This window comes from Bradyrhizobium sp. AZCC 1719, assembly GCF_036924525.1.
Classification (GTDB): Bacteria; Pseudomonadota; Alphaproteobacteria; order Rhizobiales; family Xanthobacteraceae; genus Bradyrhizobium.
Map to the genome: position 1 here is coordinate 511,047 of NZ_JAZHRU010000001.1, position 55,283 is coordinate 566,329.

Consider the following 55,283-nt stretch of genomic DNA (forward strand, 5'->3'; position numbering starts at 1 on the left):
TTCCCGAGGACTTTCTCGATATGCTGAACGTTGTATCCAGCAAGGCGCGAGGAGAAGCGTTGATGGCGGCCAAGAACGGCTCGATCAAGCTGGTCGCTGGCAATTCCAACCCCGCGCTGGCCCAGGAAATCGCGAACTGGCTGCATCTGCCGCTGACCAAGGCGGTGGTCCGGCGCTTCGCCGACATGGAAATCTTCGTCGAAATCCAGGAAAACGTCCGCGGTTCGGACGTCTACATCATTCAGTCGACGTCGTTTCCGGCCAACGACCATCTAATGGAACTCTTGATCATTACCGATGCGCTGCGCCGGGCCTCCGCCCGCCGCATCACCGCGGTGGTTCCCTATTTCGGCTACGCGCGGCAGGATCGCAAGGTGGGCTCGCGCTCGCCGATTTCGGCCAAACTCGTCGCCAACCTGATCACCCATGCCGGCGTCGACCGCGTGATGACGCTCGACCTGCACGCCGGGCAGATCCAAGGCTTCTTCGACATCCCAACCGACAATCTCTACGCCTCGCCGGTGATGGTGCGCGACATCAAGGAGCGCTTCGACCTCGGCAATGTGATGGTGGTGTCGCCCGACGTCGGCGGTGTGGTGCGCGCGCGCGGGCTGGCCAAGCGCATCAATACGCCGCTCGCCATCATCGACAAGCGGCGCGAGCGCGCCGGTGAATCAGAGGTCATGAACGTGATCGGCGACTGCGCCGGCTACACCTGCATCCTGATCGACGACATCGTCGATTCCGGCGGCACGCTGGTGAACGCGGCCGACGCCCTGATCGCCAACGGCGCCAAGGAAGTCTACGCCTATATCAGCCACGGCGTGCTCTCCGGCGGCGCTGCCGCGCGCATCGCCTCGTCGAAACTGAAAGAGCTCGTGATCACCGACTCGATCCTGCCGACGGAAGCGGTCAACAAGGCTGCCAACATCCGCACGCTGTCGATCGCGCCCCTGATCGCGGAGGCGATCAGCCGCACCGCCTCGGAAGAATCGGTGTCGAGCCTGTTCGACTGAGATGTAGCTTGTAGGGTGGGCAAAGCGCAGCGTGCCCACCATTTGACGACGCCGCAATAGATGGTGGGCACGGCGCAAGAGCGCCTTTGCCCACCCTACGGCACTACCGCTCCCTCATTCAAATCCCGGTCGCGGCACCAAATTCATCAGCATATTGGCGTAGCCGCCGTCGACCATGATCTCCTCGCCGTTGACATAGGACGCGCGGTCGCTGGCGAGGAACAGGATGGCATCGGCCATGTCCTGCGGCATGCCGACCCGCCGCAACGGCACGACTGCGGCGCGGCGTTCGGTGACGCCGGGTGTATCGTAGAACGCCTGGCTCATCGGCGTGATCACCATGCCGGGACTGACGACATTGCTGCGGATGCCGTGCGGTCCCCACTCGTTGGCGAGCTGCCGCGACAGCATGATCACGCCGGCCTTGCTGACGCTGTAGGCGCCGCTCTGCCCTTGCGCATTGCTGCCGGCAATCGAGGCGACGTGAACCAGGCTGCCGCGGCCAAGCGAACGCATCTGCCTGCCGAACACCTGCGCGCAGAGGAAGTAGCCGGTCAGGTTGACGGAGAGAACGGCATTCCATTCGGCAAGCAACAAGGTGTCGAGCGCGCCGGGACGCAGCACGGCCGCGGTGTTGACCAGCACGTTGCACGGTGCAAGCGATTTCTCGATCGTCGCGGCCGCAGCGGTAACGCTCTCGACATCCGTCGTATCGCAGCGCGCGATGACATGATCGGCGCCGAGCTTGACGAGCTCGGCGCGCGTTCTCTCAAGGCCACGTTCATCGAGATCGATCGCGGCCACGCGGGCGCCGGCGTGAGCAAAACTGAGGGCAACGGCGCGGCCGATCCCACCTCCCCCTCCCGTCACCACGCACACGCGGCCTGACAGGCCGAGCCAATCGGAAGATTCCTGCGAGCTGTTGACCATCGATGGCTCCAATCGAGAGTTTATTCGTCATTGCGAGCCACTTCGTGGCTCGCAATGACGCGTCGAGCTATCCGCCAATCCCCGCCGCGACCTGGCCGCGCAGCCGCTCCAGGCTGTGTAGCGTGTTGGCGCAGGCTTCTGCGACCTCGATGCCCTTGATGACGAAATGCTTGCGGAAGAATTCGTGGTGCACGGCGCTTTCATGGAATTGCTGCGGCGTCAGCACCGCCGAGAATACCGGCACTTCGGTCCTGAGCTGCACGTCCATCAGCGCCTTGATCACGGTGTCGGCGACGAATTCGTGGCGATAGATGCCGCCGTCGACGACGAGGCCTGCCGCCACGATCGCGGTGTAGCGCCGCGTCTTGGCGAGCAGTTGCGCATGCAGCGGTATCTCGAACGAGCCCGGCACCTCGAACAGATCGACCTGCGCGCGCGTGATATGGCGCGCTTCGATCTCTTCAAGAAAGGCAATGCGGCATTCCTCGACCACGTCGCGGTGCCACGACGACTGCACGAAGGCGATGCGTTGCGGCTTGACGAAACGCGGATGCACCGGCGCCGGCGGACGCTCGGGCACGTCAGGAACGTGATGGGCTTCGGCTGCTTGGGATTGAACTTCAGGCTCTTGCAACATCTGATTCATGGCTTTCCTCTTTCAGGACCAGAATCAGGGCATACGGAACGACACCGGCCCACGCGCAAACGTGCGAGGCCGCCGCAAACCGTTCTCTTTCATCCGGACTGTAACCGTCGGCTTCGGAATCACACCGAATCTGCTGACCCTTCTGCTCTGGCGAGAAGAAGGCGCTCGCGGGCTTGGGCTACGTCACCCTTACCGCCGGTGGGGATTTTCACCCCGCCCTGAGAACATCGGCCGCCCGGAATGGACGACCTGCCTTCAGGATATGACCAACTTTGGGGCGGCAGCAAGCGTCTTTGGCATGGGGAATCGGCATGTCCCCATGCTGCCGAAACAGGGCATGTGGCCTGCCGGATCGTTGCCTTTACTCAAACCGCGGCAATTGAGATAGGCTTGCCAAGAACAGGGGGACGCTCAACATGAAAATTCTTCGTCGGAATTTCCTTAAGCTGGCCGGCGCACTCATCGCTGCACCTGCCTTGCCGCGACTGGTATCCGCGCTCGATTATCCGACGCGGCCGACGAAGATCGTGGCCGGCTTCGCTGCCGGCGGCGGCGTCGATATCACGGCGCGGCTGATCGGCCAGTGGTTGGCCGACCATCTCAAACAACCCTTCGTCGTCGAGAACCGAACCGGCGCCGGCGGCAATATCGGCACCGAGGCGGTCGTGAACGCGGCGCCCGACGGCTACACGCTATTGCTGGCGACGGTGCCGAATGCGGTGAACGCCTCGCTCTACGAAAAGCTCAGTTTCAATTTCGTCCGCGACATTGCGCCGGTCGCCGGCGTCATTCGTGTGCCGATGGTGGTGCTGGTGCACCCTGCGGTGCCGGCGCAGACCTTGGCCGAATTCATCGCTTACGCCAAAGCCAACCCCGGAAAGATCAACATGGCCTCCGCCGGCAGCGGCAGCGCGCCGCATATGGCGGGCGAATTGTTCAAGATGATGACCGGCGTCGACATGGTCCACGTCCCCTATCGCGGCCAAGGGCCGGCAATGACGGATCTCATCAGCGGCCAGGTGCAGATCCTGTTTGCCGCTGCGCCCGGTACCGCCGATCACATCAAGACCGGCAAGCTGCGCGCGCTCGCTGTGACGACGGCCATGCGCATGGCGGAGTTGCCGGAAGTTCCGACCGTAGGCGATGTCGTGGCAGGCTATGAAGCCAGCCAGTGGTACGGCTTCGCGGCGCCCAAAAACACGCCGGCCGAGATCGTCGACAAGCTCAACAAGGAGATCAACGCGGCGATCGCCGATCCCGGCATGAAGGCCCGGCTTGCCGCCATCGGCGGCGCGCCGATGCCGGGCTCGCCTGCCGATTTCGGCAGACTGATCGCAGACGAGACCGAGAAATGGGGCAAGGTGGTCCGCGCAGGCGGTCTCAAGCCGGAGTGAGACGGCGATTTGCGAACGATCCGGGACGCACCGATGCACGGCGAAACTTTCACCAATCCTTAAAGCCGGCACCCTAGAGGTGTCTATCGTGCCCAACTCCAGATCGCCCGGGCGACGCAAATGGAACAAGCGTGACACACGCCGCTGACGTTGCCGGCACGGATGCAGCAAGGCCCGCGGACCGGGCCTGGCGAACGCCAATCCTTCAGACCAATGTCCTGGTGCCGATGGCGATCGCGCTCGGCTCGTTGCTGGCCGGCGCGATCTACACCTGGTTTGCCGGCGAGGACGTCAACTGGGATTGGCAAAATTACCACGAGTACAATGTCTGGGCCGTCATCAACGGCCGCTACGGCATCGATGCCTTGCCGGCCGGCTTTCAGACCTACTTCAATCCGACCGTCTATTTCCCGCTTTACTATCTGCGCCATCTGCTGCCGGCACCCTACGGCCTGATGATCATCGGCGCGGTACACGGCCTCAATCTGCTGCTGATCTATTTTCTCGTCCGCGTCCTGCTGCGGGAAGCGGCGACGGCAAGCGCGATCGGGGCAACGGTCCTGATTGCGGCCGTCGGACCGATGACGCTTTCGGAAGTGGGCACGAGCTTCTCCGACATCCTCACCGCGCTTCCGATCGTTGCAGGCTGTATGCTGATCCTGTCGGCAAATGGATCGCATCACGGGCGCTACGTCCTCGCCGGACTGTTGATCGGCGCGGCCGTCGGGCTGAAACTGACCAACGTCGTCTATGCGCTCGGAGCGGCTGCAGCCGTGCTGGTTGCGGCCCGGCCGCTGCTGGCAACGCTCTGTCTCGGAGTTGGCGGGCTGATCGGCGCGTTGGCGACCGGCGGCGCCTGGGGGGTGATGCTCTGGCGCGAGATGGGTAATCCGATTTTCCCGCTCTTCAATGCCGTGTTCCAGTCCAAAGAACTGGTCCCGATGAACATCATGGACTGGCAGTTCATGCCGCGCGGCCTGCTGGATGCGCTGGCCTATCCATTCTACTGGCTGGTCGGCCACAACAGGAGCTCGGAATATCCGTTCCGCGATGCGCGATTTGCGGTCGCGACGCTGCTCCTCGTGTTCGGTATCGGAAGATCTCTCGTCACCCGCGTTACGATCTTCACGCAACGCGACATCCAATTCCTGCTGTTCTTCATCGTCTCCTATGCGACATGGCTCGCCGTGTTTTCGATTCAGCGCTACGCCATCGTGCTGGAGCTCTTGTGCGCGCCGCTGATCATCCTGTTGATTTCCCGCACTCTGGCTGTGCCGTTCGGAGGGATTACGCAGGGCGCATCGTCGCTGCGCGTCAATTCCGTCATGGCGGCGACAGCCCTGTTAATCGCATTATGGTCGCAACCGGGTGACTGGTTCCGCCGCCCCTGGTCCAATCCATTCAACCCCGCGATTCCCGAGCAGCTTCACCAGCCTGCAAACTATCTCATCATCGACAAGCCGCTGGCCTATGTCGCCCCGCTGCTGCCATCGCAGTCGCGGTTCTACCAGCTAGCTGACATTGCGCTGCCGATCATGTCCAACGGCACGTTCGACCGTCGCATTCGTGCCGGGCTCCAATCCCCGTTGCCGGGCGGCGCATGGGAATTGCACATGCGGGGCAAACCGATCCGCGAACGGTTGCTGGAGCGGTATGGTCTGCGCGTGGATCGTTCCAGGCCCTGCGTCGAAATCGAGGGCGCTCAGCTCGGGACCGCGATCGAGGCGTGTCCATTGGCAGCGCGCGAATAGGCCGTGCCCTCTTCGAGCACCGGCGAACGCGAAGAGGCCTTCTTAACCGTCCGTTAACCATTGTGGCGGCAAGATTCCTTAGTTCCGGAATCCGATTCCGGTTTGTTCTCAAATTTGCTTTTGTAGCCCCGAACACCTGTGGACGACGCCGGTTTGGCCTGTGGACGGACTCAGGGGTGAGTTGCGCGGATTCCGCAAATCACATCACTTGATCTCGGCAAGCCCCGGGATGATCCGCGAACGGGGGATTGCAGTCGGCGCAGCCGCATCGGTTCAACGCGCGCCGTGCTCCGCGTGCGTATCAGAAGAATTCAAGAAACAGGGTCGAGACGGCATGTCCCTCCTCGAAAGCATTATTGATTCCCGGAACAACCCGCTCGCGGCCGTCGAGGACATCGCCGCCGAAAACAACTGGGCGTTCGAGCGCTCCGGCGAAGACGAAGTCACGATCGTCTCCAAGGGGAACTGGACCGACTATCAGCTCTCCTTCACCTGGATGGCGGAGATCGAGGCGCTGCACCTGGCCTCCGCCTTCGACATGAAGATTCCCCCCGCACGCCGCGCAGAAGTGCAGCGGCTGATCGCGGCGATCAACGAACAATTATGGGTCGGCCATTTCGACATCTGGACCCACACCGGCATGATCATGTACCGGCAAGCGCTGTTGCTGCCGGGCGGGCTGACCGCCTCGACCGCGCAATGCGAGGTCATGCTGGCCGGCGCCATCCACGCCTGCGAGCGCTACTACCCCGCGTTCCAGTTCGTGGTCTGGGCCGGAAAGAGCGCGGAGGAGGCGATGACCGCGGCGATGTTCGATACCGAGGGTGAGGCGTAGGCCCCGCCGCTTCCACACGCACAGTGTCGTCCCTGCGAAAAGCAGGGACCCCCATACTCCGTGACCGCCAGGCTCAAGCAAACTGCTTGTGGCCCCTTCCGAGCTTTACTAAAACCGCCGGTGGTTATGGGTCCCTGCCTTCGCAGGGACGACGGCAGAATTCATGGTGACACCGTGAATACCAACACACTCCAAAATCTCCGCGGCACCATTGCGCTGGCCGGCGCGGGCAAGATGGGCGGCGCGATGCTGACCGGCTGGCTGGCCGGCGGGCTCGACGCAAGCCGCGTGATCGTGATCGAGCCGCAGCCGTCCGCTGAGATCGGCGCGCTGGCGGCCCAAGGCATCCGCCTCAATCCGAAGGAGGCGGTTACAGTCGATACGCTGGTGATGGCGGTGAAGCCGCAGACGTTCCGCGAAGCGGGGCCGGCGCTGAAGTCCCTCGTCGGAGCGAACACGCTCGTCGTCTCGATCATGGCGGGCACGACGATTGCGGCGCTTGAAGAAGTCTGCGGCGGCATGGTGGTTCGCGCGATGCCGAACACGCCGGCCGCGATCGGCCGCGGCATCACGGTTGCGGTCGCGGCGAAAAATGTCAGCGCCGCGCAACGCGCCACGGCCGACGCGCTGCTGCGCGCCACCGGCTCGGTCGAATGGGTCGAGGACGAAAGCCTGATGGATGCGGTGACCGCCGTGTCCGGCTCCGGCCCGGCCTACGTGTTCCTGCTCGCCGAAGAGCTCGCGCGCGCCGGCGTCGAGGCCGGCCTGCCGGCGGAGCTTGCAACGAAGCTCGCGCGCGAAACCGTCGCCGGCTCCGGCGAATTGCTGCACCGCTCGGACCTTGCTTCGGCCACGCTGCGCCAGAACGTCACCTCGCCCGGCGGCACCACGGCGGCAGCGCTGGAAGTGCTGATGGCCAAAGACGGCCTGCAGCCACTGATGATCCGCGCGATCGCCGCGGCAACGAAGCGCTCGAAGGAATTGGCGAAGTAGCGGAATCGTAGGAATCGTAGGGTGGGCAAAGGCGCACTTGCGCCGTGCCCACCATTGCGAGCACGGTGCCGGATGGTGGGCACGGCGCTCCGCGCCTTTGCCCACCCTACGGGTCAGCGGCTACTTTCCGGCAAGCCTCTTCGTGAACGTCTCCGCATTGACGAGCCCGCGGGCGTGGCGGCCGTCGCCTATTCTGCGCTCGCCTTCGAAGGCTTCGACCTCGAAGCGGATCACGCGGCGCTCGACGGCTACGACCTTTGCCGTGACGCGCACCGTCGCGCCGACCAGCGATGCGCCGAGATGGCGGATATCGACCTCGGTGCCAACCGTGATCCAGCCCGGCTGAAGATGGCTGCGGATGGCGTCGCTCGAGGTCATCTCCATTTCCAGGATCATCATCGGCGTCGCGTAGACCATCGGCATATCAGGCACGAAATGCCCGACCGTGCGCTCGGGCGGCACGACCAGCGTCCGCTCGGCGCACATGCCGATCTTGATGAAGTCGCGTGCGTCCATGGATTTGCCCTGTCATTCCGGGGCGCGAAGCGAACTATGGGGCGCCCTTGCGCCCCAGAGAATCTCGAGATCCCGGGTTCGCGCTTCGCGCGCCCCGGGATGACCTTTCAGGTCACTTCTTCGCCGCTGCAGCGCGCTCCACAAAAGTCTTGCCGCCCTTCATCTTGTGGGTGAGCGGCGCCTCGTTGATCTGGATCACGACAGCTTCCGCATCGACGCCAAGATTCTTCACCAGTGCCTGGGTGATGTCGCGCATCATGCCGACTTTCTGTTCTTCGGTACGGCCGGCGGCCATGCTGATGGTGATCTCAGGCATTCTCGTCTCTCCCTTTTTGTTTTCGTGATGACCGACTTGTGCCGGCCATCCACGACCTCTTCTATCAAACAAGACGTGGATGCCCGGGACAAGCCCGGGCATGACGCCTGGAACGAATGGCTATCCCCACTTCACATCATGGCGCGCCAGCACCTCGCGCACTTTAGCGACGATCTCGCCCTCCGCGCAGGAAAACTGCGCCGGACGAGTTTCGCGCCATTCCTGGTTGGACGCGATCGCAGCCGCCGCCTTGGCGCCCTCGATCAGATCCTTGATCTGGATTTCGCCGCGCGCCTTCTCATCCGAACCCTGGATGATGACGCAGGGCGAGTTGCGACGGTCGGCATATTTAAGCTGGTTGCCCATGTTCTTCGGGTTGCCGAGATAGAGCTCGGCGCGGATATTGGCGTTGCGCAACTGCGCGACCATTTTCTGGTAGTCGGCGACACGATCGCGGTCGAACACGGTGACCACGACCGGTCCGAAGTCGGGCCGCGTATCGAGCTTGCCCAGCATCGTCAGCGCCGCCTGCAACCGCGACACGCCGATCGAAAAGCCCGTCGCCGGTACCGGCTCGCCGCGGAAGCGCGAGACGAGTCCGTCATAACGGCCGCCGCCACCGACCGAGCCGAAGCGGACGGGGCGGCCTTTTTCGTCCTTGGTTTCGAGGGTGAGTTCGACCTCGTAGACCGGACCGGTGTAATATTCGAGGCCACGGACGACGGATGGATCGATCACGATTTGATCCGCCCCATAGCCCGACGCCGTCACCAGCTTGCTGATCGCATCGAGTTCGTCGCGACCTTCCTGTCCGACCTTGCTGTCGCGCAGCCGCGCATCGATCTGCGCGCCTTGTTCGATCGCACCGATCACCAATGCGATGTCCTCCGCCTTGAGGCCGGCACCCTTGGTGAAGTCACCCGACTCGTCCTTGCGCCCCTCGCCCAACAATTGCTGCACGCCGGAAATGCCGAGCCGATCGAGCTTGTCGATCGCGCGCATCACCGTCAGCCATTGTCCGTCATCGGCAATGCCTAGCGCATCGCGCACGCCGTCCAGCACCTTGCGGTTATTCACCTTCACCAGATAGCTGCCGCGCGGAATGCCCAGCGCTTCCATCGTGTCCGCAGCCATCATGCACATCTCGGCGTCCGCTGCCGGCGAGGCGGAGCCCACAGTATCGGCATCGAACTGCATGAACTGGCGAAAGCGGCCGGGGCCTGGCTTCTCGTTGCGATAGACGTAGCCCGCGCGGTAGCTGCGATAGGGTTTGGGCAGCGCGTCGAAATTCTCGGCTACATAGCGCGCCAGCGGCGCGGTCAGATCGTAGCGCAGCGAGATCCACTGCTCGTCGTCGTCCTGGAACGAGAACACGCCCTCGTTCGGCCGGTCCTGGTCGGGCAGGAATTTGCCGAGCGCATCGGTGAACTCCATCGCCGGCGTTTCCACCGGCTCAAAACCGTAGCGCTCGTAGACCTCGCGGATTTTCTCGACCATCTGGCGCGTGGCCGCGATCGCGGCCGGACCACGGTCTTCGAGCCCGCGCGGCAGCCGCGCCCTCAGTTTCTGCGGTTTTTTGGGTTTTTCAGCCATGGCGGCTAGGTACCAGCCGAGGCGCGGCAGGGCAACCAGGGCCTTCTTCCCTTCTCCCCTTGTGGGAGAAGGTGGCATAGGCGGCCTATGGCCGCCGTCTCTTAGAAACGCCGATGCCTCGCATCGGCTTTGGCGCCGGATGAGGGGTATCCCTCCGCGTCCAACAGTGGCCGAGCGGAGAGATCACCCCACCCCGTCTCACATTTCGCTGCGCTCAATGTGAGCCGACCCTCCCCCTCCAGGGCAGGGTAAAAAGAGATCCACCGAGGGACGAAGCTCGGCCTCACGCCGCCACGGCCTTGCCCTTTGGCTGCACTTCGGCGCTGTAGTCCGCCATCAACTGCTCGGAGATCTTGCCGGGCGTGAACTTCCACTGCGCGATCTCGGAGACCGGCGTTACTTCGGCGGCGGTGCCGGTGATGAAGCACTCGGTGAAGCTATCGAGTTCCTCCGGCATGATGCGGCGCTCGATCACCTCGAGGCCGCGACGCCTGGCGAGGTCGATCGCGATGGCGCGGGTGATGCCGGCGAGGAAGCAGTCGGCGATCGGCGTATGGATCTTGCCGTCCTTGACGAAGAAGATGTTGGCGCCGGTGCATTCGGCCACCCGGCCCTGCCAGTCCAGCATCATGGCGTCGGCATAGCCGGCGCGCTCCGCCTTGTGCTTGCTGATGGTGCAGATCATGTAGAGGCCGGACGCCTTGGCCATCGCCGGGATCGTCGCCGGATCGGGCCGCCGGTATTCGGCCATGCACATCCGGATGCCCTTCAGCTTCTCCGCCGGATCGAAATAGCTCGGCCAATCCCAGGCAGCGATGGCGAGATGGATGGAGTTGGTCGGCGCCGAAACACCCATCATCTCCGAACCGCGCCAGGCGATCGGGCGCAGATAGGCATCGGGCAGATTGTTCTTGTCGATGACCAATTGCTTGGCGGCGTCGATCTCGGCGACCGAATAGGGAATCTCGAAATCCAGAATATTGGCCGAGGCCTTCAGCCGCTCGGAATGCTCGGTGCTCTTGAAGACCTTGCCGCCATAGGCGCGCTCGCCCTCGAACACGCAGCTCGCATAGTGCAGGCCATGGGTCAGGATGTGAACATTCGCATCAGCCCACGGCACCAGCCTGCCGTCGTACCAGATGACGCCATCGATCTTGTCGAACGAAACTCCCATGGTCGCCTCCCGGATTGGCGCTGTTTCAATGAGCCGCGCGTCAGCCTCGCGCGACTCGACGAGGCGCGCGCTACCGAGCGCTTGAAGTGATCTATCGCTTAAGCGGCGGCGTAATTCCGCCGCCGGTCACAGGACTTTTCTGATCCAGTCGTGCGGATCCGCTGCGCGACCGTACTGAATGTCCACGAGCTTCTTGCGCAGCCCCATGGCGACAGGGCCGGCTACGCCGCCGCTGATCTGAAAATCGCCGCTCGCCGAACACACCTTGCCGATCGGCGAGATGACGGCCGCAGTGCCGCAGGCGAACGCCTCTTTCAGCTTTCCGCTGGCGGCATCGGCGCGCCACTGGTCGATGGTGTAGGCCTCCTCGCGCACGCGGGTGCCGGAATCCTTCGCCAGCGCGATGATCGAATCGCGGGTGATGCCCGGCAGGATCGTGCCGAGCGGCGGTGTCGAGAGCGAGCCGTCGTCGAACACGAAGAAGACGTTCATGCCGCCGAGTTCCTCGATGTAGCGGCGTTCGATCGCGTCGAGGAAAACGACTTGGTCGCAGCCGTGCTCGATGGCCTCGGCCTGCGCGCGCAGGCTCGCGGCATAATTGCCGCCGCATTTGACGGCCCCGGTGCCGCCGATCGCGGCACGCGTATAATTCTCCGACACCCAGATCGACACCGGCGCAGGTCCGCCCTTGAAATAGGAGCCGACCGGCGAGGCGATGACGGCGAAGATGTATTCCGCCGATGGCTTCACGCCGAGGAATATCTCGCTCGCGATCATGAAGGGCCGCAAATAGAGGCTGCCCTCGCCGCCAGGTATCCAGGCGCTATCGATGCGCACGAGCTGTTCGACCGCTTCGATGAAGATAGCTTCGGGCAGCGGCGCCATGGCCATGCGCTCAGCCGAACTGTTAAAGCGCCTCGCGTTGGCGTCGGGGCGGAACAGGTTCACGCCGTTGTCGCGCTTGTAGGCCTTGAGGCCTTCGAAAATCTCCTGGGCGTAGTGCAGGACGGCCGTGGCCGGATCGAGCGGAAAATTCGCGCGGGATTCGACACGCGCGTCATGCCAGCCGTTCGCCTGATCGTAACGGACGATGGCCATGTGATCGGTGAAAATCCGGCCGAAGCCCGGGTCCACGAGCTTGGCCGCGCGCTCCCTCTCAGGAGTTGGATTCGCCGCAGGCCGGATTTCGAATTTCAAACTCATTCCCCTTCGCCCTTGCTTCCCGCTATTGGAATTCGGCGCCCATATTGTTGGCGCCGGCATGCGTCTTCCGGGCCTTCACAGGTCTGGACTTCACCATCACCGGCCTTGCGGCCGGCTTCCGTCGCCGTCATGTCGGTCGAGGACATGCTTTTGCGGGATGCCGAAGTCCAGTATGTTTGCCGAAATGCCGCTCGACAATCGCACGGTAATCCATTTGCGGCCGTTGCCGCCATTGCTGGCTTTTTCCGGCTGCCTGACACGTCACCAGGTTCGAAACGACCTAAAGTTTCGTCGTGGCTGGCAGTTTTGTAACATTGAACCCAAGATATGTCAACATGACTGACATAAATTTCTCAAAGGGCTCCGTAGCCTCCGATTCGCAGGAGGCCGCCAGCCCTGCCCCGCGGGCTGGCGAATTTCGCTGGGACATTATCGAGCTGCTGTTTTTCGCCTATCGCGACTTCGTCGGCGACGCCGACCATGAGCTCGAGGCTTTCGGGTTCGGCCGCGCCCATCACCGCGTGATGCATTTCGTCTACCGCTACCCCGGCCTCAAGGTCGCCGACCTCCTGGACGTGTTGCGGATCACCAAGCAGTCGCTTGGCCGGGTGCTCAAGCAGTTGCTCGACGAAGGCTACATCATCCAGAAGACCGGCAATAACGACCGCCGGCAGCGCCTTCTTTACGCCACCCCGAAGGGCGAAGCGTTGGTGGCAAAGCTCGCAGGGCTGCAGACCGATCGCATCACCCGCGCGCTCCGGGACATCAATCCCGAAGGCGTCGCTGCGATCAGCGAGTTCCTGCGCGCGATGATCGATCGCGACGACCCCGACAAGGTGTTGGAGGCGATCTTCGGGATCGGCAGCAAGAAGCCAAGGGAGTGATCGTGCCGCAAGGAGCAACCATCGCTGCAGCCACCACGCGCGCGCCGCGGCAACTGGCTGATGACGCCCCGCATCTGCTCTTGGTCGACGACGACCGCCGTATCCGCGATCTGTTGTCGCGGTTTCTGACCGGCGAGGGCTACCGCGTCACCACCGCCTCGAGCGCGAGCGATGCGCGCGCAAAACTGCTCGGCCTGCATTTCGACCTTCTGATCCTCGACGTCATGATGCCCGGTGAAACCGGGTTCGAGCTGGCGCGGTTCATTCGCACCTCCTCCTCGGTGCCGATCATCATGCTGACGGCGCGCCACGAGGCGGAGGCGCGGATCGAGGGCCTGCAGATCGGCGCCGACGACTATGTGGCGAAGCCATTCGAGCCGCGCGAGCTGATCTTAAGGATCGGCAATATCCTCAAGCGCTCCGCGCCGCCGCCGGTGGAGGCGCTGGAGCAGATCGCGTTCGGCCCTTACATTTTTCATCTCGATCGTGGCGAACTGCGCCAGGGCGAGGAGATCGTTCACCTGACCGACCGCGAGCGCGAAATGCTCCGCATCCTGGCCGCCAGTCCCGGCGAAACGGTGCCGCGTGCGGCGCTGACCGGCGGCGGCACGGTGAACGAGCGCGCGGTCGACGTGCAGATCAACCGGCTGCGGCGCAAGATCGAGCGCGATCCCGCCAATCCGCTGTTCCTGCAGGCGGCGCGCGGCATCGGCTATCGCCTGGTTGCGTCGCCCTGAGCCAGCTCATGAGCACGCTCGACACCGGCCTGACGTTCATCCGCAACGCGTCGCAACGCGTCTCCAGGGCCAATGGCTGGATGGGCAATGCGTTCAAGAGCTGGATGCCGACCGGCCTCTACGCCCGCGCGCTCCTGATCATGATCGTTCCGATGGTGATCCTGCAAACGGTCGTGGCGTTCGTGTTCATGGAGCGGCACTGGAACACGGTGACGCGGCGCCTGTCGGCAGCCGTCGTGCAGGACATCGCCAGCCTGATCGACATCTACAAGGCATTTCCGCAGGACAAGGACCGTGCGCAGCTCCGCCGCATCGGACAGCGGCTGCAATTGGTCGTCGATTTCCTGCCTGTCGACGACATGCCGCAGCCGGGGCCAAAGCCGTTCTTCTCGCTGCTCGACCAGACCCTATCGTCGCAGATCGGCCGCCAGATTCGCCGCCCGTTCTGGATCGATACCGTCGGCAAGTCCAATCTGGTTGAAATCCGCATCCAGCTCGACGATGCCGTGATGCGGGTGTTCGCGCAGCGCAGCGCCGCCTATGCCTCCAATTCGGAGATTTTTATCTTCTGGATGCTCGGCACATCCTCGATCCTGCTGATCGTCGCGGTGTTGTTCCTGCGCAACCAGATCAGGCCGATCCTGCGGCTGGCGGACGCCGCCGAAAGTTTCGGCAAGGGCCGCGAGGTGCCGAATTTCCGTCCGCGCGGCGCGCGGGAGGTGCGGCAAGCGGCACAGGCATTCCTGGAGATGAAGGCCCGCGTCGAACGCTCGATCGATCAGCGCACCGCGATGCTGGCCGGCGTCAGCCACGATTTGCGCACCATCCTGACCCGCTTCAAGCTCGAACTGGCGCTGATCGGCGACAGTCCCGAAGTCGACGGCATGCGCAAGGACGTCGACGAGATGGCCGGCATGCTGGAGGCCTATCTCGCCTTCGCGCGCGGCGACAGCGGCGAGATCGCGCAGCCGACCGACATGGCGATGGCGCTGGAGGAGTTGCGCAGCGACGCCGAACGCCACGGCCATACCGCAACCGTGACGTTCCACGGCCTGCCGGTGGTGACGGTGAAGCCGGCCTCGTTCAAGCGCTGCATCGCCAACCTGGTTTCCAATGCGGCGCGACACGCCAACACGGTCGCCATCACCGGCCACCGCGATCACCGCTATCTGACGGTGACGGTCGACGACGACGGGCCGGGCATTCCGGTCAACATGCGCGAGGAAGTGTTCAAGCCGTTCCTGCGGCTCGACGACGCCCGTAACCAGGACGAAGGCGGCACGGGCCTCGGCCTCGCCATTGCCCGCGACATCGCCCGCTCGCACGGCGGCGACATCACGCTCGGCGACAGCCCGATGGGCGGATTGCGGGCGGCGGTAAGGGTGCCGGTGTAGTTGGGCGAAGTAGCTCGCTTACTTCTTCGGCATCATGGACTTCAGCTTTTCCATGTCCTTGATGTTCATTTTCATGCCGCCGGGCATCATGGTGTCACCGGGCTTCTGATCGCTCTTGCAGGCGCCAAGCCATTTGGCCTCGATCGTCGTGGTGTTGTCGCGCCCCCCACCGGCCGGGCCACCCTCGCTGCGCGAGGTCGATTTCACGGTATAGGCGGAATTGAAGTCGCCGGTAATCTCGGCATGCGACTTGATCGTCATGCCGGCGATGCCGCAGACGGAATCGGTGACATACCCCGCCGCCGTCTTCTGGATATCCTGCTTCGAGCACATCTCCTTGGCCATCGGCGAGAACGCGGTGCTCATGTCCTTGTCGGTGGTCTCGTCGGTGCATTGCTGCATCGTCATCTCAGGCACCGGCGCGCCTGTGCTCAGCACCTTCATCTCCCATAGGCCGGCCTTGCGCATCGGCAGCTCCACGGCGATAGCGCTGCTCGCCGACAACAGAGCAAGCACACCAACGGCCGAGCAAGACACAAGAAGCAATCGTCTCATAGGTAGGCCCCCGCTGAATTCTTCCATGGCATTCGTCTTCGCGCGAAGTGAACACACGCTCCGCGTGGCGAAAACATGTCCAGCCGGAAAACAGGTAGCGGCAGCGCTCAGTAAAGCGTGCGCAGCGGCCGCTCAGCGGCGCCATAGGGCACCCAGCGGCAGGCAAAGGAAACGTAGCCGCCGTAATTGGGCTGCGCGCCGAGGAATTTCACCACCTTGCCGTAGCGGGCGCAGTGATCGACGGCGAGTTGGCGGGCGTCGGCCTGCATCGCGAGCTGATAGGCGATGATGCCGCCGGTGTCATTGCCCTTGAACGGCGGTACCGTATCGATGTCCCACCACTGCGCCTGCGCCGGCGCGCCCGCCAGCATTCCGCCCATGGCAATCAGGCTCGCGGCCACAATTCTTCGCATCGCAGACTCCATTTCGCTCGAAGCCCACCATAGTGTGCGCCGGTGGCCATGAAAAGAATGGTTGCGGCACGAGGCGGACTTGGCTGTCAGGTGTTGCCGTGCTGCACTTGACCTTGTCAGGGCTTCGCGGCACCGTCCCATGCGTTGGCTTACCGGCGGATTCCCCATGCGCGATTTGTTCAAATCCTTGAGAGCACTCGGTCCCAGAGCACTTGGCCCGATGACGGCGGTACTCGCCTTGCTGGCCTCCAGCCATGCCGCCCAGGCCGCCAATCCCTTGGAATTGAATTTCTGGCTGTCAGGCCCGAAGTATGACGGCCGCGTCGCCGAATGCGAGCGGGCGCTGTCGACCATCACGTACCAATTCCGGGAGAAGGAGGGCAAGTTCTGGAATTCGGCGCTGACGATCACCGGCTTTGGCCGAATCCATGAAACCGCGTTTCGGCCCTGGCAGTCCGACAACATTCCGCGCCGTTATTGCAGTGGCGATGTGATGCTGAGCGACGGCAAGATGCGCACCGTGCACTACTCGATCATCGAGGATGGCGGCTTTGCCGGCTTCGGCCAGGGCGTCGAATGGTGCGTGACCGGGCTTGACCGCAACTGGGCCTACAGCCCCGGCTGCCGGGCCGCACGGCCCTGATCGCCCTGAAATCCGGCAAGCGATCCGGCTGGCTCGGGCCGATTCTGGGGTCAATTCAATTTTGTTCTTGAAATGTTCCGCCTCCCTGCTAGGCTCCCGGTAGTCGAGTAGAGGGGGCGTTCGATGCACCGGTCCATCATTATTTCGCGGCTTCTGATTTCGCTGGCTCTTGTTGTCGTCTTGGCCGGGACGGCGTCCGCACAGGACCGCCGGCAGAACGCGCCGGGCGAATTCGATTTTTATGTCCTGGCTCTTTCCTGGTCGCCCTCCTTCTGCGAGGCGGCGGCTGAGCGTGGCAATAGCGGGCGCTCACAGGCCCAGTGCAGCCGCCCCTATTCCTTCGTGGTTCACGGCCTGTGGCCGCAATATGAGCGCGGCTTTCCCGAATATTGCCAGCGGCCCTCGCCGCGGCTCGATCGCAACATCATGACCTCGATGCTGGACCTGATGCCGGCGCCCGGCCTGATCTTCAACGAGTGGGACAAACACGGCACCTGTTCGGGCCTTGGCGCGCGAGCCTATTTCGAGACCACCCGGAAAGCGCGCGCGGCGGTAAAGATTCCCGAGGAATTCCTGCAATTGTCGGAGCAGAAGACCATCGCCCCCGGCGATCTCGAAGAGGCCTTCATCAAGATCAACCCGGGCTTGAGCAGTTCGGCGATTTCGGTGACCTGCTCGAGCCGGCGCCTGAGCGAGGTGCGGATCTGCCTGAACAAGGACATGCAATTCCGCGCCTGCGACGAGATCGACCGCCGCGCCTGCCGGCGTGACGAGGTGGTGATGCCGCCGGTACGGGGCGGCTGAAGACCCGCTTACCGCCATGCCAGGCATGGCGGCCCGCTTTGCGCAGACTGCTCGAAGTTGTCTGCGTTCCCGGTCATCCACGGCTTATCGTCATCTGCAAGACACGTGGATGGCCGGGACCTATCTGCACCAAAACGTCGTCGGCATTTTGGCCCTGATCCTGAGGCGTTGCGAAGCAGGACCCCTCCCAAGGCTTAGCCGGGTTTTCAGCCCTGGTCCTCCGAAGCGTTTCGCGAAGGAGGACAAGCCCGGCCCCGACGAGTAGAAGACAATACGTCTTCTCCAATTGGTCGGCCGATTGCCATGAACTACCGACACGCCTTTCACGCCGGCGGCTTTGCCGATGTCATCAAGCACATCGTGTTGGTACGCATGCTGACCTATCTGCAGGAAAAGCAGGCCCCGTTTCGCGTCATCGACACCCATGCCGGCGCCGGGCGCTATGATCTTAACGCTGAGGAGGCGCGCCGCGGCGGCGAATGGCTGACCGGCATTGCGCGGGTAATGCAGGCGCGGTTCTCGGAAAGCGCGCTGCCGCTGGTGACCCCCTATCTCGATATCATCAGGGCATTCAACGCCCCCGCCAAGCTGGAAGCCTATCCCGGATCGCCCCTGATCGCCCGCGCTCTGCTGCGGCCGCAGGACCGCCTCACGGCCTGTGAAATCGAGCCCAATGCCCGCAGGCAACTGATCGATGCACTGCGCCGCGACAGCCAGGCGCGGGTGGTCGACCTCGACGGCTGGACGGCATTGCCGGCCTTCGTGCCTCCCAACGAGCGGCGCGGTCTGGTGCTGATCGACCCCGCGTTCGAGCAAAAGGACGAATTCGAGCGGCTGGCCGGCGGATTCGCCGAAGCCTACGCGAAGTGGCCGACCGGCAGCTATCTGATCTGGTATCCGGTGAAGAGCCGGCGCGCCACCGACACGCTGGCACGGCTCGTCGCAGGCGCTGCCGCGGCCAGCAGGCCGGCCGGGAAATGTCTGCGGCTTGAATTCAGCGTTGCGCCGCATGAGCCGGGCGGCCCCCTCGCCTCCACCGGCCTCCTGATCGTCAATCCGCCGTGGACGCTGGCCGGTGAGTTGAAGACAATTCTACCCGAGCTCGAAAAGCCGCTCGGCCAGGGCGGGGCCGGCCGGTTCAGACTGGAGACGCCCAGGCCGTGAGCCTCGGCGCGGCCGGTGAAAAGTGCGAATCGCCGTAGGCAATTTACGCGAAACCGTATTATGCTCAGGCCGTTGGGACTGGCTTTACGTTCCGCTTCCGCGAATGGTTGCGGCGGAGTGATCAAGGCCGAACAAAAATCCGGGTCGATCGGCGGCGTGAATCCGATCAGCTCAGGTGGCCAAGCTTCCGGCAGCGAATGTCCGGTCGGCCGATACGCGAGGTGCGCGTAACGGCAGAGCAGTACGGGGGAGGAGTTTCCCGATGGCCATGACTGGAACAGTCAAGTTCTTCAATGGAGAACGCGGCTACGGCTTCATCAAGCCCGATGACGGCGGCCGCGATGTGTTCGTGCACATCACCGCTGTCGAGCGGGCCGGATTGAAGGATTTGACTGAAGGGCAGCGCATTACGTTCGAGGTCGAACCGGACAAGAAGGGCAAAGGCCCCAAGGCGGTCAACCTGGTGATTTCATCGTGAGCTGACGCTCGCGTTGAACGCGGACTGAATTCTTGCTGCGAAGATCGCGCTGGGCATGGCATCGCCGTCCACAGCGTTGAGATTTGCAATGCCTGCGGCCTGAAGGCAAAAAAAATCCCGGCGACTTACTGCCGCCGGGAGGTGGTCGCCGCCAGTTTCTTTTTTTCTTAGAAGCGCCAGTTCACGCCGGCACGTATCAGGCCGAACCGGTAACCGTTCGACGCGCCCGTAATAACGAAGTTGCTGTTGGCCAGATCGACATAGAGATATTCGATCTTGGCGCTCCAGTTCGGCGCAAGGCCTACCTCGGCGCCGGCGCCGAGTGTCCAGCCCACATTGGTATGAGATTCCGTCAGGCCAAAGGTGGTAGCGCGCAGCTCGCCGAAGGCGAGACCGCCGGTACCGAAGAACAAGACGTTGTTGAACGCGTAGCCGGCGCGGCCGCGAACTGTGCCGAACCAGGGATTGGAAAACTTCCATGGGGCGAAGGTTTCTTCGGCGCCGGTCGCCTGGATGTCGCCTTCGAGACCGAACACCCACGGTCCGCCGTTCTGCCAATTATAGCCGGCCTGGACACCGCCGACGAAACCGGACGGCTTGGCCGGATTGTTTGCGACCGAACCCCAAGCATAGCCGATGTTGGCGCCAAGGTAGGGACCGGCCCAGCTATCGGGACGGAGCAGCGACTGGTTGACGGTATTGGGCGCGCGCGATCCGTAGAGGTCTGCTGCCTGTGCCGACATGGTCCAGCCGGCAGCGATCAGCGCCAGTGCGCCCGATACAACCCTGCTCATCACGCACCCCACGCAACTGCCGCAACCAAGCCCGGCGGGAGATCGGCCTGGTTACGGAACCCCACTTTTTCCGCTAAGATTTATCGAGAGTTTTAAGTTAAAGGGTTGTTAAGCCGGGTTATCCGCCCGCTCATCATTCTTAAGGATCCGTTACCGGCGCCCCCCTCGGCAACGCGCGTCGTGAGCGCTGGCGATGCCGCCTCGCAGCACTTAATTTACGCCCATGGATCACGATTCTACCGACCATCCGAAGCCTCCGAGCAAGGCGCGGCGGGGTTCCCAGCCGGATTTGCCGCCGCCGGACCTGACCGCCGCCGATGTCGATCCCGCAACTTCCGCTGCCGAGGAGGACGACGAGGCTCGCTTGCCGGAAGCGCCAGAGGAACCTGCTGAGGCGATTGCCGAAGGCCCGCTGGCGGTCGGCCACGCAGCCATCGAAAATGCGGTGCGGCTGGCGCCGACCTCTCCCGGCGTCTACCGCATGCTCAACACCGCCAGCGACGTGCTCTACGTCGGCAAGGCGAAAAACGTTCGCAAGCGGCTTGCCTCCTACGCCCGCCTCAACGCACCCTTGCCGGCGCGGATCCTGCGGATGATCGCGGCGACCGTCACGGTCGAGATCGTTTCCACCACGACCGAGACCGAAGCGCTGTTGCTGGAAGCCAACCTGATCAAGCAGTTGCGGCCGCGCTTCAACGTGCAGCTACGCGACGACAAATCGTTTCCTTATATCCTGATCACCGGCGACCATTGGGCGCCGCAGATCCTCAAGCATCGCGGCGCGCAAACCAGGCCCGGACGGTATTTCGGGCCGTTCGCATCCGCCGGCGCCGTCAACCGCACCATCACGGCGCTGCAGCGCGCGTTCCTGATCCGCTCCTGCACCGACGGCTTTTTCGAAAGCCGCACGCGGCCGTGCCTGCTGTACCAGATCCGCCGCTGCTCGGGGCCCTGCACGCGCGAGATCGACTTCCCCGGTTATGGCGAGCTGGTGCGCGAGGCGACCGATTTCCTGTCCGGCCGCAGCCATGCGGTGAAGGAGCTGCTCGCGGCCGAGATGGAGAAGGCGTCGAACGAGCTCGAATTCGAGACCGCGGCGCTTTATCGCGATCGTCTCGCCGCGCTGTCGGCGATCCAGTCGCAGCAGGGCATCAATCCGCGTACCGTGGAAGAGGCCGACGTGTTCGCCATCCATCAGGAAGGCGGCTATTCCTGCGTCGAAGTGTTCTTCTTCCGTACCGGCCAGAACTGGGGCAACCGCGCCTACTTCCCGCGCGCGGAGAAGTCGTTCACGCCGCAGGAAGTCTTGGCCTCGTTCCTCGCGCAATTCTACGACGACAAGCCGCCGCCGAAACTCATCCTGCTGTCGCATGAGATCGAGGAGTGCGCGCTGCTGGCCGACGCCCTGTGCGTCAAGGCTGGCTACAAGGTCGAAATCTCAGTGCCGAAGCGCGGCGAGAAAAAGGAACTGGTCACGCATGCGCTGACCAATGCGCGCGAGGCGCTCGGTCGCAAGCTCGCCGATACCGCGACGCAGAGCCGGCTCTTGGAAGCGATGGCGGCCACGCTCGGGCTGCCGCAGGTGCCGAAGCGCATCGAGGTCTACGACAACAGTCACATCCAGGGCACTAATGCGGTCGGCGCAATGATCGTGGCGGGACCGGATGGCTTTATCAAAAACCAGTATCGCAAGTTCAACATCAAGTCCGAGGGACTGACGCCGGGTGACGACTATGCGATGATGCGCGAAGTGCTGGAACGGCGCTTCAAGCGGCTGTTGAAGCCGCCGGAGGGCGATGCAGCCAAGGCCAAGGCCGACGATGACTCGTTCCCGCAATGGCCCGACCTCGTCATCATCGATGGCGGCCGTGGCCAGCTCAACGCCGTCAGGGAGATTTTCGAAGGTCTGGGACTGACCCAGGTCTCCCTGATGGCCGTGGCAAAAGGCCCGGACCGCGATGCCGGGCGCGAGACCCTGTTCATGCCGGATCGCGAAGCCATCAAGCTCGAACCACGCGATCCCGTGCTGTATTTCATCCAGCGGCTGCGCGACGAGGCACATCGTTTCGTGATCGGCTCGCACCGCAAACTCCGGAAAAAGGACATCCGGGAAGCGGGCTTGCAGGAAATCCCGGGCATCGGCCCGTCACGCAAACGTGCCTTGCTGCATCACTTCGGAACACTGAAGGAGATCGAGCGGGCCTCGATCGCGGACCTCGGCAAGGTTCCAGGCGTTAGCGCCGAGAGCGCCCGCAAGATCTTTGAGTTTTTCCATGCACAGGCGGGTTAAGGGGACTTCACGTCGAGAGGCATGTCATTTGGGCGTCGCCTGCGGCAGATGATCTAAATCCGCACGGTTGACCTTCACGCTCCAGCGGTATTGGTAAGACGGATGAACATCGCGACAACCAAGGGACAGGCCAAGACCCTGTCCCTGCCGAATATTCTAACCTACGCCCGTATTGCCGCCATTCCGGTGGTGGTCGGCTGCGTTTTCGCCCAATCCATCCAGGACGGCCCGCTCTGGCTGCGCTGGGTAGCGCTGGCGGTCTTCCTCGCCGCCGCCGTGACGGATTACCTCGATGGCTACTATGCGCGAATTTGGGACCAGCAATCCGCCTTTGGCCGGATGCTCGACCCGATCGCCGACAAGCTCCTGGTAGCGTCCTGCCTCTTGATGCTGGCAGCCGATAGCAGCATCCATGGCTGGACCCTGTGGGCCGCCATCGTGATCCTGTGCCGCGAGATCCTGGTCTCGGGCTTGAGGGAATATCTCGCGGCATTGCGGGTCAGCGTACCCGTGACCAAGCTGGCCAAATGGAAGACCACGATCCAACTGGTCGCAATCGGTTTCCTGATCGCGGGCGAGGCGGGCGAGCAGCTCCTGCCTGCGACCACCCTGATCGGGATCATCCTGTTGTGGATGTCGGCGATCTTCACGATCTACACCGGCTGGGACTATTTCCGCGCCGGGATCCATCACCTCATCAAGGAGGATGAGGGATGAGGGTCAAGTATTTCGCCTGGGTGCGTGAGCGGGTCGGCGTCGCGGAAGAAACCGTCGAGCCGCCGGCCGACGTGCGTACCGTGAGCGATCTGATCGGCTGGCTTTCCAGCCGTGGCGAGACGTACGCCCATGCCTTCGAGAAGCCGAAGGTGATCCGCGCCGCGATCGACCAGGCCCATGTCAAGCCGGATGCCGTGATATCAGGCGCACGCGAGATTGCGTTCTTCCCGCCGATGACCGGCGGCTGACCTACTATGTCCGTCACCGCGACCATTCGCATCCAGGAAGCGGATTTCGACGCTGCGCAGGAGATCGCGGCGCTCACCAGAGGCCGCACCGATATCGGCGCCGTCGTCACCTTCAGCGGCATCTGCCGCGGCAGCGAGAACGGCGAGCCGATCGCAGCCCTGACGCTCGAGCATTATCCCGGCATGGCCGAAGCCGAGATCGGGCGCCACGCCGACGAGGCGCTGTCGCGCTGGCCCTTGCAGGGCCTCACCGTCATTCACCGGTTCGGCCGCATCGCGCCGGGCGAGAACATCGTGCTCGTGGTAACCGCCTCGCCGCATCGCCAGGCGGCATTTGAAGCGGCGGAATTTTTGATGGACTACCTGAAGACCAACGCGCCGTTCTGGAAGCGCGAGGAAAGCGAAAAAGGCGCAAGCTGGATCGAAGCGCGCGATCATGACGACGCCGCCGCCGCGCGCTGGACCAAGTCCTGATGGCCAGGCGCACCAAGCCGGCGGCGAAGCGCGGCCAGACCACACCAAAACTTCCCAAGGTCGGCGCGGGAGAACTGCTGACGCTGCTCGATTTCGCCCGCTATGCCGTCAGCCGCTTCGTCGAGGCCAAACTGGTGTTTGCGCACGGCACCACCGATCCGCTCGCCGAAGCCGCATTCCTGGTCTGCGAAGCGCTGCACCTGCACCCCGAGCAGTTCGAGACGTTCGCGACCGCGCGCGTCACCGCCGCCGAAGGCAAGAATATCCTCGATCTGATCGCGCGCCGCGTCACCACGCGAAAGCCCGCCGCCTATCTCGTCAACAAAATCTACATGCGCGGCCTGCCCTTTTACGTCGACGAGCGCACCATCGTGCCGCGCTCCTTTATCGGCGAATTGCTGGACCAGCACTTCGGCCGCGACGGCGATGACGAGGCGGGCTCGCTGATCTCGGATCCTGACACGGTGGAAAGCGTGCTCGATCTTTGCACCGGCTCGGGCTGTCTTGCCATCCTTGCCAGCCGGAATTTTCCGAATGCGGCGATCGACGCCGTGGATATCTCCAAGGATGCGCTCGAAGTCGCCGCGCGCAATGTCGGCGACTACGGGCTTCAGGACAGGCTCACGCTGTACCGCGGCGATCTGTTCAAGCCGCTGGGGGATAGACGCTACGATCTCATCATTTCCAATCCGCCCTATGTCGATGCGGAAGGCATGGCCGGCCTGCCGCGCGAATGCCGTGCCGAACCGAAACTCGCCTTCGATGGCGGCTTCGACGGGCTCGACATTGTCAGGCGCATCCTCGACGAGGCGGCCGCGCACCTGACGCCGCAGGGCGGGCTATTATGCGAGATCGGCCGCTGCCGCCCGCAACTGGAAGCCGCCTATCCGCAACTGCCGCTGCTCTGGCTCGACACCGAGGATTCCGAGGGCGAAGTATTCTGGATCGCGGCGACCGATCTCTGAATTTGCCGGAGTTTGCGCGAAAATATCTGGTCGTGGCGGCGTTCCCGTGTCGCGACGAAACTGATACCTTGGGGCAAATCCGACGTTCGAGCTGAAAGAGGCCGCCCATGCTGGACAAGAGCCCCCGCCCCAACCCCGTCAACGTTCCGAACGATCTCGCCGCGCACTGGATGCCGTTCACCGCGAACCGGGCGTTCAAGAAGAACCCGCGGCTGCTCGCCGGCGCGAAAGACATGCACTACTTCACCGTTGACGGTCGCAAGATCATCGACGGTGCCTCGGGCATGTGGTGCACCAATGCCGGACACGGCCGCACCGAGATTTCGTCGGCGATCGCCAAGCAGGGCGAGGCGCTGGACTACGCGCCGCCGTTCCAGTTCGGCATCCCGCAGGCCTTCGAACTTGCGAGCCGCATCGCCGAGCTGGCGCCCGACGGGCTCGACCATGTGTTCTTCTGCAATTCCGGCTCGGAGGCGGCCGACACCGCGCTCAAGATCGCGCTGGCCTATCACCAGATCAACGGCCAGGGCAGCCGCATCCGCCTGATCGGCCGCGAGCGCGGCTATCATGGCGTCGGCTTCGGCGGCACCGCCGTCGGCGGCATCGTCGGCAACCGAAAACTGTTCGGCTCGCTGCTCACCGGCGTCGACCATCTGCCGGCGACCTATGACCGCGAGAAGCAGGCGTTCAGCAAGGGCGAGCCGGAATATGGCGTGCATTTCGCCGACGAGCTCGAGCGGCTCGTCAACTTGCATGGCGCCAACACCATCGCCGCCGTGATCGTCGAGCCGATGGCCGGATCGACCGGCGTGCTGCCGGCACCGAAGGGCTATCTTAAGCGGCTGCGCGAGATCACCCAGAAGCACGGCATCTTGCTGATCTTCGACGAGGTCATCACCGGCTATGGCCGGCTCGGCTTCGCCTTTGCCGCCGAACGCTATGGCGTGGTGCCTGATATGCTGACCTTCGCCAAGGGCGTCACCAACGGCGCCGCGCCGATGGGTGGCGTGCTGGTGCGCGACACCATCCATGATGCCTTCATGAGCGGCCCGGAACATGTGGTCGAGCTAACCCATGGCTACACCTATTCCGCGCACCCGCTGGCCTGCGCCGCGGCTCTTGCCACGCTCGACATCTACCGTGACGAGAAGCTGTTCGAGCGCGCGCGTGAGCTCGAGCCGAAATTCGCCGACGCCGTGATGTCGCTGCGCAACGAGCCGGGCGTCGTGGATATCCGCACCATCGGCCTGACCGCCGGCATCGATCTCGCACCGGTTGCCGATGCGCCCGGCAAGCGCGGCTTTGCCGGGCTCAACAGCGCCTTCCACGATAATGACCTGATGCTGCGGGTGGCCGGCGATACGCTGGCGCTGACGCCGCCCCTGATCATCACCGAAGACCAGATCGGCGAGATCATGGACAAGGTCGCCAAGGTGATCCGAGCGACGGCGTAAGCGCCAGCATCGGCTCTGGCCGGGCAGGAACATTCGAAACGACCCCGCGTTCATTACGTTTGGCGGAGGCGATCCTGCCTCCGCCAGCGGAGGGTTGCGGAAATGCTCGCGCCTTCGAGCGGCTTGCTGCGCGCCGCAATCGGACTGAAGCTGAATCAGGTCAAGCTGGCGACGCGGTCGTATTTGCGCGATCGGACCCATCAGGCGACCGGAACGATGACTTCCTATGCGATCGCCGCAGGCCTGTTCGCCGCAGCGGGCATTTTCCTGATCGCCGCCTGCCTGGTGGGCATGACCGCGCTGTTTCGCTGGATCGAGATCCATTACGGGCCGTTTTGGGCCTTCGGCGCGATCGGCGCACTGCTCGCGACAATCGCCGCGATTTGCGCCGGACTCGCTGCCGCCAAACTCAGACAAGAGCCGCCGCAGTTTCCTTCGCTTACAAGCCGCCTGCGCGTGGCGATCAAGGCCAGTCCGATTGAACCAGATCAGATCGAAGCGACGCGGGACACCGCCAGGTCAACTTTGCAGTCAATTCTGCAGGCGCCTTCGGCACCTCCCACGCGCAGCCGGGCTCGGCGCCGATCCCCGGGAAGGGACACCAGGCATCTGCAGGCCGGTCTTATCCTGATGGCGACATTATTGGGCTTGGCGGCAACGCGACGGCGATGGCATGCGCGGCACTCGGACGTTTGACGGCGCAACGGCGCTGGCTATTGCACCGCTTTGATCGCAGGTTCCTACCGTGTTCAAAGAACACTAGCTCTGCGAATCAACATTGATGCTAAGGTTGCGCTGCTGGGGAAAGCGCAAGTCAGACAATGCCTGAAACTTCCGTGTTTTCCCGGGGGAGCACAGTTTGGACCTGAGGGCGTAGCGCGCGACATGATTCGCATTTCGACGATTTTCATCGCCATCTGCATGGTGCTGGTTGCAGCCTCCCTCGGCCTCGTCCTGCATGCGGTGGCGGGCTTCAACGGCACCGAATCCGCGATCGTGGCGCTCACCGCGCTGACCTTCCTGATCCTCTACAACGCCGTGTCGATGCGGCTGCGCGACCGCTCCGACGTCGGCGGCCAGATCGCCGACCTTTCCCGTGGTACCGCCGACCTCGCCCGTCAGGTCGCCGAATTCGGCCGCCGGCTCGCCGCCGTCGAGGGCCGCCTGGTGTCGGCGAACTCCGCAAGCTCCGACCGCATCCAGGCGGTGGTGGGCGAAATCAACGAGCTCGGCGTCCTGGTCAAGCAATTGGCCGTCTCGGTGGCGGGCCATGAGGACCTCTTGGCCCAGGGTGCCGTGGCCGCGGCCCCCGCCCCGGCGGGCCGCCCGGATCCCGAACCTCCGAGCGAACCGGCGGTCGCCGCAGAGCAAGCCGCGCCGATCGTCGCCAGGCCTGCGCCGGCTGCTGCCGCAAGGCCGGCAGCGGCTGCAATTGCCGCGGAAGCCGCTCCGCCCTCGCGCAACCAGCCGCAACTGCTTGCCGCGGTGAAGAACGCCGTCGAGGAAAACCGGCTCGATATCTACCTGCAGCCGATGGTGACGCTGCCGCAGCGCAAGGTGCGCTTCTACGAGGCGGTGACGCGGCTGCGCGACGACAGGGATCAGATCCTCGCCGCCGATGATTTCATCCCCACCGCCGAAGCCGGCGGGCTGATCGGCAAGATCGATCACATGGTGATGCTGCGCTGTATCCAGGTGTTGCGCCGCCTGATGGTGCGCAACAAGGATGTCGGCGTGTTCTGCAACGTCTCGGCGGCGACGCTCGGCAATGCCGCCAATTTCGCGCAATGCCTCGACTTCCTGGAGGCCAATCGGGCGCTGGCGCCCTCGTTCGTGCTCGAATTCAAGCAGGCGACGTTCCGCCAGCTCCGCCCGACCGAAATCGAGAATCTCGCCGCGCTGTCGCAGCGTGGTTACCGCTTCTCGATCGACCATGTCACCGACTTGCGGATCGAGCCGCGCGACCTCGCCGATCGCGGCGTCCGTTTCATCAAGGTGCCCGCGGCATTGCTGCTCGACCCCAAGCAGAGCTCGACCTCGGACATCCACCCTTCCGATCTTTCCGACCTGCTCGGCCGTTTCGGCATCGACCTGATCGCCGAGAAGATCGAGGGCGAGCGCGCGGTGGTGGACCTGCTCGACTACGACGTGCGGTTTGGACAGGGCTTTCTGTTTGCACCGCCGCGGCCGTTGCGGCCCGAGGGGGCATCTGCTACCGGCGGGGCGGTAGCGAACAAGGAATCCGGCAGCCCCAATGGCCCCAGCAACCCCGTCCCCATGGCCAGCCAGGCCGCAGAGCCCCCGATGCGCGCGACCGGCAATGCCGCGTTGGCGCGCCGTGCCGCGGGACCGGGCTAACAGGCTTCCGACATCATGACCTCATTGCGGTTCGTCGAGCGGCTGCGCGACCTCGTGGACGGCGTCGAGGTCATCCTGTCCGACATCTGGGGCGTGGTGCACAATGGGCTGGAGTCCTTCCCCGAAGCCTGCGAGGCGCTGCACACCTGCCGCCAGCGCGGAGCTACCGTCATCCTGATCACCAACGCGCCGCGGCCGGCCGATTCCGTGCAGCGCCAATTGCGCAAGCTCGGTGTCGCCGACGAAACCTACGACGCCATCGTCAGTTCCGGGGACCTGACCCGGAGTTTCGTCGCCGATCACCCCGGCAAGAAAATATTCTGGATCGGTCCGGAACGGGACTCCTCGATCCATCGCGGGCTGGACGCCGTGATGGCGCCGCTGGAGCAGGCTGACTACATCATCTGCACCGGCCTGTTCGACGACGAAACCGAATCGGCGGAAGACTATCGCGCGATGATGCTGCAGGCGCGCGAGCACAAGCTGCCGCTGATTTGCGCCAATCCCGACATCGTCGTCGAACGCGGCGACCGCTTGATCTATTGCGCGGGCGCGATCGCCGAGCTTTATCGCGAGCTCGGCGGCGAGGCGATCTTCTACGGCAAGCCGCACCGGCCGATTTATGAACGCGCCATGGCGCTCGCCGCCGAGCGCCGCGGCCATTCGGCACCGCTCGACCGCGTGCTAGCCATCGGGGATTCGGTGCGGACCGATCTCACCGGCGCGCACGGCTTCGGAATCGATTGTCTTTTCCTCACCCGCGGCATCCATTCCGAGGAGTTCGAGGGCATCGACCAGCTCGACCCGGCCTCGGTGAAAGAGCTGTTCGGTCACCCGCCCCGCGCCCTGATGCGGGAGCTGCGCTGGTAGGTGCATCGCTGCACCGGACTCAAAATTGCGAAAACGACCCCATGCAAAGTAGGAATGGGCCTTACATCATCCGAAAACGCAAGACCTGGTAGGGTTCATGAGAGCGCAGCATGCCCGGGATTGGGCCGGGCATCACGAGAATTGGAGCGAGCTGGAAACCAGGCGCCTTACGCCGTCGCCATGTCCGGGAAGACCGCCTCGATCTTGGTCTTCAGCGTCGCCGCGTTGAACGGCTTGACGATGTAATTGTTCACGCCGGCCTTCTTGGCGGCGATCACGTTCTCGGTCTTGGATTCCGCCGTGATCATGATGAAGGGGGTGGTGGCGAGATTAGGGTCGGCCCGGACTTCCTTGAGCAGGTCATAGCCGGTCATCGGCTCCATGTTCCAGTCCGAGATCACCAGTCCGTATTTCTTGCTGCGCATCTTGTTCAGCGCGGCCGAGCCGTCGCTGGCGTCGTCGATGTTGTCGAAGCCGAGCTGCTTCAAAAGATTTCGGATGATGCGGATCATGGTGCTGTAGTCATCAACCACCAGAACCGGCATGGACAAATCAACCGCCATCTTTTCCCCCACTCGACGCTTTACGCCACAAAAAATCGACAGGCCTGCGCGACCCGCAGTCCTCCCCACACCTGTAGCATCAGCCGTTAAACAGCCCGTTAACCGGGCGACACCGGAATGCATCCGTTTTGGCCCGACCCGCCCGGCTTGACTTCGACGCCGGCGCCGCGTCACCGTCCGGCCGCCTTCACCGAGACCAAGAATCCCTGAAATGACAACTGGTTTTACCGTTATCCGAGACACCACCCCTGCCGCCGACATCCCCCGCGGGGCGGTGGTCGCGATGGGCAATTTCGATGGCGTCCATCTGGGCCACCGGGCCGTGATCGACGCGGCTTTGCGGATGGGCCGCGCCCATGACAAGCCGGCCTTTGCCGTCACTTTCGAGCCGCATCCACGCAGCTTTTTCAGCCCGAACAGCCCCCAGTTCCGCCTCTCCGACGAGACCAACAAGCTCCGGCTGCTGGCCGGAACGGGGCTGAACGGCGCGGTCGTGATGACCTTCGACAAGACCCGCGCCGGAACCTCGGCGCAAGATTTCATTCACCATGATCTGATCGGGCGGCTCGGCGTCAGCGGCATTGCCGTCGGCTACGACTTTCATTTCGGCAAGGGCCGGGCCGGCTCGCCGAGCCTGTTGGTCAGCGAGGGGCCGCGGCTCGGCATCGAGGTCGACGTCCAGGCCCACGTCGATATCGAGGAGCGGCCGGTGTCCTCCAGCGCGATCCGCATGGCGCTGGCGGAGGGCCAGATCGACGAAGCCACCGCCATGCTGGGCGGGCCGTGGTTCGTCAGCGGCGCGGTGATCCATGGCGAGAAGCGCGGCCGCGATCTCGGATACCCCACCGCCAACATCCGCCTCGACAAGAATTGCAGCCTCAAGCACGGCATCTACGCCGTGCGGGTCGGCCGCGGGCAAGGAAAGGATCATGAGCGCTTCGACGCGGTCGCAAGCTTCGGCCGCCGCCCGACTTTTGACAACGGCGCACCGCTGCTGGAAGTGTTCCTGTTCGATTTCAAGGGCGATCTCTACGGCGCCGTGCTCGATGTCGCTTTCATCGGCTTCATCCGCGACGAACTTAAATTCGACTCGATCGACGCGTTGATCCGGCAGATGGACGACGACAGCGCGCGCGCTCGCGCGCGGCTGGCCGCAGCCCCCGATGCGTTTCCAAGGCTCGGAGTGATCGGTTGAGCAAGACCGAAAAAGAAAAGATGCTGGCCGGCGAACTCTATCGCCCCGGCGATCCCGAACTGCAGGCGGATGCCGCCGCCAACAAGGCCTGGCTCGCACGCTACAATGCGGCACTGGCTGCGCCTGTGTCCGAGCGGCATGCGCTGCTATCGGCCCATTTCGGCCATGTCGGGACTGGTGCGGTGATCCGTCCGCCGTTCTTTTGCGACTACGGCTACAATATCCGGCTCGGCGACGAGGTGTTTCTCAACTTCAATTGCGTCATCCTCGACGTGGTCGAAGTCACGATCGGCGACCGCACCCAGATCGGACCCGCGACACAAATCTACGCCGCCGATCACCCGCGCGACCCCGAGACGCGGCGAACCGGCCTCGAATTCGGCCGCCCGGTGCGAATCGGCAGCGACGTCTGGATCGGCGGCGGCGCCATCCTCCTGCCCGGTGTCACGATCGGCGATGGTGCCGTAATCGGCGCCGGCAGCGTGGTGACGCGCGACGTCAGTGCGGGGCAAACGGTCGCCGGAAACCCTGCCCGGCCGCGGTTGACATCGACAGCTTGACGGCCTTCCTCGGACCACGACGCGAGATCAGGCAAAGATTCCATGATCGATCTGTTCGAGCAGTTCGCGAACAACAGCAGTGCCGAAGTCATCACTGAGGAGGTCGCCGGGCTTTTGGCCTGACAACGAGCCGTTGGGTCGCTGGAGCCAAGCCTCGGCTTTCTCCTCATCGCCAAAGATCCGATTGGCGAGCGACCGTATCTCAAGAATTCTGACCAAATTCACCGCATCACCCGAAGCGCTGGACGCTTCATTTCTCTCCGATTATCAATAAATTAGCATCTGAGGAAACATCCGCAACACAACTAACAAACCCAACAAGCTGCCGGCAGGCAGACCTTTGCGATTTTCCCAGCCCCCTGCTATGGAAAGCCCCATGTTTGCGCGGCGCACCATCAGCATTAGCGGCCCGGCTTCCGCCTGAGCTTTGGCTCGGCGCAAGACCGGGATTTCCCTGTTCACCCCGCGATATCCGCTTTTCAGCGCCGTCTTCGAGCCAACCAGAGCATTCATGTCCCAACAGCCGCAAAAGTCCGACGTATCAGATTATTCGAAAACCCTGTTCCTGCCGCAGACGGAATTCCCGATGCGCGCCGGCCTGCCGCAGCGCGAGCCGGAGATCCTCAAATACTGGAACGAGATCGACCTCTACGGGAAGCTGCGCGAGAGCGCGCAGGGCCGCGCCAAATTCGTGCTGCATGACGGGCCGCCCTACGCCAACGGCAACATCCATATCGGCCACGCGCTGAACAAGATCCTCAAGGACGTCGTGACCAAGAGCCAGCAGATGCTCGGCTTCGATTCCAACTACGTGCCGGGCTGGGATTGTCACGGCCTGCCGATCGAATGGAAGATCGAGGAAGAGAACTACCGCTCCAAGGGCAAGCCGAAGCCGGACTTCCGCGACTCCACCGCGATGGTGGCGTTCCGCAAGGAGTGCCGCGCCTATGCTACGCACTGGCTCAACGTACAACGCGAGGAGTTCAAGCGGCTCGGCATCATCGGCGATTGGGACCACCCCTACGCCACCATGAGCTATCCGGCCGAAGCCCAGATCGCGCGCGAATTGATGAAGTTCGCCGCCAACGGCACGCTCTATCGCGGCTCCAAGCCCGTGATGTGGAGCGTGGTCGAGAAGACCGCTCTCGCCGAAGCCGAGGTCGAGTACGAGGACTACACCTCCGACATGGTGTGGGTGAAATTTCCGGTCACCTCGCCGGCGCATGGCGCGCTGGCTGAGGCTTCGGTCGTGATCTGGACCACGACGCCGTGGACGCTGCCCGGCAACCGCGCCATCTCGTTCTCGCCGAAGATCGCCTACGGCCTCTACAAGGTCACCGATGCGCCTGCCGACAATTGGGCGAAGACCGGCGATCTCCTGATCCTCGCCGATGCGCTCGCAGCAGAAGTATTCAAGCAGGCGCGCGTCACCGCCTATGAAAAGGTGCGCGACCTGCCCGGCGATACGCTCGACGCGGTGGAATGCGCCCATCCGCTGAAGGGCTTCAGCGGCGGTTATGAGTTCACCGTGCCGCTGATGCCCGGCGACCATGTCACCGACGACACCGGTACCGGCTTCGTCCATACCGCACCGGGCCATGGCCGCGAAGACTTCGACGTCTGGACGGCAAATGCGCGTGAGCTCGATCAACGCGGCATCAACACCGCGATCCCCTACACCGTCGACGAGAACGGTGCTTTCACCGATCATGCTCCTGGCTTCACCGGCAGGCGCGTCATCAACGACAAGGGCGAGAAGGGCGACGCCAACGAGGCCGTCATCAAGGCGCTGGTCGAGGCCGGCAAGCTCCTGGCGCGCGGGCGGCTGAAGCATCAATACCCGCATTCCTGGCGCTCGAAGAAGCCGGTGATCTTCCGCAACACGCCGCAATGGTTCATCGCGATGGACAAGGACATTGCGATGGACGGCAAGATGAAGCCTGGCGATACGCTGCGCGCCCGCGCGCTGCATGCGATTTCGGTGACGCAATGGGTGCCGCCCGCCGGCCAGAACCGCATCAACGGCATGATCGCTGGCCGCCCCGACTGGGTGATCTCGCGCCAGCGTGCCTGGGGCGTGCCGATCGCCGTGTTCGTGCGCGAGAAGGGCGACGGCTCGGCCGAAATCCTGCAGGACGACATCGTCAACCAGCGCATCGTCGAAGCCTTCATGGAGGAAGGCGCCGACGCCTGGTACATGGACGGCGCCCGTGAACGTTTCCTGGGCGAACGCGCCGGCGAAGACTGGAACAAGATCGACGACATCCTGGACGTCTGGTTCGATTCCGGCTCGACGCATGCCTTCGTGCTGGAGGACCGCCAGAATTTTCCAAGCCTCGGCAACATCGTCCGCAAGGTCGATGGCGGCGAGGATACTGTGATGTATCTCGAAGGCAGCGACCAGCATCGCGGCTGGTTTCATTCCTCGCTGCTGGAAAGCTCGGGCACCCGCGGCCGCGCACCCTACGACGTGGTGCTCACCCACGGCTTCACGCTGGACGAGAACGGCCGCAAGATGTCGAAATCGCTCGGCAACACCGTCGAGCCGCAAAAGGTGATGAAGGATTCTGGCGCGGATATCCTGCGGCTGTGGGTCTGCGCCACCGACTATGCCGACGACCAGCGCATCGGGCCGGAGATCCTGAAGAACACCATCGAGACCTACCGCAAGCTGCGCAACTCGATCCGCTGGATGCTCGGCACGCTGCATCATTTCGATCCGGCCGACACGGTCGCCCACAGCGACATGCCCGAGCTGGAACGCTTGATGCTGCACGAACTGGCGAAACGCGCGACAACCGTGCGCCTGGCCTATGCCGAGTTCGACTACAAGACGGTGGTCGCGACGCTCGCGGCGTTCATGAACAGCGAATTGTCGGCGTTCTACTTCGACATCCGCAAGGACACCCTCTATTGCGATCCGCCGTCCTCGGTCGCGCGCAAGGCGGCGCTGACCGCGATCGACATCATCTGCGATGCGATCCTGCGCTGGCTGTCGCCGGTGCTCAGCTTCACGACCGAAGAGGCGTGGCGGATGTACAAGCCGGACGCGGAAGCTTCGGTGCACCTGACGCTGTTCCCGGAAGGTTTTGACCAATTCCGCGACGAGAAGCTCGCCGCGAAGTGGGAGACCATTCGCGACGTCCGCCGTGTCGTCACCGGCGCGCTCGAAGTCGAACGCGCGGCCAAGAACATCGGCTCATCGCTCGAAGCCTCGCCGCTGGTCTATGTGTCGGACAAGAACATCTTCAACACGCTGCTCGACATCGATCTGGCCGAGGTCTGCATCACCTCGAACGCCATGGTGACCAATGACGATGCGCCGGCCAGCGCGTTCAGCCTCGCCGACGTGCCCGGCGTCGCTGTCGTGGTCGAAAGGGCTGTGGGCACCAAATGCGCGCGGTCGTGGAAGATCCTGCCCACGGTCGGCGAAGACGCCGAGTATCCCGACGTCTCGCCGCGCGACGCGCAGGCCTTGCGGGAATGGAAGGCGCTTGCCGAAGGCCATAAGCCGGTCGATGCAGCCGTAGCGGCTGCCAAGCCTGTCGCGTTGGTCGAGAAGCAACACGTGGAGCAAGAGCAGCAATCAAAGGAAACGCCCGGGCAAGCCAGTTCGGGAGATGTGCCGGCTGCCAGGCCAGACAAGAAGGTCAGGGCCAAGAAGACTTTGGAAAGCGCGCAGGCTGAGGGAGCCGAAAGACCCGTCAAGGCCAAGAAAGTCGCAGCGACCAAGAAGGCCGTCGAAGCCGAGAAAGCCATTGAAGCCGAAGCCGAGAAGCCCAAAGCCAAAAAGGCCAAGGCTAAGGCTAAGGCTAAGAAGGCCAAGAAAGCCATCGCCAAGAAAGCCAAGGCCAAGAAGGCTGCCAAATCCAAAAAAGCTGCTTCGGTAACGAAGAGGGCAAAAAAGGGAGCTAAGAAGAAAGCGGTAAAGAAGACCGGCAAGAAAAAGACTGCCAAGAAGACCGGAAGAAAGTCTGCGACCGCGTCGAAGAAGAAAAAGAAGAAGGCGAGATAAGTGTCCGGCAAGGAACGCTTCGTGACCCCTCACCTTCGCGCCGGCGCGGTTGCCGCGGTCGCGACGCTGGTGATCGACCAGGCCTCGAAGCTTTGGCTGCTCTACGTGTTCGACCTCGCCAATCGCGGCGCGGTCAGGGTCACGCCGTTCTTCGACCTGGTGCTGGCCTGGAATCTCGGAATCAGCTTTGGCTGGTTCCAGAGCGATAACCAGTTCGCCCAGCTCGCGCTGATGGCGATCAAGGCGATTGCGGTGATCGTGCTGGGGATCTGGATGGCGCGCTCCAGCACGCGTCTCGCGACGCTGGCGCTCGCCCTGATCATCGGCGGCGCGGTCGGCAACGGCATCGACCGATTCGTGCACGGCGCGGTGGTCGATTTCGCCCTGTTCCACATCGAGATCGGGGGAAAAACCTTCAATTGGTACGTGTTTAACCTTGCAGATGTGGCCATTGTTGCCGGGGTAGCGGGCCTATTGTATGACTCGTTCCTGGGGGTACCCGCCGCAAAAGCGCCCTGATCCCGGCCGATACGAACCCCTGCGGCATGGAGCCATTAAGCCCCTCAAGCCGGCCCCCGCGTGTTGCAGAAATTGTGAATGGGAACAGCGCGATGCGCGAGACCGAAGCCCGCTTCTGGATGATGCAGACCAGCTCGCTGACCCGGGCGCTGCGGTTCGCCGCCATCGCCCTCGGCATAGGTCTCGTGATGGCCGCTGGCCCCGTGCGCGCGGCCGACGACGAGGACGAAGACGACAAGACCTTCGAGGAAAAGATCATCGAAGGCATCATGCGCGGCCTCGGCGGCACCAACATGGAAAATCGCGGCATCGAATACCGCGAGCGCTCCCCGCTGGTCGTTCCACCCAAGCTCGATTTGCCGCCGCCGGCCGCGACAGCGGCCGACGCGAAGGCGCCGAACTGGCCAAAGGACCCCGACGAGCAGCGCCGCAAGGCGGCGATTGCGGCACGCAAGAAAGAGAACAAGGATCCGCGTGAAGCGGCCCGCATCCTGACGCCGGCCGAACTTGCGGTGGGCAAGACCGCGGCGCCGGCGCGCAAGGACAATGATCCGGTGCAGCCCGGCGCCTCGAACAACAATCCGATCCTGAGCCCGTCGCAGCTCGGCTATAGCGGCGGCTTCAGCGGCCTGTTCGGCGGCAACAAAACCGAGACGGCTCCCTTCAAAGGTGAGCCGACGCGTGAATCGCTGACGCAGCCTCCGCCCGGCTACCAGACGCCGTCGTCCAATTTTGCCTACGGCACCGGGCCGAAGGAATCGCTGAACAAGGAATACAATCCGTCCAAGGGCAAGTATGGCGAATAGTTAAGCTGATCTCTCGCCATCGTGACGATTGCCGGAACCGGGCGCGGTGTACGATGCCGCGGTTTGAGCCCGATTTTATCGGGTTACTTCTAACATTTGCGCGAATTCGTTTCGCAGGGCCGGTAACCAGCTTTGTGGAACAAGCGCCAGATAGGTCATGATGTCCTCACACCGTCTTGCCGTTTCTCTCGCTATAGCCCTCATCTCGACGTTTGCTTTCTCCGCCGGCAGTGCACTCGCCCAGACCACGGTCACGTCGGAACGTCCGGCCAGCTTCACCCTCGACAACGGCCTGCAAGTCGTCGTGATCCCGGATCACCGCACGCCCGTCGTCACGCAGATGATCTGGTACAAGGTCGGCTCCGCCGACGAGACGCCGGGCAAATCCGGACTGGCGCACTTCCTCGAACATCTGATGTTCAAGGGCACCGCGAAACATCCCGCCGGTGAATTTTCGCAGACCGTGCTGCGGATCGGCGGCAATGAGAACGCCTTCACGTCGCTCGACTACACCGGCTATTTCCAGCGCGTGCCGCGCGAGCAGCTGGCGAAAATGATGGAATTCGAGGCCGACCGCATGACCGGCCTCATCCTCAAGGATGAGAACGTACTTCCCGAGCGCGATGTCGTGCTCGAAGAATTCAACATGCGGGTCGCCAACAATCCGGACGCCCGGCTCACCGAGCAGATCATGGCGGCGCTGTATCTCAACCATCCCTATGGCCGTCCGGTGATCGGCTGGCGCCAGGAAATCGAGAAGCTCGACCGCGAGGATGCGCTGGCGTTCTACAAGCGCTTCTACGCGCCGAACAACGCGATCCTGGTGATCGCGGGCGACGTCGATGCCAAGGAAGTCCAAGCGATGGTCGAGAAGGCCTATGGCGGCATCCCGGCGCAGCCGGCCATTGCCGCGCAACGAATCCGCCCGCAGGAGCCGGTGCCGGCGGCACCGCGCACGGTGACGCTGTCCGATCCGCGCGTCGAACAGACCAGCCTGCGGCGCTATTATCTCGTCCCCTCTTCCACAACCGCTGCGGCCGGCGAAGGCCCGGCGCTCGACGTGCTCGCGCAACTGATGGGCGGCGGCTCCAACTCCTATCTCTATCGCGCACTGGTAATCGACCGTCAGCTCGCGATCAGCGCCGGCGCCGGTTACCAGGGCACCGCGCTGGATCCCTCGCAGTTCTCGATCTCGGTTTCGCCGAAGCCCGGCGTGGAATTTTCGCAGATCGAGCAGGTGATCGACGGCGTGATCGCGGAGGTCATCCAGAACCCGGCGCGCGCCGAGGATCTCGAGCGGGTCAAGACCCAGTTGATTGCGGAAGCGATCTACGCCCAGGACAACCAGGCCACGCTGGCGCGCTGGTATGGCGGCGCGCTGACCACGGGGCTTTCCATCGACGATATCAGGAGCTGGCCGGACCGGATTCGCGCCGTCACCGCCGAGCAGGTCCGTGACGCCGCGCAGAAATGGCTCGACAAGAAACGCTCGGTGACCGGCTATCTGATCAAGGATACCGCACAAAAACGCGAGGAGAAGCGCTCGTGATCCGTTTTTCGATTCCCGCGCAGCGCCTCGCATCCGCCCTGATCGCCGGCGCCGTACTGCTGTTGCTGGCGGCGAGCCCGTCGCACGCCGCAGCAAAGATCCAGCGGCTGGTCTCGCCTGGCGGCATCGAGGCCTGGTTCGTGCAGGACGCTACCGTCCCTCTCATTGCGATGGAATACGCCTTCGCCGGCGGCGCCGCCCAGGATCCGGCCGGCAAGTCCGGCGTCGGCAACATGGTCGCCAGCCTGCTCGATGAAGGCTCGGGCGATCTCGATTCCAAAACCTTCCACGAGCGCCTCGAGCGCCGCGCCATCGAGCTGAGCTTCTCGTCGACCCGGGACTATTTCCGCGGCTCGCTTCGAATGCTCAAGGACAACAAGGACGAGGCTTTCGGCCTGCTCCATCTGGCGCTGACCTCACCGCATTTCGACGCCGCCGACGTCGAGCGCATTCGCGCGCAGGTGCTCTCCGGGCTGCGCCGCGACACCACTAACCCGACTTCCTTGGCGAGCCGTAAATTCCTGGAAGTCGCCTTTGGCGATCATCCCTACGGCCGACAGGCCAACGGCACGCTCGACAGCGTGCCGAAGATCGATGTCGCCGACATGAAGGATTACGTCCGCCGCGTGATTGCGAAGGATAATTTGCGGATCGCCGTGGTCGGCGACGTCGATGCCGACACGCTCGGCAAGCTCCTGGACAAGACGTTCGGCGGCCTGCCGGCCAAGGCCAGCCTCACGCCGATTGCCGAGGTCGAGGCGACAAAGCCGCCGCAGCGCGCCTTCGTGCCGCTCGACGTGCCGCAGACCGTGGTGACGTTCGGCGGCCCCGGCATTCGCCGCCACGATCCGAATTTCATGGCCGCCTACGTCGTGAACCATATCCTCGGCGGCGGCAGCTTGTCGTCGCGGCTCTACAGGGAGGTGCGTGAAAAGCGCGGCCTCGCCTATTCAATTTATCAATCCCTGCTCTGGATGGATCGCTCCGCGCTGTTCATCGGCAATACCGGCACTCGTGCCGACCGCGCCGGCGAGACGGTGGACGCGATCGAGAAGGAAATCCGCCGCATCGCCGAGGAAGGCCCGACCCAGAAGGAGCTGGACGAGGCCAAGTCGTACCTCAAGGGCTCGCAGATGCTGGCGCTCGACACCTCTTCGAAGCTGGCACAGGCACTGCTGCAATACCAGCTCGACAAGCTGCCGATCGATTATATCGAGAAGCGCAATGCCCTCGTCGACGCGGTCACGCTGGACGACGCCAAAAAGGCGGCGCAGAAGCTGTGGGGCCAAGGCCTGCTCACCGTGATCGTCGGCCGCGCCCCGCAAGCCGCCGTGCAGCCCGCTGCGGCGCCGAAGGCGAACTGAGCCCAAACAACCACCGGACTCGCGGCCACCCCTCTCCCCAGCCCTCCCCCGCAAGGGGGGAGGGAGCGAACCGCCCGTGTGGTTGATGGTAGCCGCCGTCATTGAGAGCGACGGTGGCGCCGCATACTCGCTGTGTTCCCTCTCCCCTTGCGGGAGAGGGTTAGGGAGAGGGGTGGCCACGACGGCAGTGCTTGTGGGCGGTTTACCCTCCCCGTCCCTCCCTACGGAAAAAGCGCGGCAGAGCAACCTCAACACAAACCCGCTATTGTGCCCTCGCCGATTCTTCTTTCCCCGGTGAACGCCATGCTGCGGGTTTCCCGCGACCTCACGATTGACGAAAACGACATCGAGATCGGCTTCGTCCGCGCCTCCGGCCCGGGCGGGCAGAATGTCAACAAGCTCGCGACCGCAGCGCAGCTCCGCTTCGACACGCGCAAGATCGCGCTGCCGGAGGATGCGGCCGCACGGCTGGTGCGGCTCGCCGGCCAGCGCATGACCAAGGAGGGCGTGATCGTGATCCACGCCCAGCGCTTCCGTACCCAGGAGCGCAACCGGGCCGACGCCATCGACCGCCTGCTCGAATTGGTGCGTGAGGCCCTGATCCGCCCGACGCCGCGCCGGCCGACCAAGCCGACCTTCGGATCGAAGCAGCGGCGGCTGGAAGGCAAGAAGCGGCGCAGCGACGTCAAGGCGAAACGCACGGCGCGCTTTGACGATTGAGCCGCCAATCACGACGTCTCAATCGCGAACTAGATATTCCCGGATCATGATCCGCGCGCGGTGAATGCGCGCCTTGACGCTTTCGCGTGTCAGCCCAAGAACACCAGCGATCTCGTCGATCGACAACTCCTCGATATCGCGCAGCAGGATCACCTCGCGATAGTGGTCGGGCAGCGACTGGATGGCGCGGGAAAGATCGATGCGAATGTCTTCCGGCGCAAGATGCGCCAGGTGCGCCTCCGCATCGTCGGCCGGCGCCGCCGGTGCTCCCGTCGCCCGACGCAGCAAGCGAAGACAGGCGCGGCGCGCCACTGCAAACAACCACGCCGAAAACGACGTCACCGCGCGCAACGTGCCGACCCGCCGGTACAAGAGCAACAGCGTTTCCTGAACCGCGTCGTCGATATCGGCCGCGCGGCAATTGCGTGCAGCATAGCGGCGGATATCCGGCTGAGCAGCCGCGATCAGCGACACCAGCGCCTCGGTGTCGCCGCCGCGGGCGGCCTCGATCAGCGAAGGGCTCCAGCGCCCCGCTCGGACCAACGCACTCATGACGAGGGAAGCCTGCGGCCGACCATGGCACACATCGGACAAAAGCCGAAAAATCCGGTCGCGATTGCGACCGCGCCGGTGGCCGCGATCAGGTAGCCGGCCGTCGTGCCGGATATGCCGAAAAGCCCATAGGCGATCATCACAACGCCCCCGATCGTCCGCATCGCCCGCTCCCAGCCCGGCAAATTCTTGCGATAGAACATAACAGCTCCCTTCGATTGCGCGAAAGAACGTCAGCGCGTTCTCGTCAGATAGAGCCGCCGGGCCGAGCTTTCGGTTCGCGGATCGCCAGTCGAGGCATAAAAAAACTCCGGCCGCCGCACGGCCGGAGTTCTGTTGGAGAGCAACCCGTCTGAGGAGGCGGGTTTCCCCCAGGCACTTAGCGGCTGCTTGCTGGAGGGGTCGCCGCTCCGCCCGTGGCCTTGGGCGGCGCTGCACTACCGCCCGCTCCGACGGTGCCTTTCGCGCCCGGCTTGGTGCCTGCCCTCTGGCCCGCGGCGCCCGCCGGCGCGTCTTCGTCCATGCTGCCCGACGCGCCGCCCTGCATCTGGGTGCCCTTTGCTCCGCCGCGGATCTGGGTGTCGGATGAGGCGCCTTGCGCCAGTACCGGACCGGCAAGCAGAGCCGAGATTGCAACCGCGATCGCCGAGGTTTTCACTAGCTTCATCCATTTCTCCAAGGTTTTGTCGACGACGAACAGTTCGGCTTCTTCAGGCACCGTTCACAACCCGAACATGTTCATCGCCGGATCAGTCGTTATCCGCGAACGGTGCGTTCGCCATGCAAGCCGCGCGATGTGGTGATCGTGCAGGGATTTCGAGGTCATTTTGCGAATCCTTGGCCACATGCAGACCGCATATTCGGCGCCTCCGCAGCGTCCGGAAAGTTCCGTAAAAATATTTTGAACACATGCATTTGACTCGGTAGCCGCGTAAAATCGTCATCCAGCCTCGAATCGATCCGAGAACGCATGCCCGTCCGCCAGCTCCCCGAACAGGTCGTCAATCGCATCGCCGCCGGCGAAGTGGTCGAACGTCCCGCAAGCGTGGTCAAGGAACTGGTCGAAAACGCGATCGACGCCGGCGCCAGCCGCGTCGACATTTTCACCGATGGCGGCGGCAGGCGGCGGATCGGCATCACCGATGACGGCAGCGGAATGACCCATGGCGATCTCGCGCTCGCCGTCGACCGTCATGCCACCTCCAAGCTCGACGACGAGGATCTGTTACGCATTCGCACGCTGGGCTTTCGCGGCGAGGCCCTGCCCTCGATCGGCGCCGTGGCGAAGCTCGGTATCACCACGCGCCACGCCAGCGAGCCTCATGCCTGGTCGCTATCGGTCGAAGGCGGTCTGAAATCGCAGATCATGCCGGCCGCGCTGTCGCAGGGCACCCGCGTCGAAGTCAGCGATCTCTTTTATGCAACGCCCGCCCGGCTGAAATTCCTCAAGACCGACCGCACCGAGGCCGAGGCGATCCGCGAAGTGGTGCGGCGCCTCGCGATGGCGCGGCCTGACATCGCTTTCACCTTGGCCGGCGAGGAACGCGCGCCGGTGACCTGGGCCGCGGCGCTGCCGGGTGCTGCGGGCCGGCTGACGCGGCTCGGCGACATCTTAGGTCACGATTTCCGCTCTTGCGCCATCGAAGTGCGCTCCGAGCGCGAAGGCGTCGTGGTCGAGGGCTTTGCCGCCGCCCCCTCGCTGACCCGCGCCAATGCGCTCGGGCAATATCTGTTCGTCAACGGCCGCCCGGTCCGCGACAAGCTCATCCTCGGCGCGGTGCGCGCGGCCTATTCCGACTATCTGCCGCGTGACCGTCATCCTGTCGTCGCGCTGTTCGTGACGCTGGCGCCGCAGGAGGTTGACGCCAACGTGCATCCGGCCAAGACCGAGGTGCGGTTTCGCAACGCCGGCCTCGTTCGCGCGCTGATCGTGCATGCGCTCAAGGACGGCCTCGCCCGCGAGGGCCGGCGCACCGCCGCCAATACCGACGGTGCCGCGCTGTCGGCGTTTCGTCCGTCCTTTGCGCCGCGCCCGACCAACTGGGACTGGCGGAGTTCGCCGGCCTATCCGGTCCGGCCTTCGTTCGAAGGCGTGGCGGCAACGGCGCTCGCCGAAGCCGGGCAAGCCGCATTCGATGTCGGCGCGCCAACCGCCGACGTGCGCTTCGAGGCGCAGCCCTCCGCCGACCTGCTCGACCGTCCGCTCGGCGCGGCGCGGACGCAAATCCACGAGACCTATATCGTCTCACAGACCCGCGACGGCCTCATCGTCGTGGATCAGCACGCCGCCCATGAGCGCATCGTCTACGAAAAGCTGAAGGCGTCGCTGGCGAAGAACGGCGTGCAGCGGCAGATTCTTCTGATCCCCGAGATCGTCGAACTCGATGAGGCTACCGTCGAGAAGCTGCTGGCGCGCGCCGAGGAACTCGCCTCCTTCGGACTTGCGATCGAATCTTTCGGCCCCGGCGCGGTGGCGGTGCGCGAGACACCATCGTTGCTCGGCAAGGCGAATGCCGCAGGCTTGCTGCGCGATCTCGCCGAGCACATGGCCGAATGGGACGAGGCACTGCCGCTGGAGCGCCGCCTGATGCATGTCGCGGCCACCATGGCCTGCCACGGCTCGGTCCGCGCCGGGAGACGCCTCAAGCCGGAAGAGATGAACGCGCTTCTGCGCGAGATGGAAGACACGCCGAATTCCGGCCAGTGTAACCACGGCCGCCCGACCTATGTGGAATTGAAGCTGAGCGACATCGAGAAGCTGTTCGGGCGGCGGTGAGGAAGTAGGGTGGGCAAAGCGAAGCGTGCCCACCATCACGAACGGAGAGTGCGATGGTGGGCACGGCGCAAGCGCGCCTTTGCCCACCCTACGAGTTCGAGTTCTTTAGAAACACGAACTCCGTGTCGTCATACGTGCGCCGCTCCAGCTCCTCGAATCCATTGGGCGCCGCGAACGCCGCAGCCTTCGCCTCCTCCACTACCACGAGCGCACCGGGCGTCAGCCAGCCGCCATCGCGCAGCGAGACCAGCGCCTTCTCCGCGAGACTCTTGCCATAGGGCGGATCGAGGAACACCAGCGAGAACGGCTCGACCGGATGCGCCGGGCCGAGATTGGTGGCGTCGCGGCGATAGACTTTTGTCACGCCGCCGAGCCCCAGCGCCTCGACATTGTTGCGCAACAACGCGCGCGCTTCGGCGCCGTTGTCGACGAACAGCGTGAAGCTGGCTCCGCGCGACACCGCCTCGATGCCGAGCGCACCGGTGCCGGCGAACAGGTCGAGCACGCGTGCGCCTTCGATCGGGTTGTCGTAAGCGTGCATCAGGATGTTGAACACGGACTCGCGCAAGCGATCCGCCGTCGGGCGAATGTCCCGCGAGGAGGGCGAGGCGATATTACGGCCCTTCAATCGTCCGCCGACGACACGCATCAACGTGCGGCCCGGCTGTGCTCCCTTCCCCCTTGCGGGGAAGGGTTGGGGAAGGGGGTGCCACACGGGCAGACTTCCCGTGGGATACCCCTCTCCCTAGCCCTCCCCCGCAAGGGGGGAGGGAACGCAGTATGCGCCGGGTCAGAGACCACAGAAGGAAGCGCGACACTCATCTGGCGTCCCTACTCGTCCCGCGGCTTCAGATCGCGCTTGCCGTGATAGCCCCGCTTCGGGCGGCGCGGCGGGCCGTAGCCATTGGCCTCGTCCTCGTTGCGCGCGCGGGCTTCCTCGCTGCCGGTGCGCTGCACCAGCACGCGGCGGCCCTTGCGGTCGGCAATCAGCGCGCTCTTGCCCGCCGGCTTGAACGGCTTCTTGCCGCGCGGGGCTTCGTCTTCTTCATCAGATTTCTCGCCCGGCATCGGCCGATTGAAGTCCGCGCCCGCGAGTGCGGCGATCTTCTCGCCGAGCTGCTCGCGCAGCACGCGGGTCTTGACCTCCTCGACCTGGCCCTCGGCCAGCTCGCCGAGCTGGAACGGTCCGTAGGAGACGCGGATCAGCCGGTTCACCTCGAGGCCGAGATGGGCCATGACGTTGCGGACCTCGCGGTTCTTGCCTTCGCGGATCGCGAACACCAGCCAGACGTTGGCGCCCTGGTCGCGCTCCAGCGTCGCGTCGATCGAGCCGTATTTGACGCCGTCGACCTCGACGCCCTTTTTCAGTTCATCGAGCTGCGCTTGCGTGACCTCGCCGTGGGCGCGCACGCGATAGCGCCTGAGCCAGCCGGTGTCGGGCAGCTCGAGCGCGCGTGCCAGGCCGCCGTCATTGGTCAGCAGCAGCAGCCCCTCGGTGTTGAAATCGAGCCGGCCGACCGAGATCAGCCGCGGCAGGCCTTCGGGCAGATTGTCGAACACGGTCGGCCGCCCTTCGGGATCGGCATGCGTGGTCATCAGCCCACGCGGCTTGTGATACATGAACAGTCGCGTGCGCTCGCGCGGCGGCAACACCTTGCCGTCGACGGCGATCACGTCATTGGCGGTGACGTCGAGCGCCGGCGAATTGATGACGCGGCCGTTGACGGTGACGCGGCCCTGCGTGATCCATTCCTCGGCATCGCGGCGCGAGGCAAGGCCCGCGCGGGCGACCACCTTGGCGATGCGCTCTCCGGCCTTCTTCGGCTTCGGCTCCGCTCGCGGCGCGCGCTTGTCGAAATCGGTCGGGCGCTCGCGATACGCGCCACGGCCCCCGAACGCCGGGCGTTTGGCAAAGATCCTGCTGTCGTCTTCATTGTCGCGGCGCGGACGGTCGTCGCGCGATTCGCTGCGCGGATGCTCCTGCCAGTCAGTGCGGCCTTCCCCCGGGTCGCCCTTGCGATCCCGGTGCTGGCGGGGACGGTCAAACTTCGGGCGATCCTCGCGCGAACGCGAAAACCGCGGACGCTCGTCGCCACCGCGATCATCGCGCGACCGATCAAAGCGCGGCTTGTCGAAGCTGCGCCCGCCTTCACGTGAAGGACGGGCGTCACGCCCTCCCCGGTCATCGCGCTTCTGCCAGGGCTTCTCGTCACCCCGCTCGGGGCGATCACCAAAATCCTTGCGTGGACCGCGCGAAAATCGCTTCTCGCCATCGCGCGGCGCACGATCACCATACGGCCGATCGCCGCGCGGACGGTCTCCGTCCTTCCGGAAACCTTCTCCGCGCGGCGTGTAAGGCCGCTTGTCGCCGAATTTCCTGTCGGAGGAACGCCCGGCCGGACGCGCTTCGTCACGCTCCCCAGGGTGGTCGCCCTTGCGACGCCCAGGGTCGCCTTTGCGATCCCGACGCGCGGGACGGTCGTCGCGATCATAGTTCGGCCGTTCGCCGCGCGGCTTGAACGAACGCTTGTCGCCATCGCGATCGTCCCGCGCGCGAAAATCCTTGCGCGGACCCCGCTCGGGGCGATCACCGCCGGAACGATCCTCCCGGTCAAATCTTGCCCGAGGCCGATCGCCAAAATCCCGGCGCGGCGGCCGATCATCGTCCCGGCGGAAGGAAGCACCTTCCCGCTTGCCGGCGTAAGGCTTCTTGCCGAACGATTTTGCCCCCTCGGATTTCGCGGCATAGGGACGCCGCTCACCGCCGCGCTCGTCGCCATCCCTGGCGCCAAAGCCGCGTTTGGCAAACTTCTTCTCAGGCCCCCTCGCCGCTCCCGAGCGGCCCTTGCCACCGCCGGCACGGCCCTTGCCGCCACCGGGACGGTCCCGCCGGCCGCGGGAATCGTTGTTTTTGTCGTTATCGCGGGGCATGAATGTTCTCTTGGGTCCGAATAAAATGGCCATCAGGCGGATCAGGATGGGCTGTCATAGCGATAACGCGCGCGCACTTCGCTCAAGGCGCATTCTCACGCAAAACCGGCATCCACGTTTGCTGAAGGCGGCCCTCATAGCAGGTTTATTCCAATGATACGAGGCATGACTGCTCCTTCTTTCATGGATTTGGCGCTGAAAACGGCCGAAAACGCCGGAAAAGCCGGCGAAGTTCCGATCGGCTGCGTGATCGTGAGGGATTACGAGGTGATCGCCACCGCCGGCAACCGGACGCTGACTGACCGCGACCCGACCGCGCACGCCGAAATCCTCGCGATCCGGCAGGCGGCCGAGGCCATCGGCACCGAACGGCTGGTCGATTGCGACCTCTACGTCACGCTGGAGCCCTGCACGATGTGCGCCGGCGCGATCTCGTTTGCGCGGATCCGGCGGCTCTATTACGGCGCCGCCGATCCCAAGGGCGGCGCGGTGGATTCCGGCGTGCGGTTCTTTGCCCAGCCGACCTGCCATCACGTGCCGGAGGTTTATTCGGCGGTCGGCGAGAGCAAGGCCGCGGCGCTGTTGCGGGATTTTTTCAGGGAGCGGCGGTGATGGACCTGTAGCCCGGATGAGCGAAGCGATATCCGGGGGACCGTGTCCCGGATATCGCTTCGCTCATCCGGGCTACGAATCACGCCGCCAGGAAAAACTCCCGCAGCAATTTCGCCGTCACGCCCGGATTCTCCTCCGTCAAAAAATGTCCGGAATCGACCGGCGCTCCTTCCACATTCGTCGCCCATTTCTTCCACGCATCGAGCGGCGTCGTTGCAGCAGGCGCGACGCCGGCATCGCCCCACAGCGCCAGCATTGGAACCGTGATCTTCTTTCCGGCATCGAAATCGGCCTTGTCGATTTCGTAGTCGGCATAGGCACCGGCACGGTAGTCCTCGCACATCGCATGCACGCGGGCGGGATCGCGGAATGGCGCGAGATAATGTTCCAGCGCGCGTGGATCGATCGCGTCGAGCGTCTTCGATTTGGTCTGGCTGGCCATCTTGTACTTGAGGAAAAATTCTCCATTGTTGGCGATCAGCGTTTCCGGCAGCGGATAGGGCTGCGCCAGAAACGCCCAGTGGTAGATCTTGAGCGCCGAAAGCCGGTTCAACTTCTCCCAATAGTCATAGGTCGGCGCGATATCGAGCACCGCGAGCTTCGACAGCCGGCCGGGATGATCGAGCGCCAGCCGGTATGACACGCGGCCGCCGCGGTCGTGACCGGCGAGCGCGAAATGCACATGGCCGAGCTGCTCCATCGCCTCCACCATCACTTTCGCCATCGCGCGCTTGGTGTAGGGCGTATGGTTCTCATCGCTGCGGGGCATGTCCGACCAGCCATAGCCCGGCAGGTCAGCGATGATCAGCGTGAACCGGTCCGCCAGTTGCGGCGCGACTTGGTGCCACATCACATGCGTCGACGAAAAACCATGCAGCAGCAATAGCGGCGGGCCGTTGCCGCCAACACGGGCAAAGATGCGGCCCGATGAGGTGTTGATCCATTCGGCCGCGTATCCGGGAAACAGATCGGCAAGATCGGGCATCTTCATACTCTCTCGTCATCCGCTACCTGTCATCATCCGCCAACGGGTCGCGCGAATGCGCGCCCGATGACAGGCTCCGGCGGATGATCCAGTAAACACCAGCCTCTCCTTTAACAACAGGCGCCTCGGCGTACTGGATACCCCGCATGCGCGGGGTATGACAGCCTTGGCTTGCTTCAAACTTTGTTTGCCGTTGCCGCTGGCAGACCGCAGGTTTATGCCATCCCTCAAGACCGACCAACAACAACAAGACGCGAGGAAACCAGCGATGTCGATCGATTTCGAAATTCCGGCCGAAGCCAAGGCAATCCGCGAGAAGGTCCGCAAATGGGTGCAGGAGGAATGCATCCCCGCAGAGAAGGAACTCGATACCAAGCCGCTCGCCGAAGTGCTCGGCCCGCTCCGCGCCAAGGCCCGCGCGCGCGGCCTGTGGTGCCCATGGGTGCCGAAGGAATATGGCGGCATGGGGCTCGGCCCGCTCGCCAACGCGCTGGTGCAGATGGAGCTGGGCGAGAGCATGCTGGGCGCACTGTCGATGAACACGCAAGGTCCCGACGACGCCTCGATGATGACGATCCTTGCCCATGGCACGGAATATCAGAAGGAGAGGTTCCTTAAACCGCTGCTCAACGGCGACAAGCGCATCTGCTTCTCGATGACTGAGAAGGCTGCCGGCGCCGACGCCACCGGCATGCAGACCACGGCGGTGAAGGACGGCAACGAGAACTACGTCCTGAACGGCGAGAAGTGGTTTTCCTCCTCCGCCAGCGTGGCCGACATGGCGCTGGTGATGGCCAAGACCGATCCGAACGCGCCACGGCACAAGCAGTATTCGACCTTCATCGTGGAGTTGCCGAACCCCGGCTACAAGATCAAGCGCAACGTCGCCAACATGGCGATCGAAGGGCCGCACGACGAAATCCTGCACGGCGGGCACTCCGAAATCGAGATCAAGGATTTGAAGGTGCCGGCCGACAATCTGCTCGGCGGCGAAGGCAATGGCTTTGCCATGGGCCAGCACCGCCTCGCCTATGGACGCCTTCGCCACGGCATGCACAACGTCGCCAAGGCGCAACGCGCGCTCGACATGGCGGTCGCCCATGTCACCAAGCGCTCGACCTTCGGCAAATTGCTCGCCGACCGCCAGGCAGTGCAGTTCATGCTCGCTGACTGCGCCAGCGAACTCTATATCGGCCGCCTGATGCTGCTGCACATCGCCTACAAGGCGGAGAAGGGTCTCGATATCAGGCAGGAGAACTCGATCGCAAAGATCTTCCATGCGCACATGGTGCACAAGGTGATCGACACCGCGATCCAGCTCCATGGCGCGCTCGGCTTCAGCCAGGATACGCCGCTGGCGAAATGGTACACCCAGGTGCGCTCGCAGCGGCTGGTCGACGGTCCGGACGAAGTACACAAGTGGAAGATCGGCAAGAACGTCATCAAGGCGTTCCGCGAGCACGGCACCACGGCAAGCGCGGCGGGCGGGGATTTGTTGTGACATACCGTCATTCCGGACGACGCGCATCGCGCGTCGATCCGGAATCTCGATGTGATGAGCACTTCTGCAACTAATCTCGAGATTCCGGGTTCGGCGCGTAGCGCCGCCCCGGAATGACGTTCAACCCCTCTCCGCCTCCACCGCCTGCCAGGCGATGTCACGCCGGCAAAAACCATCCGGCCATTGGATGCGGTCGACGGCCTGATAGGCACGCTCTCTCGCCTCGGTGACGGTCTTCCCCATCGCGCAGACGTTCAGCACGCGGCCGCCATTGGCGACAATGCCGCCGTCCTTCGCCGCCGTGCCGGCGTGAAATATCTCGACGCCCTCGATTTCGGCCGCGTCATCAAGGCCCTCAATCCGCGTGCCCCTCTTGTAGTCGCCGGGATAACCCTTCGCCGCCATCACCACGGTCAGCGCCGGATCGGGAAACCAGCGCAGGTCGAAATGCTTCAGTTCTCCGTCGCAGGACGCCAGAAACGCCGGCACGATGTCGGACATCATTCGCAGCATCAGCACCTGGCATTCGGGGTCGCCGAAGCGGACATTGAATTCGAACAGCTTTGGCCCCTGCTCCGTCAGCATTACGCCGGCATAGAGCACGCCGCGGAACGGCGTGCCGCGCTTCTTCATGCCCGCGACGGTCGGCAGGATGATCCGCGCCATGATTTGATCGTGCACCTCAGCCGTCACGAACGGCGTCGGCGAATAGGCGCCCATGCCGCCGGTGTTCGGTCCTTCGTCATGATCGAACACGCGCTTGTGGTCCTGCGCCGAGGCGAGCGGGATTGCGGTGTCGCCGTCGCACAGCGCAAAGAAGCTGATCTCGCGGCCAGCGAGGAATTCCTCGATCACGACTTCCGTTCCCGCCGCGCCGAACGCGCCATCGAACATCATGGCGATGGCGGCCTCAGCCTCCGCCAGCGTCTTTGCCACGACGACGCCTTTGCCGGCGGCCAACCCGTCGGCCTTGACCACGATCGGCGCGCCCTGCGTGCGCACATAGGCCAGCGCATCATCGGCGGTAGTGAAGCGGCCATAGGCGCCAGTCGGAATATCGAATTCGCGGCACAGGTCCTTCGTAAATCCCTTTGAGCCCTCGAGTTGCGCCGCCTGCTTGCTCGGACCGAACGCCTTGATGCCGGCTTTCGCGAGATCATCGACAATCCCGGCGGCAAGCGGCGTTTCCGGGCCGACCACGACGAGATCGACGGCGTTGCTTTTGCAGAACTCGATCACCGCGCCATGATTCGCAACGTCGAGCGCGACGCATTCAGCTTCGCGCGCGATGCCGGCATTGCCCGGCGCGCACCACAATTTGGTCAGCAGAGGGGAAGCGGCAATCTTCCACGCCAGAGCGTGTTCGCGGCCGCCGGAACCGAGCAGGAGAATGTTCATTCGGAGTGCAGCCAAGTGGAGGGGTTGCCGGCCATTGCGCGACGGTTTAGCACGGCAGGAGCCCGCCGCAACAACGTGTCCATTCCCGTGTGGATATGTGCTCTGGCTCCCCCAACATGCCATCGGCACCTTGCGGAAGCGCCGGAAAAGGCCGATTCTACGCCCTGATATGCCAGCAGATAACCTGATCAACGCGCCCGAATTTACCGTCTCGGAACTGTCCTCCGCCCTGAAGCGGACGGTCGAGGACCGCTTTGGCCATGTCCGCGTCCGCGGCGAAATCTCCGGCTTCCGCGGGCCGCACTCCTCGGGCCATTGCTATTTCGCGCTCAAGGACGAGAGCGCCAAGATCGAGGCGGTGATCTGGAAGTTCGCCCACGCCCGGATGCGGTTCAAGCCGCAGGAAGGGCTCGAGGTCATCGCCACCGGCAAGCTCACGACTTATCCAAACTCCTCGAAATACCAGATCGTCATCGACTCGCTGGAGCCTGCCGGGATCGGCGCGCTGATGGCGCTGATGGAGGAGCGCAAGCGGAAGCTCGCCGCCGAGGGCCTGTTCGACGAGGCGCGCAAGCAATTGCTGCCGTGGCTGCCGGAAGTGATCGGGGTCGTCACCTCGCCGACGGGCGCGGTCATCAGAGACATCCTGCATCGGCTGGAGGACCGCTTTCCCCGCCGCGTACTGGTGTGGCCGGTGAAGGTGCAGGGCGAAGGCTCCGCCGAGCAGGTTGCGGCGGCCATCCGCGGTTTCAATGCGCTACCCGAGACCGGACGAATCCCGCGGCCCGATCTCGTGATCGTCGCGCGCGGCGGCGGCTCGCTGGAGGATCTGTGGTCGTTCAACGAGGAGATCGTGGTTCGCGCTGCCGCCGACAGCATGATTCCGCTGATCTCGGCCGTCGGCCACGAGACCGATATCACGCTGATCGATTTCGCCGCCGACAAGCGCGCGCCGACGCCGACGGCGGCGGCCGAAATGGCCGTTCCCGTGCGCAGCGAATTGTTCGCCGAGGTGGAAAGCCTGGCGCGCCGCACCATGGTGTGCTGGCAGCGCGGCCAGGAGAGCCGCCGCAACGAATTGCGCGCCGCCGCCCGCGCGCTGCCGAGTTTGAGCGAACTGCTCGCGATCCCCAGGCAGCGGCTGGATCACCTCGGCGCCGCCCTGCCCCGCGGCCTGAAAGCCAATACGCATGCTCATCACCGCCGCTTTTCGCATCTCAGCGCCGGCCTGACGCTGAAGGTGTTGCGCGGACAGGTCGCGCAGGCCAGCCATCGTCTTACGGTGTCGGGCGAGCGAATCCGGCTGTCCGCCCGCGCCCTGCTGCGCAACCGGCGCGAACGTTTTGCCGGCTTGGAGATCAGGCTCAAGGCTTCAAAACTCTCCAACGCCCAGGCGCAGCGCAACGCGATTGCGCGCGAACGCGAACGTACGCAACGGCTGGCCGAGCGCGCCCGCCGAGCGCTCGCGATCGCGATGCAGCGGCTTGACGCGCGGGTCGCCCATAGCGGGCAGTTGTTGTCGGCGCTGTCCTATCGCGGCGTGCTCGCCCGCGGCTTTGCCCTGGTGCGCGACGAACACGGCCACGCCGTCCATGCCGCCGCTGCGGTCGGGCCGAGCGCGCGTCTCTCCATCGAGTTCGCCGACGGCCGCGTGGCGGCGACCGCGGATGCGGACCGGCCTCAGGCGACGGCTCCAGCCACAAGCGCGCCGAAGCCAGCCCCGCGCGAGGCGAGGCCAGCAGCACCGAAGCGCGTGCCAAAGCCGGTAGATCAGGGAAGCCTGTTTTAGCGCGCCAGCCATTCCGTGACGCGCTGTTGCGCATCCTTGCGCGCATCCGCGTCGGTGCCGATATGGCCGTGTTCGGGCAATGCCGCGTCAGCCCCCGCGATCGCCCGCAGCGGAAGGTTGGCGCGGTCGAAATCGTGAGCCGCCCCGGGATAGACCACGATTCGCGCCAGCGCGCTGCGGCCGCGGGCACCCTCCACCATCTGACGGCAGGCCGACGGTGAACTGACGTCGTCCTTGGCGCCAATCAACAGCAGCGTCGGCACCCGCGCGCTCCAGCCGAGGCCGGAGGAGATCCGGCAGTCCGGATAGAACGCGATGGCAGAGCGGAAATCCGGTCCAGTCCCGCGCGACGATGATTGCGGGCGTACCGCCCACAGCACCGCGCTGGCGCCGTTGGCCCATCCGATCAAGCTGATGCGGTCACGCGCGACCCAGGGCTGCTGCAACAGCCATTGCCGCGACGCGTTGACATCGGCCACCCGCTCGCGGCGGGCAAGCACGCGGCGCTCCTTGACGCGGCATTGCGGGTCGAGCTCGCGCGAACCGTGACTGTCCGGCAACAGCACGGCATGGCCGGACTTCAGGAGTTGTTCCGCCCAGTCACTGTAGCGCGGCAGCACCGGCTCGGATTGCCCGCTCAATCCGCCGCAGCCATGCAGCGCGATTACCGTGGGAAATGGGCCGTCACCATCAGGCTTATAGAGCTGCGCGTGCAGGGTCAGTCCGGTCGCCGGGATATCGACCTGGCGCGGGGCCGGCAACGGCGCCGCACCGGCGGTGGAGGCCGCAGCAAGGAGCGTCAGGAATAGCGTTGCTGACAACAGGCGCATCGGTCTCTGTCGGATCGGTGTGACGCTGCGGGCACAATAAAACTCACGCTATCATGCAGGTGGGCGCAAAATCATCACAAGTAGGTCAGTTTGCGGGGCGGACAGTACGACCTATTTATGATAGATCCAATTTGGAAAATACACTTGACGCCGGCCCGCGCGGGCCGGCCCATCGGAGAGTTTGACGGTGCTCAATAAATTCGGCCCCTCGGGCCATGGCGAAGCGCAGGTGCAATATCTGGACGGCGATTTCCGCGTGATCTCGCCGGGGACCTATGTGCGCTGCGCCGTCACCGACGTGCGGATTCCGCTCGACGAATTGAAGTACTGGAGCGTCGATCTGCAGGAGGCCTATTCGGTTCCGGGCGCCGTGCTGCAGCGGCACTTTCCCGGCGCGCTGAAGACGCAGGGCTGAGCGCGGTTTCGTAGATTGTAGGGTGGGCAAAGCCAACGGGTCGCGCGAGCGCGCGCCCGTTGGCTTTGCCCACCCTACTCTTTCCTCTCGCGCGCCTTGAATAGCCGGTCGGCGACGAATTTTCGCAGGCGCGCAGGATCGTCGAACTCTAGCGTTACCCCGAACGGCACGATGTGCTGCGCCGGATCGCGCAGCCGCGCCAGGTCCTTTTCCGTCGTCACCAATGTCAGCCCGTCGCGCCGAGCCTCGGTAATCAAGCCTTCGATCTCACTCTGCGAGTACGGATGATGATCGGCGAAGGCCTGCTGCCTGACGACATCGATGCCGCTTAAGCGCAGCGTGTTGAAAAAACGCACGGGATCGCCGATACCGGCAAATGCCAGCACGCGCTTGCCGCGAAGCGCGGCGACCGGCGCGTCATCCGGCTTCAGATGCGCGCGCAGTACCGGCTTGCCCTGTGCGGCAATCTCGGCGGCCACCGGCTCGGCAGCGGTGCCGTTGCCGACAATGATCAGCGCGTCGGTGCGCGCCAGTTGCGGCCGCAGCGGCGCGCGCAGCGGACCGGCGGGAAATACCTTCCCGTTGCCAAGTCCG

55 protein-coding genes, 1 pseudogene and 1 riboswitch (1 of these 57 only partly in view) are annotated in these 55,283 nt (G+C 64.1%); of the genes and pseudogenes, 34 read left to right on the forward strand and 22 right to left on the reverse strand.

What is annotated here, in order from left to right; translation table 11 throughout:
• Nucleotides 1-62: 62 nt before the first annotated feature.
• A complete protein-coding gene (locus V1292_RS02520) occupies nucleotides 63-1,016 on the forward strand; it encodes a ribose-phosphate pyrophosphokinase (RefSeq protein WP_213248136.1) in 954 nt (317 codons plus the stop codon).
• A 114-nt stretch (nucleotides 1,017-1,130) separates the two neighbouring features.
• Here V1292_RS02520 and V1292_RS02525 read toward each other — a convergent pair whose 3' ends face one another.
• Both V1292_RS02525 and V1292_RS02530 read right to left on the reverse strand, forming a co-directional pair.
• A complete protein-coding gene (locus V1292_RS02525) occupies nucleotides 1,131-1,946 on the reverse strand; it encodes an SDR family NAD(P)-dependent oxidoreductase (protein ID WP_334370172.1) in 816 nt (271 codons plus the stop codon).
• Nucleotides 1,947-2,013: 67 nt separating this feature from the next.
• On the reverse strand, nucleotides 2,014-2,592 hold the full coding sequence (locus V1292_RS02530; protein ID WP_247511783.1) for a 6,7-dimethyl-8-ribityllumazine synthase: 579 nt from the start codon (nucleotides 2,590-2,592) through the stop codon (nucleotides 2,014-2,016).
• Between the two features lie 77 nt (nucleotides 2,593-2,669).
• A riboswitch (FMN riboswitch) is annotated at nucleotides 2,670-2,822 on the reverse strand.
• Between the two features lie 186 nt (nucleotides 2,823-3,008).
• Here V1292_RS02530 and V1292_RS02535 point away from each other — a divergent pair.
• The 4 genes from V1292_RS02535 (at nucleotide 3,009) to proC (ending at nucleotide 7,565) form a co-directional block, all read left to right on the forward strand.
• Nucleotides 3,009-3,986, forward strand: a complete 978-nt coding sequence (locus V1292_RS02535; RefSeq protein ID WP_334370173.1) for a Bug family tripartite tricarboxylate transporter substrate binding protein — start codon at nucleotides 3,009-3,011, stop codon at nucleotides 3,984-3,986.
• Between the two features lie 131 nt (nucleotides 3,987-4,117).
• Nucleotides 4,118-5,737 carry a glycosyltransferase family 87 protein gene (locus V1292_RS02540; RefSeq protein WP_334370174.1) on the forward strand — a complete coding sequence of 540 codons (1,620 nt, stop codon included), beginning with the start codon at nucleotides 4,118-4,120 and terminating at the stop codon, nucleotides 5,735-5,737.
• Nucleotides 5,738-6,071: 334 nt separating this feature from the next.
• Nucleotides 6,072-6,572 carry a YbjN domain-containing protein gene (locus V1292_RS02545; RefSeq protein WP_334370175.1) on the forward strand — a complete coding sequence of 167 codons (501 nt, stop codon included), beginning with the start codon at nucleotides 6,072-6,074 and terminating at the stop codon, nucleotides 6,570-6,572.
• 126 nt (nucleotides 6,573-6,698) lie between these two features.
• On the forward strand, nucleotides 6,699-7,565 hold the full coding sequence (proC, locus tag V1292_RS02550) for a pyrroline-5-carboxylate reductase (RefSeq protein ID WP_334370176.1): 867 nt from the start codon (nucleotides 6,699-6,701) through the stop codon (nucleotides 7,563-7,565).
• 120 nt (nucleotides 7,566-7,685) lie between these two features.
• On the opposite strand, the gene V1292_RS02555 is transcribed toward proC, so the two are convergent.
• The 5 genes from V1292_RS02555 to V1292_RS02575 form a co-directional block, all read right to left on the reverse strand.
• Entirely contained in the window at nucleotides 7,686-8,081 is a 396-nt protein-coding gene (locus V1292_RS02555; RefSeq protein ID WP_334370177.1) for a thioesterase family protein, read from the reverse strand.
• Between the two features lie 112 nt (nucleotides 8,082-8,193).
• Nucleotides 8,194-8,397: a tautomerase family protein gene (locus V1292_RS02560; RefSeq protein ID WP_171710092.1), complete on the reverse strand. Its 204-nt coding sequence runs from the start codon at nucleotides 8,395-8,397 to the stop codon at nucleotides 8,194-8,196.
• Between the two features lie 120 nt (nucleotides 8,398-8,517).
• Nucleotides 8,518-9,990, reverse strand: coding sequence for a histidine--tRNA ligase (gene hisS, locus V1292_RS02565; protein ID WP_334370178.1), 1,473 nt, complete (start codon nucleotides 9,988-9,990; stop codon nucleotides 8,518-8,520).
• 283 nt (nucleotides 9,991-10,273) lie between these two features.
• Nucleotides 10,274-11,164 carry a branched-chain amino acid aminotransferase gene (locus tag V1292_RS02570; RefSeq protein ID WP_334370179.1) on the reverse strand — a complete coding sequence of 297 codons (891 nt, stop codon included), beginning with the start codon at nucleotides 11,162-11,164 and terminating at the stop codon, nucleotides 10,274-10,276.
• 126 nt (nucleotides 11,165-11,290) lie between these two features.
• The gene (locus V1292_RS02575; RefSeq protein ID WP_334370180.1) at nucleotides 11,291-12,367 is read right to left on the reverse strand and encodes a branched-chain amino acid aminotransferase; all 1,077 of its coding nucleotides are present in this window, start codon (nucleotides 12,365-12,367) and stop codon (nucleotides 11,291-11,293) included.
• A gap of 335 nt (nucleotides 12,368-12,702) precedes the next feature.
• Here V1292_RS02575 and V1292_RS02580 point away from each other — a divergent pair, with 335 nt between their 5' ends.
• From V1292_RS02580 to V1292_RS02590, 3 genes are read left to right on the forward strand one after another with little or no spacing between them, the layout of a single operon-like run.
• On the forward strand, nucleotides 12,703-13,251 hold the full coding sequence (locus V1292_RS02580) for a MarR family winged helix-turn-helix transcriptional regulator (RefSeq protein ID WP_334366777.1): 549 nt from the start codon (nucleotides 12,703-12,705) through the stop codon (nucleotides 13,249-13,251).
• Complete coding sequence (locus V1292_RS02585; protein ID WP_334370181.1) at nucleotides 13,248-13,988, forward strand: response regulator transcription factor; 741 nt, start codon at nucleotides 13,248-13,250, stop codon at nucleotides 13,986-13,988. The genes V1292_RS02580 and V1292_RS02585 overlap by 4 nt, the downstream gene beginning before the upstream one ends.
• 8 nt (nucleotides 13,989-13,996) lie before the next feature.
• Nucleotides 13,997-15,382 (forward strand): ATP-binding protein, encoded by a 1,386-nt coding sequence (locus V1292_RS02590; RefSeq protein WP_334370182.1) that lies wholly within the window; start codon nucleotides 13,997-13,999, stop codon nucleotides 15,380-15,382.
• A gap of 18 nt (nucleotides 15,383-15,400) precedes the next feature.
• On the opposite strand, the gene V1292_RS02595 is transcribed toward V1292_RS02590, so the two are convergent.
• Together V1292_RS02595 and V1292_RS02600 are read right to left on the reverse strand one after the other, a co-directional pair.
• Nucleotides 15,401-15,937 (reverse strand): DUF3617 domain-containing protein, encoded by a 537-nt coding sequence (locus V1292_RS02595; RefSeq protein WP_334370183.1) that lies wholly within the window; start codon nucleotides 15,935-15,937, stop codon nucleotides 15,401-15,403.
• Between the two features lie 107 nt (nucleotides 15,938-16,044).
• Nucleotides 16,045-16,350: a hypothetical protein gene (locus tag V1292_RS02600; RefSeq protein WP_334370184.1), complete on the reverse strand. Its 306-nt coding sequence runs from the start codon at nucleotides 16,348-16,350 to the stop codon at nucleotides 16,045-16,047.
• Between the two features lie 166 nt (nucleotides 16,351-16,516).
• Here V1292_RS02600 and V1292_RS02605 point away from each other — a divergent pair, with 166 nt between their 5' ends.
• The 4 genes from V1292_RS02605 (at nucleotide 16,517) to V1292_RS02620 (ending at nucleotide 19,439) form a co-directional block, all read left to right on the forward strand.
• Entirely contained in the window at nucleotides 16,517-16,993 is a 477-nt protein-coding gene (locus V1292_RS02605) for a hypothetical protein (RefSeq protein WP_334370185.1), read from the forward strand.
• A 123-nt stretch (nucleotides 16,994-17,116) separates the two neighbouring features.
• Entirely contained in the window at nucleotides 17,117-17,797 is a 681-nt protein-coding gene (locus tag V1292_RS02610) for a ribonuclease T2 (RefSeq protein WP_334370186.1), read from the forward strand.
• 303 nt (nucleotides 17,798-18,100) lie between these two features.
• Entirely contained in the window at nucleotides 18,101-18,961 is an 861-nt protein-coding gene (locus V1292_RS02615) for a 23S rRNA (adenine(2030)-N(6))-methyltransferase RlmJ (protein ID WP_334370187.1), read from the forward strand.
• 262 nt (nucleotides 18,962-19,223) lie between these two features.
• Nucleotides 19,224-19,439, forward strand: a complete 216-nt coding sequence (locus tag V1292_RS02620; protein WP_028350729.1) for a cold-shock protein — start codon at nucleotides 19,224-19,226, stop codon at nucleotides 19,437-19,439.
• 167 nt (nucleotides 19,440-19,606) lie between these two features.
• On the opposite strand, the gene V1292_RS02625 is transcribed toward V1292_RS02620, so the two are convergent.
• On the reverse strand, nucleotides 19,607-20,233 hold the full coding sequence (locus tag V1292_RS02625; protein ID WP_334370188.1) for an outer membrane protein: 627 nt from the start codon (nucleotides 20,231-20,233) through the stop codon (nucleotides 19,607-19,609).
• A 223-nt stretch (nucleotides 20,234-20,456) separates the two neighbouring features.
• Between V1292_RS02625 and uvrC the strand changes: the two genes are divergently transcribed.
• The 9 genes from uvrC to V1292_RS02670 all read left to right on the forward strand — a co-directional run bounded on the left by uvrC (nucleotide 20,457) and on the right by V1292_RS02670 (nucleotide 29,609).
• Entirely contained in the window at nucleotides 20,457-22,523 is a 2,067-nt protein-coding gene (gene uvrC, locus V1292_RS02630) for an excinuclease ABC subunit UvrC (protein ID WP_334370189.1), read from the forward strand.
• A gap of 102 nt (nucleotides 22,524-22,625) precedes the next feature.
• Nucleotides 22,626-23,240, forward strand: coding sequence for a CDP-diacylglycerol--glycerol-3-phosphate 3-phosphatidyltransferase (gene pgsA, locus V1292_RS02635; protein ID WP_334370190.1), 615 nt, complete (start codon nucleotides 22,626-22,628; stop codon nucleotides 23,238-23,240).
• Complete coding sequence (gene moaD, locus V1292_RS02640; RefSeq protein WP_028350725.1) at nucleotides 23,237-23,488, forward strand: molybdopterin converting factor subunit 1; 252 nt, start codon at nucleotides 23,237-23,239, stop codon at nucleotides 23,486-23,488. Before pgsA ends, moaD begins: the two co-directional genes overlap by 4 nt.
• 6 nt (nucleotides 23,489-23,494) lie before the next feature.
• A complete protein-coding gene (locus V1292_RS02645) occupies nucleotides 23,495-23,962 on the forward strand; it encodes a molybdenum cofactor biosynthesis protein MoaE (protein WP_334370191.1) in 468 nt (155 codons plus the stop codon).
• Nucleotides 23,962-24,927, forward strand: coding sequence for a 50S ribosomal protein L3 N(5)-glutamine methyltransferase (gene prmB / locus V1292_RS02650; protein WP_334370192.1), 966 nt, complete (start codon nucleotides 23,962-23,964; stop codon nucleotides 24,925-24,927). The genes V1292_RS02645 and prmB overlap by 1 nt, the downstream gene beginning before the upstream one ends.
• Before the next feature lie 107 nt (nucleotides 24,928-25,034).
• Nucleotides 25,035-26,381 carry an aspartate aminotransferase family protein gene (locus V1292_RS02655; protein ID WP_334370193.1) on the forward strand — a complete coding sequence of 449 codons (1,347 nt, stop codon included), beginning with the start codon at nucleotides 25,035-25,037 and terminating at the stop codon, nucleotides 26,379-26,381.
• A gap of 102 nt (nucleotides 26,382-26,483) precedes the next feature.
• Nucleotides 26,484-27,077, forward strand: a complete 594-nt coding sequence (locus tag V1292_RS02660) for a phage holin family protein (protein WP_334370194.1) — start codon at nucleotides 26,484-26,486, stop codon at nucleotides 27,075-27,077.
• Nucleotides 27,078-27,266: 189 nt separating this feature from the next.
• Nucleotides 27,267-28,739 carry an EAL domain-containing protein gene (locus tag V1292_RS02665; protein WP_334370195.1) on the forward strand — a complete coding sequence of 491 codons (1,473 nt, stop codon included), beginning with the start codon at nucleotides 27,267-27,269 and terminating at the stop codon, nucleotides 28,737-28,739.
• A gap of 15 nt (nucleotides 28,740-28,754) precedes the next feature.
• On the forward strand, nucleotides 28,755-29,609 hold the full coding sequence (locus V1292_RS02670; protein ID WP_065743571.1) for a TIGR01459 family HAD-type hydrolase: 855 nt from the start codon (nucleotides 28,755-28,757) through the stop codon (nucleotides 29,607-29,609).
• Nucleotides 29,610-29,776: 167 nt separating this feature from the next.
• Here the strand turns inward: V1292_RS02670 and V1292_RS02675 are convergent, their stop codons facing one another.
• Nucleotides 29,777-30,172, reverse strand: a complete 396-nt coding sequence (locus V1292_RS02675; protein ID WP_028350718.1) for a response regulator — start codon at nucleotides 30,170-30,172, stop codon at nucleotides 29,777-29,779.
• 211 nt (nucleotides 30,173-30,383) lie between these two features.
• On the opposite strand from V1292_RS02675, the gene V1292_RS02680 reads away from it, so the two are divergent.
• Together V1292_RS02680 and V1292_RS02685 are read left to right on the forward strand one after the other, a co-directional pair.
• On the forward strand, nucleotides 30,384-31,367 hold the full coding sequence (locus V1292_RS02680; RefSeq protein ID WP_334370196.1) for a bifunctional riboflavin kinase/FAD synthetase: 984 nt from the start codon (nucleotides 30,384-30,386) through the stop codon (nucleotides 31,365-31,367).
• Nucleotides 31,364-31,927, forward strand: coding sequence for a sugar O-acetyltransferase (locus V1292_RS02685; RefSeq protein ID WP_334370197.1), 564 nt, complete (start codon nucleotides 31,364-31,366; stop codon nucleotides 31,925-31,927). The genes V1292_RS02680 and V1292_RS02685 overlap by 4 nt, the downstream gene beginning before the upstream one ends.
• Nucleotides 31,928-31,954: 27 nt before the next feature.
• Here V1292_RS02685 and V1292_RS02690 read toward each other — a convergent pair whose 3' ends face one another.
• On the reverse strand, nucleotides 31,955-32,152 hold the full coding sequence (locus tag V1292_RS02690; protein WP_334370198.1) for an MbcA/ParS/Xre antitoxin family protein: 198 nt from the start codon (nucleotides 32,150-32,152) through the stop codon (nucleotides 31,955-31,957).
• Between the two features lie 42 nt (nucleotides 32,153-32,194).
• Nucleotides 32,195-32,440 (reverse strand): hypothetical protein, encoded by a 246-nt coding sequence (locus tag V1292_RS02695; RefSeq protein WP_334370199.1) that lies wholly within the window; start codon nucleotides 32,438-32,440, stop codon nucleotides 32,195-32,197.
• Between V1292_RS02695 and ileS the strand changes: the two are divergent.
• From ileS to arfB, 6 genes and pseudogenes are all read left to right on the forward strand, one after another.
• Nucleotides 32,439-35,423, forward strand: a pseudogene (ileS, locus tag V1292_RS02700) (isoleucine--tRNA ligase); the annotation flags it as partial. The gene V1292_RS02695 and the pseudogene ileS sit on opposite strands and share 2 nt — an antisense overlap.
• A gap of 540 nt (nucleotides 35,424-35,963) precedes the next feature.
• Nucleotides 35,964-36,461, forward strand: coding sequence for a signal peptidase II (gene lspA, locus V1292_RS02705; RefSeq protein ID WP_334370200.1), 498 nt, complete (start codon nucleotides 35,964-35,966; stop codon nucleotides 36,459-36,461).
• Nucleotides 36,462-36,553: 92 nt separating this feature from the next.
• Nucleotides 36,554-37,267, forward strand: a complete 714-nt coding sequence (locus V1292_RS02710) for a hypothetical protein (RefSeq protein WP_334370201.1) — start codon at nucleotides 36,554-36,556, stop codon at nucleotides 37,265-37,267.
• 157 nt (nucleotides 37,268-37,424) lie between these two features.
• Nucleotides 37,425-38,816, forward strand: coding sequence for a M16 family metallopeptidase (locus tag V1292_RS02715; protein WP_442894504.1), 1,392 nt, complete (start codon nucleotides 37,425-37,427; stop codon nucleotides 38,814-38,816).
• Nucleotides 38,738-40,180, forward strand: a complete 1,443-nt coding sequence (locus tag V1292_RS02720; protein ID WP_334370202.1) for a M16 family metallopeptidase — start codon at nucleotides 38,738-38,740, stop codon at nucleotides 40,178-40,180. Before V1292_RS02715 ends, V1292_RS02720 begins: the two co-directional genes overlap by 79 nt.
• A gap of 303 nt (nucleotides 40,181-40,483) precedes the next feature.
• Nucleotides 40,484-40,900 (forward strand): alternative ribosome rescue aminoacyl-tRNA hydrolase ArfB, encoded by a 417-nt coding sequence (gene arfB / locus V1292_RS02725; RefSeq protein ID WP_334370203.1) that lies wholly within the window; start codon nucleotides 40,484-40,486, stop codon nucleotides 40,898-40,900.
• Nucleotides 40,901-40,918: 18 nt separating this feature from the next.
• Here the strand turns inward: arfB and V1292_RS02730 are convergent, their stop codons facing one another.
• The 3 genes from V1292_RS02730 to V1292_RS02740 all read right to left on the reverse strand — a co-directional run bounded on the left by V1292_RS02730 (nucleotide 40,919) and on the right by V1292_RS02740 (nucleotide 42,119).
• Nucleotides 40,919-41,452 carry an RNA polymerase sigma factor gene (locus tag V1292_RS02730; RefSeq protein ID WP_334370204.1) on the reverse strand — a complete coding sequence of 178 codons (534 nt, stop codon included), beginning with the start codon at nucleotides 41,450-41,452 and terminating at the stop codon, nucleotides 40,919-40,921.
• The gene (locus tag V1292_RS02735) at nucleotides 41,449-41,655 is read right to left on the reverse strand and encodes a YgaP family membrane protein (protein WP_334370205.1); all 207 of its coding nucleotides are present in this window, start codon (nucleotides 41,653-41,655) and stop codon (nucleotides 41,449-41,451) included. Before V1292_RS02735 ends, V1292_RS02730 begins: the two co-directional genes overlap by 4 nt.
• Before the next feature lie 176 nt (nucleotides 41,656-41,831).
• The gene (locus V1292_RS02740) at nucleotides 41,832-42,119 is read right to left on the reverse strand and encodes a hypothetical protein (RefSeq protein WP_028350708.1); all 288 of its coding nucleotides are present in this window, start codon (nucleotides 42,117-42,119) and stop codon (nucleotides 41,832-41,834) included.
• A gap of 303 nt (nucleotides 42,120-42,422) precedes the next feature.
• Between V1292_RS02740 and mutL the strand changes: the two genes are divergently transcribed.
• Complete coding sequence (mutL, locus tag V1292_RS02745; protein WP_334370206.1) at nucleotides 42,423-44,228, forward strand: DNA mismatch repair endonuclease MutL; 1,806 nt, start codon at nucleotides 42,423-42,425, stop codon at nucleotides 44,226-44,228.
• 88 nt (nucleotides 44,229-44,316) lie between these two features.
• Here mutL and rsmD read toward each other — a convergent pair whose 3' ends face one another.
• Together rsmD and V1292_RS02755 are read right to left on the reverse strand one after the other, a co-directional pair.
• Entirely contained in the window at nucleotides 44,317-44,877 is a 561-nt protein-coding gene (gene rsmD, locus V1292_RS02750) for a 16S rRNA (guanine(966)-N(2))-methyltransferase RsmD (RefSeq protein ID WP_334370207.1), read from the reverse strand.
• Between the two features lie 182 nt (nucleotides 44,878-45,059).
• Nucleotides 45,060-47,159 (reverse strand): pseudouridine synthase, encoded by a 2,100-nt coding sequence (locus V1292_RS02755; RefSeq protein ID WP_334370208.1) that lies wholly within the window; start codon nucleotides 47,157-47,159, stop codon nucleotides 45,060-45,062.
• 165 nt (nucleotides 47,160-47,324) lie between these two features.
• Here V1292_RS02755 and V1292_RS02760 point away from each other — a divergent pair, with 165 nt between their 5' ends.
• Nucleotides 47,325-47,771: a nucleoside deaminase gene (locus V1292_RS02760; RefSeq protein ID WP_334370209.1), complete on the forward strand. Its 447-nt coding sequence runs from the start codon at nucleotides 47,325-47,327 to the stop codon at nucleotides 47,769-47,771.
• 79 nt (nucleotides 47,772-47,850) lie between these two features.
• On the opposite strand, the gene V1292_RS02765 is transcribed toward V1292_RS02760, so the two are convergent.
• The gene (locus V1292_RS02765; protein ID WP_334376916.1) at nucleotides 47,851-48,756 is read right to left on the reverse strand and encodes an alpha/beta fold hydrolase; all 906 of its coding nucleotides are present in this window, start codon (nucleotides 48,754-48,756) and stop codon (nucleotides 47,851-47,853) included.
• 268 nt (nucleotides 48,757-49,024) lie between these two features.
• On the opposite strand from V1292_RS02765, the gene V1292_RS02770 reads away from it, so the two are divergent.
• A complete protein-coding gene (locus V1292_RS02770; RefSeq protein ID WP_334370210.1) occupies nucleotides 49,025-50,257 on the forward strand; it encodes an acyl-CoA dehydrogenase family protein in 1,233 nt (410 codons plus the stop codon).
• A 120-nt stretch (nucleotides 50,258-50,377) separates the two neighbouring features.
• Here the strand turns inward: V1292_RS02770 and purD are convergent, their stop codons facing one another.
• The gene (gene purD / locus V1292_RS02775) at nucleotides 50,378-51,655 is read right to left on the reverse strand and encodes a phosphoribosylamine--glycine ligase (RefSeq protein WP_334370211.1); all 1,278 of its coding nucleotides are present in this window, start codon (nucleotides 51,653-51,655) and stop codon (nucleotides 50,378-50,380) included.
• 169 nt (nucleotides 51,656-51,824) lie between these two features.
• On the opposite strand from purD, the gene xseA reads away from it, so the two are divergent.
• Nucleotides 51,825-53,444, forward strand: a complete 1,620-nt coding sequence (gene xseA / locus V1292_RS02780) for an exodeoxyribonuclease VII large subunit (RefSeq protein ID WP_334370212.1) — start codon at nucleotides 51,825-51,827, stop codon at nucleotides 53,442-53,444.
• On the opposite strand, the gene V1292_RS02785 is transcribed toward xseA, so the two are convergent.
• Entirely contained in the window at nucleotides 53,441-54,274 is an 834-nt protein-coding gene (locus V1292_RS02785; protein WP_334370213.1) for a dienelactone hydrolase family protein, read from the reverse strand. The genes xseA and V1292_RS02785 overlap by 4 nt on opposite strands.
• A 187-nt stretch (nucleotides 54,275-54,461) precedes the next feature.
• Here V1292_RS02785 and V1292_RS02790 point away from each other — a divergent pair, with 187 nt between their 5' ends.
• A complete protein-coding gene (locus tag V1292_RS02790) occupies nucleotides 54,462-54,689 on the forward strand; it encodes a DUF2093 domain-containing protein (RefSeq protein WP_057842324.1) in 228 nt (75 codons plus the stop codon).
• Between the two features lie 74 nt (nucleotides 54,690-54,763).
• Here the strand turns inward: V1292_RS02790 and lpxK are convergent, their stop codons facing one another.
• Nucleotides 54,764-55,283, reverse strand: the 3' portion of a protein-coding gene (gene lpxK / locus V1292_RS02795; RefSeq protein ID WP_334370214.1) for a tetraacyldisaccharide 4'-kinase. It continues 479 nt past the right edge of the window; 520 of the gene's 999 nt are visible here — the last part of the coding sequence; the start codon falls outside the window, past its right edge — the gene reads right to left on this strand; it ends in the stop codon at nucleotides 54,764-54,766.

Excerpts from the sequence above, each read along its gene's own strand:
- V1292_RS02760 (WP_334370209.1), top strand. The coding sequence starts at position 47,325 with ATGACTGCTCCTTCTTTCATGGATTTGGCGCTGAAAACGGCCGAAAAC.
- V1292_RS02695 (WP_334370199.1), bottom strand. The coding sequence starts at position 32,440 with ATGAATGCTCTGGTTGGCTCGAAGACGGCGCTGAAAAGCGGATATCGC.
- moaD (WP_028350725.1), top strand. The coding sequence starts at position 23,237 with ATGAGGGTCAAGTATTTCGCCTGGGTGCGTGAGCGGGTCGGCGTCGCG.
- proC (WP_334370176.1), top strand. The coding sequence starts at position 6,699 with ATGGGTCCCTGCCTTCGCAGGGACGACGGCAGAATTCATGGTGACACC.
- V1292_RS02590 (WP_334370182.1), top strand. The coding sequence starts at position 13,997 with ATGAGCACGCTCGACACCGGCCTGACGTTCATCCGCAACGCGTCGCAA.
- V1292_RS02620 (WP_028350729.1), top strand. The coding sequence starts at position 19,224 with ATGGCCATGACTGGAACAGTCAAGTTCTTCAATGGAGAACGCGGCTAC.
- V1292_RS02625 (WP_334370188.1), bottom strand. The coding sequence starts at position 20,233 with ATGAGCAGGGTTGTATCGGGCGCACTGGCGCTGATCGCTGCCGGCTGG.
- mutL (WP_334370206.1), top strand. The coding sequence starts at position 42,423 with ATGCCCGTCCGCCAGCTCCCCGAACAGGTCGTCAATCGCATCGCCGCC.
- hisS (WP_334370178.1), bottom strand. The coding sequence starts at position 9,990 with ATGGCTGAAAAACCCAAAAAACCGCAGAAACTGAGGGCGCGGCTGCCG.
- V1292_RS02680 (WP_334370196.1), top strand. The coding sequence starts at position 30,384 with ATGACAACTGGTTTTACCGTTATCCGAGACACCACCCCTGCCGCCGAC.
- V1292_RS02735 (WP_334370205.1), bottom strand. The coding sequence starts at position 41,655 with ATGTTCTATCGCAAGAATTTGCCGGGCTGGGAGCGGGCGATGCGGACG.
- pgsA (WP_334370190.1), top strand. The coding sequence starts at position 22,626 with ATGAACATCGCGACAACCAAGGGACAGGCCAAGACCCTGTCCCTGCCG.
- V1292_RS02710 (WP_334370201.1), top strand. The coding sequence starts at position 36,554 with ATGCGCGAGACCGAAGCCCGCTTCTGGATGATGCAGACCAGCTCGCTG.
- V1292_RS02600 (WP_334370184.1), bottom strand. The coding sequence starts at position 16,350 with ATGCGAAGAATTGTGGCCGCGAGCCTGATTGCCATGGGCGGAATGCTG.
- V1292_RS02580 (WP_334366777.1), top strand. The coding sequence starts at position 12,703 with ATGACTGACATAAATTTCTCAAAGGGCTCCGTAGCCTCCGATTCGCAG.
- rsmD (WP_334370207.1), bottom strand. The coding sequence starts at position 44,877 with ATGCGTGTCGTCGGCGGACGATTGAAGGGCCGTAATATCGCCTCGCCC.
- V1292_RS02740 (WP_028350708.1), bottom strand. The coding sequence starts at position 42,119 with ATGAAGCTAGTGAAAACCTCGGCGATCGCGGTTGCAATCTCGGCTCTG.
- V1292_RS02645 (WP_334370191.1), top strand. The coding sequence starts at position 23,495 with ATGTCCGTCACCGCGACCATTCGCATCCAGGAAGCGGATTTCGACGCT.
- V1292_RS02720 (WP_334370202.1), top strand. The coding sequence starts at position 38,738 with ATGGCTCGACAAGAAACGCTCGGTGACCGGCTATCTGATCAAGGATAC.
- V1292_RS02665 (WP_334370195.1), top strand. The coding sequence starts at position 27,267 with ATGATTCGCATTTCGACGATTTTCATCGCCATCTGCATGGTGCTGGTT.
- V1292_RS02545 (WP_334370175.1), top strand. The coding sequence starts at position 6,072 with ATGTCCCTCCTCGAAAGCATTATTGATTCCCGGAACAACCCGCTCGCG.
- V1292_RS02675 (WP_028350718.1), bottom strand. The coding sequence starts at position 30,172 with ATGGCGGTTGATTTGTCCATGCCGGTTCTGGTGGTTGATGACTACAGC.
- V1292_RS02530 (WP_247511783.1), bottom strand. The coding sequence starts at position 2,592 with ATGAATCAGATGTTGCAAGAGCCTGAAGTTCAATCCCAAGCAGCCGAA.
- V1292_RS02605 (WP_334370185.1), top strand. The coding sequence starts at position 16,517 with ATGCGCGATTTGTTCAAATCCTTGAGAGCACTCGGTCCCAGAGCACTT.
- V1292_RS02765 (WP_334376916.1), bottom strand. The coding sequence starts at position 48,756 with ATGCCCGATCTTGCCGATCTGTTTCCCGGATACGCGGCCGAATGGATC.
- V1292_RS02570 (WP_334370179.1), bottom strand. The coding sequence starts at position 11,164 with ATGGGAGTTTCGTTCGACAAGATCGATGGCGTCATCTGGTACGACGGC.
- purD (WP_334370211.1), bottom strand. The coding sequence starts at position 51,655 with ATGAACATTCTCCTGCTCGGTTCCGGCGGCCGCGAACACGCTCTGGCG.
- prmB (WP_334370192.1), top strand. The coding sequence starts at position 23,962 with ATGGCCAGGCGCACCAAGCCGGCGGCGAAGCGCGGCCAGACCACACCA.
- arfB (WP_334370203.1), top strand. The coding sequence starts at position 40,484 with ATGCTGCGGGTTTCCCGCGACCTCACGATTGACGAAAACGACATCGAG.
- V1292_RS02610 (WP_334370186.1), top strand. The coding sequence starts at position 17,117 with ATGCACCGGTCCATCATTATTTCGCGGCTTCTGATTTCGCTGGCTCTT.
- V1292_RS02595 (WP_334370183.1), bottom strand. The coding sequence starts at position 15,937 with ATGAGACGATTGCTTCTTGTGTCTTGCTCGGCCGTTGGTGTGCTTGCT.
- V1292_RS02525 (WP_334370172.1), bottom strand. The coding sequence starts at position 1,946 with ATGGTCAACAGCTCGCAGGAATCTTCCGATTGGCTCGGCCTGTCAGGC.
- V1292_RS02670 (WP_065743571.1), top strand. The coding sequence starts at position 28,755 with ATGACCTCATTGCGGTTCGTCGAGCGGCTGCGCGACCTCGTGGACGGC.
- V1292_RS02655 (WP_334370193.1), top strand. The coding sequence starts at position 25,035 with ATGCTGGACAAGAGCCCCCGCCCCAACCCCGTCAACGTTCCGAACGAT.
- V1292_RS02535 (WP_334370173.1), top strand. The coding sequence starts at position 3,009 with ATGAAAATTCTTCGTCGGAATTTCCTTAAGCTGGCCGGCGCACTCATC.
- V1292_RS02615 (WP_334370187.1), top strand. The coding sequence starts at position 18,101 with ATGAACTACCGACACGCCTTTCACGCCGGCGGCTTTGCCGATGTCATC.
- V1292_RS02520 (WP_213248136.1), top strand. The coding sequence starts at position 63 with ATGGCGGCCAAGAACGGCTCGATCAAGCTGGTCGCTGGCAATTCCAAC.
- V1292_RS02560 (WP_171710092.1), bottom strand. The coding sequence starts at position 8,397 with ATGCCTGAGATCACCATCAGCATGGCCGCCGGCCGTACCGAAGAACAG.
- V1292_RS02575 (WP_334370180.1), bottom strand. The coding sequence starts at position 12,367 with ATGAGTTTGAAATTCGAAATCCGGCCTGCGGCGAATCCAACTCCTGAG.
- V1292_RS02785 (WP_334370213.1), bottom strand. The coding sequence starts at position 54,274 with ATGCGCCTGTTGTCAGCAACGCTATTCCTGACGCTCCTTGCTGCGGCC.
- V1292_RS02660 (WP_334370194.1), top strand. The coding sequence starts at position 26,484 with ATGCTCGCGCCTTCGAGCGGCTTGCTGCGCGCCGCAATCGGACTGAAG.
- V1292_RS02755 (WP_334370208.1), bottom strand. The coding sequence starts at position 47,159 with ATGCCCCGCGATAACGACAAAAACAACGATTCCCGCGGCCGGCGGGAC.
- V1292_RS02715 (WP_442894504.1), top strand. The coding sequence starts at position 37,425 with ATGATGTCCTCACACCGTCTTGCCGTTTCTCTCGCTATAGCCCTCATC.
- xseA (WP_334370212.1), top strand. The coding sequence starts at position 51,825 with ATGCCAGCAGATAACCTGATCAACGCGCCCGAATTTACCGTCTCGGAA.
- uvrC (WP_334370189.1), top strand. The coding sequence starts at position 20,457 with ATGGATCACGATTCTACCGACCATCCGAAGCCTCCGAGCAAGGCGCGG.
- V1292_RS02555 (WP_334370177.1), bottom strand. The coding sequence starts at position 8,081 with ATGGACGCACGCGACTTCATCAAGATCGGCATGTGCGCCGAGCGGACG.
- V1292_RS02770 (WP_334370210.1), top strand. The coding sequence starts at position 49,025 with ATGTCGATCGATTTCGAAATTCCGGCCGAAGCCAAGGCAATCCGCGAG.
- V1292_RS02730 (WP_334370204.1), bottom strand. The coding sequence starts at position 41,452 with ATGAGTGCGTTGGTCCGAGCGGGGCGCTGGAGCCCTTCGCTGATCGAG.